Consider the following 50,126-nt stretch of genomic DNA (forward strand, 5'->3'; position numbering starts at 1 on the left):
CCCAGTGGGGCAGGGCGTCTTTGGGCAGCTCGGTTTCCATACCACCTATTTTCTCTACTACATTGTCGTCGGCACCTACGCCTTCAGGCACGCTGTCGTAGGGAACGTTGGGGATGGTATAAAGCAAAGTCTGCAAATCGTTGGCAGCCTGGTCCGTATTGGCTTGCAAGTCCTTGTTGACTTCTTTCAGCTCGGCCACGCGGCTTTTGGCGGCTTCTGCTTCTTCTTTCTTGCCCTCCTTCATCAGTTGTCCGATGGATTTGGAGAGTGAGTTGGCTTCTGCCAGGTTTTTATCTAGGATGGTTTGATTGGCTTTTCTTTTGTCATTGAAGTCCAGCACTTGTGCAATGGTTTCTTTTGCATTCTTGAAGTGCTTCTTTTCCAGTCCGCGGAGAACCGCGTCGGTGTTTTCTGTAATTTGTTTGATGGTAAGCATATCTTATACTTGTTTTTATGTTATTCGGTTTTGTGAGTGCAAAGATATGGAAAAAACAAATAAAGTGTTGCTTTTGACATAAAAGAAAGGGATGCAACCTATTCGGATTGCATCCCTTTTCCTTATTTCTTGTTCGGAAACTTATGCTTCTGCATTTTCTGCAGGGATAACAGAAACTGAACGTCTGTCTTCCTTGCCCACTTTGAATTGTACAGTTCCGTCTACTAAAGCGAAAAGAGTGTGGTCTTTTCCCATACCGATGTTATTACCCGGGTGGAATTCAGTACCTCTTTGACGAACGATGATGTTACCTGCTTTGCAAGCTTCGCCACCAAATATCTTAACGCCTAATCTCTTGCTCTGTGATTCGCGGCCGTTCTTAGAACTACCGACACCTTTTTTATGTGCCATTTCTTCTTACTGTTTTAATTGATTAAGCTACTACTTCTGTAATTGTTAACTCTGTGAATTGTTGACGGTGACCGTTCAACTTACGATAACCTTTTCTTCTTTTCTTGTGGAAAACAAGAACTTTATCGCCTTTTACCATGTTTGATACGACCTGGCAAACAACCTTTGCACCCTCTACTGTGGGAGCACCTACGGTGATGTTGCCGTCTTTGTCTACCAAAAGAACCTTGTCAAACTCTACTGTTGCACCGTTTTCTGCATTCTGGATGTGGTGTACAAACAGCTTTTTGCCAGCTTCTGCTTTGAATTGCTGACCGTTGATTTCTACAATTGCGTACATTTCTTATATATAATGTATAAGTTAGCTCCGTCGGGTGGTCTCTAATCACTTAGAAAGCACTTGGTCGAACCCGGTGCGGAATAATCGGGCACAAAAGTACTCTTTTTATTCTAAATAGACAAATGTTCTTTTGCTTTTTTGTTCTTTTAATGCAGATTGTACTTTTAGATTATTGGAGAAAAACTGTTTCATCAAGGAGAAACAGTCCGTGTAGGGATGGTTTCTGTTACAAAATGAATTTCAGAACATAGATACCGGCCAGCATCAGCGCCATTACAAGACACGCGAATATGACGAGTAGCACAAGACTGTAAGTCAGCATGAGGATAGTGCGCCAAAAGCTTCTCCACCAGGTGCAGCGGTACAATTGTTTGTAATCCCAACAGAATAGGACGAAAATAAGCCATAAAGGCAGCTCATACAAATCGTCTACCTTTGCGTACCCGTTGAAAGGCAGCACGATGATGCTCAGCAGGAGTATCTGGCAAGCTATGTAGGCTTGTATGAACACATGCTCCGTGGTATTGTAGTTTAACTTATATTTCCGGCGTCGGAAGGCAAGTTGGGTGGCAAGTGCAAACAAAGGCAGTGTGGCAATGATGCGGAATGCCTTGTTTCCGTGTCCCCAGCTCTTCATCAGATTCCATACTTTCATTAGGAAAGGAGAGTTCTGGAAGACTTTTTCCAGTCTGTCTCCCACTTCCGAGGTGTCGTTTACAAATTCATCGATGAGGTCGCCATCATCGCTGTTCTGTTCGGATACCTGTGTGGCAGAAGTGGAGTCGTTCTTCTCTTCCAGTTTGTTCAAGCTTTTCTCCAGGCTTTTTATAGTGATGGCGAGGGCTCGCTTTTCCTCTTTGCTATAGGTTTTCTCCATCTTTTTGGTAAGCTTCTCTTTAGCGGCAATGATTTCTTCTTTGTCTGTCTGCTCTGTCTTTTCCGTCTTTTCTTTTTTGCTCAGAGCTTCCGGGTCTACCAGTTGTACAGCCATGATATAAAGGGCTGCAAGAATGAAGAGTGTCTGGAACGGGCGAAAATACTCTACACGCTTACCGCCGATGAAGTCTCTAATCATGTATCCCGGACGGTAGAGGAGTTCCAGAAGGGTACGTCCAAAGCCATTATCTATATTGAAGAAGCCTCCGGCAATGTTTTTAAGCGCGTTGCTCAACCGATAGCGTGGAGTGTTACGGCTTTGTCCGCAACGGTTACAGTAGTTGCCGGTATAGGTGGTGCCACAATTCAGGCAGGTGCAGGTTTCGTTGCCAGCGGGAGGAGTTTTTCTCCCTTGTATCAGCTTGATGTGAAATGCGCGTAAGCGTACTGCGCAGGGGTGCCACCATGAGTCGATGAAAGTTTTTGCTTTGTTGGGTAGTATCCTTCTTTTTTGGAGGATACCCCACAATGTCAGTATGAAAACAACCGGGAAGAAGTTGCTGTCGTCGGTCATGTCCAGCTCTTCAATAGCCAGCCAGAAGAGTGTCACTAGAAGGAGGATTTGCCAGACGCTTATCCTTTTCTGTTTCCGGGGAGAAGTGGCATGCGCGTTTTCCGGCCGGATGGGATTTTCAATCTTGAATATGGAAGGATACTCCTCCTGAACTGCCAGCAGTTCTTCCAAGGTGTTCATTATTTTCCGGTGTGGGTACTTCTCCAATTCTTTGGCAGTGGTTACTCCGTGGGTGACTCCAGCAAAGTCTACTCCGGCCGCTTGGGCTGTTTCCGCATCTACCGTGCTGTCGCCTATATAGAGGGTCTCGGCTTTGCTGACATGTAGCCGCTTAATGGCAAGGAGTAGCCCTTCGGGAGATGGCTTGGCGGCTTTCACGTCTTCACCACCCACGATGATGTCCATAAAATCTTCAGGAAAATGCTGGTCGAGGAGTTCCTTGATGCGGAATCGGTATTTGGTCGAGATGATTCCGATGCGGGCGCCGGAGTCCTTCAGTGCAGTCAGTACGGACTTGGTTTCCAGGAAAAGCACCGTGTTGACAGTCATATGCGTATCGGCCTCTTTTCGGTATTCTGCCTTGAATCCTGCCAGTTGTCCGGCATCTGTCACGCCGGTGAGGACGGAAAAAGAGTCTTCCAGAGTCTTGCCGATAGTACGTTTGATGTCGTCATCCGTCACCTCTGTATATCCGTGACGGGTCAGTACGTTGCGGAAACAAGTGACGATTCCGCGGGAAGAATCAGCAAGCGTATAATCAAAGTCGAAAAGATAGGTCGTGTAATTCATTGTGACTTTTTGTGACAAAGATAGTGTAAAGTATATTTTTACAAAATAAAAAAGAGGATTAATCGGAATTTTGTATTACTTTTGTTTGCATGAATTCTGTAGAAAAGTGACAAGATGTGTAAGTGTTTTATCCGGTTAGGTTGTTATACTATACACGTTAACCCTATAATGTTATGAATTTGATAAAATCTTGTTGTTTGTTTGTGGTCTTTTCATCCTTTCTGGCATGCACCTCGCAGGTGTCGGATGTGAAGAGTGTGTCTTATACAGAGTTTGTGAATCCCTTTATCGGTACAGATTTTACTGGAAACACCTATCCGGGTGCCCAGGCGCCGTTTGGCATGGTGCAGCTCAGTCCTGACAACGGACTGCCGGGCTGGGACCGTATTTCCGGATATTTTTATCCGGACAGTACCATTACAGGCTTCAGCCATACCCATCTCTCCGGAACCGGCGCTGGTGACTTGTATGACATCTCTTTTATGCCGGTGACATTGCCTTATAAGGAGGCGGAAGCTCCGCTCGGCATTCACTCTTTGTTCTCTCATTCGGAAGAGTCGGCAAGCGCTGGATATTATCAGGTGCGTCTGAAAGATTATAATATAAATGTAGAGTTGACGGCCACCGAGCGTTGTGGCATTCAGCGGTATACTTTCCCAAAAGCCGATGCTGCCGTTTTCCTGAATTTGCGGAAAGCCATGAATTGGGATTTTACCAATGATTCTCACATAGAAGCCGTCGATTCGGTAACGGTGCAAGGTTACCGTTACTCTGACGGTTGGGCACGCGACCAGCGCCTCTACTTCCGTACACGTTTCTCCAAACCGTTTGCTGCGATGCAGCTCGATACAGCTGCCATAGAGAAAGAAGGCAAGCGGATAGGAACATCTGTCATTGCACGATTCGACTTTCAGACTAAGGAAGGAGAACAGATTCTTGTCAGTACTGCCATCTCCGGTGTAAGTATGGAAGGGGCGGCACGTAATCTAGCAGCAGAAGTACCTGATGATGATTTCGACAAATACCTGGCTGCTGTGCAGGATGATTGGAACGAACAATTGTCCCGGATAGAAATAAAATGCGATGACCGCGATGAGAAAGTCAAGTTCTATACAGCTTTATATCATTCGATGATTGCTCCTACCATTTACAGTGATGTGGACGGCGCCTATTACGGTCCCGACAAGCAAGTGCACCGGGTAGAGGGCTGGACAAATTACAGTACTTTCTCCTTGTGGGACACTTACCGTGCGGCTCATCCTCTCTATACTTTTATTGAGCCGGAACGGGTGAATGATATGGTGAAGTCCTTCCTCGCCTTCTTCGAACAGAACGGCCGCCTTCCCGTATGGAATTTTCAGGGGGGCGAGACAGATATGATGATAGGTTACCACTCTGTGCCGGTTATTGTAGATGCCTATCTGAAAGGTATTGGGGACTTCGATGCGAAAAAGGCCTTGGAGGCTTGTGTAGCTACTGCCAATATCGATTCCTATCGTGGCATTGGGTTATATAAGAAATATGGCTATGTTCCTTATAATGTGACAGATCAGTATAATTCGGAAAACTGGTCACTTTCTAAAACACTGGAATATGCATATGATGACTATTGTATAGCCCGTATGGCAGAGAAGCTGGGCGATAAGGAGGTTGCGGACGAGTTTTATAAGCGTTCCCGTAATTACCGGAATGTCTACAATCCGGTAAGTTCTTTCATGCAGCCCCGTGATGACAAGGGAGAGTTTATCCGGAACTTCTCGCCGGACGACTATACTCCGCACATCTGCGAGAGCAACGGCTGGCAATACTTCTGGTCTGTGCAGCAGGATATTGACGGTTTGATAGTTTTGACCGGAGGTAAGGAACGGTTTGCCCAGAAGCTGGACAGTATGTTTACTTACAATCCTTCTGCAGATGATGAGTTGCCTATTTTCAGCACCGGGATGATTGGCCAGTATGCGCATGGAAATGAGCCTAGCCATCACGTCATCTATCTGTTCAATGCTGTGGATCAACCTTGGAAAACCCAGAAATATGCAGCCCGGGTGATGCGTGAACTCTACCTGAACACTCCTGCCGGTTTGTGCGGCAACGAGGATTGCGGACAGATGTCCGCCTGGTATGTGTTCAGTGCGATGGGCTTTTATCCGGTAGACCCGGTTGGTGGAAAATATGAAATCGGTACCCCCCTATATCCGGAAATGAAGATGCACCTGCCCGGTGGAAAGACCTTTACGGTACTGGCGCCGGCGGTGAGCAAGGAAAATTGCTACATTCAATCTGTCAAACTCAACGGTAAGAACTATGACAAAAGTTATATTACGCATGAACAGATAATGGATGGAAGTGTTTTCGAATTTGAAATGGGGGATAAGCCAGGTCAGGCATGGTACAGTCCCCGATAACCGGCTAACATATGAATGAACATTTCGACTTGACATATAAATCCCTTTTCCGCAGGTATTATACCAACCTGCTGTTCTATGCCACACGCATTGTGGGGGAAGAAGATGCGGAAGATGTGGTACAGGATGTTTTCGTGGAGCTGTGGAAGCGGAAAGATACCATGAAGGTGGGAGAGCAGATTCAGGCTTTTCTGTATAGGGCGGTGTATACCCGTGCCTTGAACGTTCTGAAGCATCGGGACATTGTGAGTGGCTATGAGGCTGTCATGCTCGAAATCCATAAAAAGAGGGTTGAGTTCTATCAACCTGACAGCAATGATGTGGTGAAACGGATAGAGGATGCCGAACTCAGGAGGAAGCTGTCCGATGCCATCAATGAATTGCCGGACAAGTGCCGGATGGTATTCAAACTCAGCTATCTGCATGATATGAAGAATAAGGAGATAGCTGATACAATGGGAGTGTCATTGCGTACGGTGGAGGCCCACATGTACAAAGCTTTGAAGTTGCTGCGTGATAAACTGGGGTATCTGAACCTGATGTTGGCTCTGTTTTTCATCGGGAAAGTAAGTGTTTTTGCGAGCAGCGTTGTTTTATTATCATAATGAAGGAAAGAATGAATAAGTTGAATGAGGAGATATTGGCCAAGTTCCTTATGGGTGAATGTACGGAAGATGAACTTCGTGAGGTGAACGCCTGGCTGGAAGAGTCGGGTGAGAATGCACGCGAATTGTTCAGGCTGGAGGAGATTTACCACTTGGGGAGACTGGGGGATACTTCGAATACACAAGACATAGAAAAGGCCGAAAAGCGATTGTTTAAAAGGCTGGAACAAGAGAAGACGAAACAATACAAGGTACGGAGGATGGTTGGGTGGATACGGTATGCGGCCGTATTTGTGGGCTTCTTCCTTTTGGGTACTTTCGGCTATCTTTTTTATCAGACTTATAGCCAGCCGGAAACATTACTGGCTGTCACCACTCATGATAAGATTAAGGAACTGAAACTGCCGGATGGAACCAAAGTCTGGCTGAATAAAAACACTACCCTGAAATATCCACATGAGTTTGCAGGGAAGGGAAGAAAGGTTTATCTGGAAGGAGAAGGATATTTTGAGGTGATGAGGAATCCGGAAAAACCGTTTGTCGTACAGAGTGAGGTCATGCAGGTCAGAGTATTGGGAACTGTTTTCAACCTCAAGTCTGACAAGGCTAAGATGTCTGCAGTAGCTACCCTTTTGAAAGGCGAAGTAGAGGTGAAAGGTAATCATGGCGAGGGTATGATTATCCTTGCCCCCGGACAGAAAGCCGAGCTGAACGGAATGACTAGGCGTCTGGTGGTGAAGCAGGTGGATACGGGAATCGAAAACTGGCACAATAATGAGTTTGTCTTTGAGAAGGCTGACCTATACACCATTGCGCGTACATTGGAGAATTCGTATGGGGTGAGGGTAATTCTGGCACCGAACATAGATGTAAGCAAGACTTACTCGGGTACACTGAAGAAAAAAGAGAGTGTAGGGGCTGTGCTGAATCTGATAAAGAATGCCATTCCATTGGAGTATAAAATTGTGGGGAACAGTGTTTTCCTCTCCTCAATGAAGTAGGAAGGCCGCACAAATTCGAGATATGACGAGAAGAATTTATTTAATACTAACAACTTTCTAATATTATGCGAAAATTAATCCTATTGTTTTTTTTTGTGAGCAGTGCTTTATGGCTGCATGCCAAAGACTTTACCCGGTATGTCAGTCCTCTTGTCGGCACGCAGTCTACTTTCGAGCTTTCCACCGGTAATACCTATCCTGCGATCGCACGTCCCTGGGGTATGAACTTCTGGACTCCTCAGACAGGTAAGATGGGTGACGGCTGGCAATACGTCTATACCGCGAACAAGATCCGTGGTTTCAAGCAGACACACCAGCCCAGTCCCTGGATTAACGACTACGGGCAGTTCTCCATTATGCCGGTGGTTGGCAAACCCGAGTTTGATGAAGAGAAGCGTGCAAGCTGGTTCTCCCACAAGGGCGAAGTAGCACTTCCTCATTATTATAAGGTATATCTTGCCGAACACGATGTGGTTACCGAGTTCACCCCTACCGACCGTGCCGTATTGTTCCGTTTCACTTTCCCTGAAAATGATCATTCATACATTGTTGTCGATGCCTTTGACAAGGGCTCTTATGTGAAGATACTTCCGGAACAGAATCGTATTATCGGTTATACTACCCGTAACAGCGGCGGTGTTCCCGAGAACTTCAAGAACTATTTCGTGATAGAGTTCGACAAGCCTTTTACTTATAAGGCGTCTGTAGCCGATGGCGTCTTGACCGAGAATAAGGTTGAGCAGGAAGCCGGACATGCCGGTGCTGTTATCGGTTTCAAAACCCGTAAGGGTGAAGTGGTACATGCCCGTGTAGCCTCTTCTTTCATCGGTTTTGAGCAGGCTGACCGTAACTTGAAGGAGCTTGGCAATGACAATTTGGAAACACTGGTTCAGAAAGGTCAGGATGCCTGGAACAAGGTGCTGGGCCGTATTGATGTGGAAGGCGGAACCCTTGACCAGTACCGTACTTTCTACTCATGTTTGTATCGTTCCTTGTTGTTCCCGCGTGCATTCTATGAACTGGATGAGGCGGGAAATCCGATTCATTACAGTCCCTACAATGGGCAAGTGTTGCCCGGCTATATGTATACGGATACCGGTTTCTGGGACACTTTCCGCTGTCTTTTCCCATTCCTCAACCTGATGTATCCGTCGGTGAACAGGCAGATTCAGGAAGGTCTTGTCAACACCTATAAGGAAAGCGGTTTCTTCCCCGAATGGGCAAGTCCGGGTCACCGTGGCTGTATGATTGGCAACAACTCTGCTTCCGTACTGGCAGATGCCTATCTGAAAGGTGTGAAGGTGGAGGATGTGCAGATGTTGTACGAAGGTCTCATCAACGGTACAAAGAATGTCCATCCCGAGGTCTCTTCTACGGGTCGCCTCGGCTATGAGTATTACAACAAGCTTGGTTATGTTCCCTACGATGTGAAAATCAACGAGAACACTGCCCGTACTTTGGAGTATGCTTATAATGACTGGTGCATCTACCGCATGGCAAAAGAACTGAACCGTCCGAAGAAGGAGCAGAAACTCTTTGCGGAACGTGCCATGAACTATAGGAATGTATTTGATAAGGAAAGCAAGCTGATGCGTGGTCGTAATCAAGACGGCCAGTTCCAGTCTCCTTTCTCTCCTTTGAAGTGGGGTGACGCCTTTACTGAAGGTAACAGCTGGCACTATTCCTGGTCTGTATTCCACGACCCTCAAGGTCTGATAGACCTGATGGGTGGAAAAGAGTCTTTCGTAGAGATGCTTGACTCTGTATTTATTGTCCCGCCCTTGTTCGATGACAGCTACTACGGCCAGGTAATCCATGAAATCCGTGAGATGACAGTGATGAATATGGGTAACTATGCCCATGGCAACCAGCCCATCCAGCACATGATTTACCTTTATAACTACGCCGGGGAACCTTGGAAGGCCCAATATTGGCTTCGTCAGGTAATGAACCGCATGTATACTGCCGGTCCCGACGGTTATTGCGGTGACGAGGACAACGGTCAGACTTCCGCGTGGTATGTCTTCTCTGCACTTGGTTTCTATCCGGTTTGCCCTGGTACGGACGAGTATGTATTGGGCGCCCCTCTGTTCCGTAAGGCTACCCTCCATTTCGAGAACGGTAAGTCCCTGACAATTGACGCTCCGGATAACTCACCGGAGAACATGTATATCGAGTCTCTCAAGGTGAACGGCGTGGATTATTCCAGGAATTATCTGACGCATGGCGATTTGCTGAATGGCGGTACCTTGAGGTTTGATATGGGCAGCCAGCCTAATATGAAGAGAGGTACGCAGCCGGAAGATTATCCTTATTCTTTCTCGAATGAACTGAAGAAGTAAAGAATAGTAATAATATAGTAAGAAAAGGGTTGCCTCGAAAATAAGTTGATATATCATTTTGTTATTTACTATCTGTATTATAGGTGTTTTTCTTGAATCAGGTGGAAATAATTATTTACTTCGTTAGTAATATTGAGCAAAATGATATATCAACTTGTTTTCGGGGTAACTCTTTTTTTTAGGATTAATGATAAAAAAGATACTTTTTCAGTAAGTGTATTTTCATTGTCTGTTGTTTTATATAGGAATGCGAGAGAATGAATCTCTCGAAGTAATTTATTGTATAACCTATAAATTGTGTTTATGAAAGACAATTATGCTTTTCGGAGTTCGACGTTCATGCGGGCTTTATTAGTTTTGTTGTTCATGGCAGTTTCTATCCAGTGGGGCTTTGCCCAGTTAAACCTGAATGTGTCTCGCGGCACATTGGGGACAGTCATTGAACAAATCAAGTCTCAATCCAAGTATCAATTTTTTTATGACGACAAACTGGCTGCGTTGCCGGTAGAAAACGTCAAAGTGAACAATGCGTCTATAGAAGATGCTTTGAATGTTATTCTCAAAGGGAAAGACATTTCCTATAAAGTGGAGGATAACATCGTTTATCTTTCTGAGAAGTCTGCTGCTCCTCAAGAGGGCAACCAACAAGGGAAAGAACGGACGATTACCGGAGTCGTGTCAGATGACATGGGACCTCTGATTGGTGTGAATGTATTGATAAAAGGTACTAGCAACGGGTGTATTACCGACCTCGACGGTAACTTTACGCTGACCACTACGGAAACGAATCCGGTGATTGTATTCTCTTATATCGGTTATACTACGCAGGAAATCCCCGTGAAAGGTAATGCACCGATTAATGTAATGATGGCCGGAGATACCCAACAGCTTGAAGAAGTTGTGGTTACTGCACTCGGTATCAAGCGTTCGGAAAAGGCATTGTCCTACAATGTACAGCAGGTGAATACAGATGCCATTACTTCCAATAAAGATGCCAACTTTGTGAACTCATTGAGTGGTAAGGTAGCGGGTGTGAACATCAATGCTTCTTCATCCGGTGTAGGTGGTGTATCAAAGGTAGTGATGCGTGGTACGAAATCTATCATGCAGTCTTCCAATGCACTTTATGTAATTGACGGTGTGCCTATTTTCTCTGGCCGTGGTACTGCCGGAGGTAAGGAGTTCGACTCCCAGGGATCTTCAGAACCGATTGCCGATATCAACCCGGAAGACATCGAGTCAATGTCAGTCCTGACTGGTGCCGCCGCTGCTGCCTTGTATGGTTCGGAAGCTGCCAACGGTGCCATTGTCATTACTACAAAGAAAGGTAAAGAAGGTAAGGTGAGCCTTACTGTCAGCAGTAATACTGAATTCACCAATCCGTTTGTGATGCCGAGCTTCCAAAACCGTTACGGTACGGGAACCGGTGGTGTGATGAGCACTTCAGGAGCCATGAGCTGGGGAGCGCCTTTGTCTGCAGCCAATAACTACAATTACAGCCCGAGAGATGATTATTTCCAGACGGGTATTGTAGGAACAGAGAGCATTTCTTTGTCAACCGGTACAGAGAAAAACCAGACGTATGCATCGGCTGCTGCTGTAAACTCCAAGGGTATTGTTCCCAACAACAAATACAACCGTTACAACTTTACGGTACGTAACACCACTACTTTCCTGGACGACAAGATGACTCTGGATTTCGGTGCAAGCTATATTCTGCAGAATGACCAGAACATGACGAACCAGGGTACTTACAACAACCCGTTGGTGGGTGCTTATTTGTTCCCGCGCAGCAACGACTGGTCTGATATCAGCATGTATGAGCGCTATGACGCTGCCCGTAAAATTTATACGCAATACTGGCCGGTAGGTGACGAAGGTATGGTAATGCAGAATCCTTATTGGATTAACTACCGCAATCTGCGCCAGAACAAGAAGGACCGCTATATGCTGAATGCCGGTTTGAGCTATAAGATTCTGGACTGGCTGACTGTTTCAGGACGTGTACGTTTGGATAACTCCAACAATGATTATACAGAAAAGTTCTATGCTTCTACCAATACACAGCTCACCGAGAGCTCTTCACGAGGTCTTTATGGTATTACCAAGACGCAGGACAAACAGTTGTATGCAGACTTCCTGGTGAGTATCAACAAATATTTCGGTGAAGACTGGTCACTTCAGGCCAATGTCGGTGGTTCATTCTCCGATATACGTTCGGATGCAATGAAAACACGTGGTCCGATTGCTGATGGTGGCGATGCCTTCAGCGGCGAACCGGTAGGTTTGACCAACTACTTTGCCATCCAGAACCTGAGTGCCAGCAAGACACAGCGTTTGCAGGAAGGATGGCGTGAACAGACCCAGTCTCTCTTCGCTTCGGCTGAGCTTGGTTACAAGAACACTTACTTCTTGACGCTGACCGGACGTAACGACTGGCCTTCACAGCTGGCAGGTCCCAACTCCAACAGCAAATCATTCTTCTATCCTTCAGTCGGTGGTTCTGTTGTACTGTCTGAGCTAATGCCTAACTTGAACAAAGATTATCTTTCTTTTATAAAGGTTCGTGGTTCATGGGCATCTGTTGGTAGTGCTTTCTCCAGATATTTGGCTAATCCTCACTATGAATGGAATTCAAGTTCCGGCCAGTGGAGTATCACGACCCAATATCCGTTGTACAATTTGAAACCTGAACGTACCAATTCTTGGGAAATCGGTTTGAACATGCGTTTCCTCAAGAACTTTGAATTGGACGTGACATATTACAATGCCAAGACTATGAACCAGACATTCAACCCGCAGTTGCCTGTCAGCGGTTGGTCGGCTATGTATATCCAGACTGGTGCCGTACGTAACTCCGGTATTGAGTTGTCGCTGAATTACAAGAATACCTGGAAAGATTTTACATGGGATACCGGTATAACCTTCTCCAGTAACAAGAATAAAATCCTGACTTTGGCAGACAATGCCATCAATCCCGTTACCGGTGAGCTGTTCTCTTTGAGCACGTTGAATATGGGTGGCTTAGGTGATGCCCGCTTCTTGCTGAAAGAAGGTGGGAGCATGGGTGACCTTTACTCACTGCGAGATATGAAACGTGATGCCAATGGACAGATTTTTGTGGACCAAAATGGAACGGTTGCTACGGAAGCCATAACGGACCCGGATAAATACATCAAGTTGGGAAGCGTACTTCCTAAAGGTAATTTGGCTTGGCGTAATAACTTCATTTGGAAGAATTTCACAGCAGGTTTCTTGATTTCAGCCCGTTTGGGTGGTGTGGTTTACTCACGTACACAAGCTATGTTGGACTATTACGGTGTGTCCGAGGCTTCTGCCGATGCACGTGATTTAGGTTACGTGTTGGTGAATGGTAGAGATAAGGTAAACCCCGAAACATGGTACGGTGTAGTAGGTAGCGGCACGTCTGTTCCCCAATACTACACTTATTCTGCTACCAATGTTCGTCTGCAGGAAGTATCTTTGGGTTACACCATCCCCAGAAAGTTGTTGAATGATGTGTGCGATATCAAGGTTTCGTTGGTAGGCCGCAACTTGTGGATGATTTACAGCAAGGCTCCTTTCGATCCCGAAAGTGTAGCTTCTACCGATAACTTTTATCAGGGAATAGACTATTTCATGATGCCGGCTTTGCGTAACATCGGCTTTAGCTTGAGCTTTAAATTTTAATACCAAACGATATGAAAAAGAAAAATATTATAAATAAATTGATTGTTGCTCCGTTGGTTATGGGCTTTATGTCCTGTACCGGCAATTATATGGATATCAACTCCAATCCTTATCAACCGGGTGATTTGACTCCGGATGATTATGCACTGGGTTCTGCCATGAGTAACTTGGCAAGTACGGTTATCTCATCAGATGTCAATACGGCACAGTTTACTGATTGTTTGTTGGGTGGACCGTTGGGAGGTTATTTTGCCGATTCAAATGCCGGCTGGTCCAATACAATATCCAATTTTAATGCTACAAATGACTGGACGCGTGTGTTCTTGATAAGTGACCGTATCATTTCAACACTTTACGGTAACTTGAGCACAGTGAAACAAGTATCGGAGAATACCAATAATCCGGTTCCTTATGCCATTGCTCAAATCATAAAGGTTGCTGCCATGAGTCGCGTGACTGATGCGTATGGTCCTATTCCTTATTCTAAAATCGGTCAGGATGGCAAGATTACCATTCCTTATGATACGCAGGAAGAAGTATATAACGCATTCTTCAAGGAACTGGACGAATCCATCGAGGTGCTGACTGAAAACAGAAATGCGGCGTTGGTTGCTTCTGCAGATTTCGTGTACAGTGGTAATGTACAGAAGTGGGTGAAGTTTGCCAATTCATTGAAACTGCGTTTGGCTATCCGTATTGCCAATGTAAGCCCTGCTAAGGCTAAAGAAATGGCTGAAAGTGCAGTGAATCACGAGTTGGGTCTGATTGAAACAAATGCAGACAATGCTACATGGAAGTATTTCGGTACAATTAGCAATCCGTTGTTTGTGGCAGTACGTTACAATGAAGAAGCTTCAGGTGGTGATACCCATCCTGCTGCCGACATCATCTGCTACATGAACGGTTACAACGACAATCGTCGTGCCAGCTATTTTGAGGAATCAAAATGGCCTGGAGAGACTTATGTAGGATTACGTCGCGGTATCAACCTCAGTAAGATGAAAGAGTATTTCATCAATTATTCGCGTGTGAAGATTTCCTCTTCTGATCCCGTGCTTTGGATGAATGCGGCAGAAGTTGCCTTCTTGCGTGCTGAAGCCACTGCAATCTATGGTTTCAACATGAAAGGAACCGCTGCTGATTTTTATGAACAAGGTGTCCGTCTCTCTTTCGAACAGTGGGGAGCTACCGGTGTAGACAGCTATCTGGCTGATGAAAGCAGTGTACCTGCTCTTTACAAAGATCCCGCCGGTCTTAATACTTATGAAAAGAACCTTTCAGCCATTACTGTCAAGTGGAATGAAGGGGCATCCAAGGAAGAAAAACAGGAACGTATCATTACCCAGAAGTGGATTGCGAATTGGCCGTTAGGTAACGAAGCTTGGGCTGACTATCGCCGTACAGGCTATCCCAAACTGTTGCCTGCAACCAGTGAAGGTAACTTGAGTGGTGGAATTGTTGATAGCGAGAAAGGTGCACGCCGTATGCCTTATCCTTCTGAAGAATATACAAGTAATACTGAAAACGTGCAAGAGGCAGTAAACAGCTATCTGGGTGGACCGGACAACATGGCTACTGACGTATGGTGGGCACGCAAATAATAACAATAAATGCTGAATAATTATGAAATTATATAAGAAATCATTCAAAGGAATCGCGCTGGCAGCTTTTTCCGTATTGGCATTGTCTGCCTGCTCTGACTGGACGGATTCAGAGAGTATTAAACTGAAAGAACCCGGAATCGACGAACAGTCTCCCGAACTATATGCCAAGTATCTGAAGAACTTGCGGGAATACAAGAATTCTGACCATAAGATTGTATACGGCTGGTTTGATAATAGTGAGAAAGTTCCTTTCAGCCGCGGGCAGCACATGTCGGATGTTCCCGACAGCCTGGACGTAATTATCGCAACTACTCCCGATTTGGCGGAATTCGAATTGGAAGATATTGCAAATGTACATGAGAAGGGAACGAAAGTATTCTATTCCATCAGCTATGACAATATCTTGAAGGAACATACCGACAAGGTGAAAGAAGGAACAGAAACATCTGCATTCTCGGCTTATCTGTCGGCTGAGCTGAACAGACTGATAGCTCTTGAAGCACCTTTCGACGGTATTGTAGCCGAGTATCGTGGTAGCAATCCTATCTACATGTCCGAAGCCGACAAGGCTGAAGCAAAGGCAAATCAGGATACTTTCTTCGGTGTGATATCCAACTGGAAGAGTGCCAATTCAGGTAAGCAACTGGTGTTCCAGGGGTATCCTGCCAACCTGATAGGCCAGTCTGTGCTCTCTTCTTGTGACCATATCATCTTGATTACAAATGATGTCACGGATGTTGCCCAACTGGGGATAGAAGCGCTTCAGGCCTTGATGGCAGACGGTGTTCCGGCTGACCGCTTCATTGTATCGGCATCTACCGTCTCTCTGGATACAACAGATAAGACTACCGGATATTACAATGCTTTGAGAGCTCTGTCGGAAGCTGCTTATTGGGTGACAGAACCGTCTGCAGAGTTTACAAAAGCTGGTCTGGCTATTGAGAACATGCAGAATGATTATTACAATGCTACCAATACCTATCAATACGTGAGAGAAGCTATCAATATTATGAATCCTGCTCCTAAAAAATAAAAGAATATCATGAAACTGAAAAGTATATATTTAGTATCGATGGCATTATTGGCAGGTGTATTTGCTGCTTGTAATGATAATGACGTTGAGAATTTCGATAATCAGGTGTATATCAACGGCTCGGCGATGACCAGTACTGTGTTGTTGAAAAACACTGTTTCCGATACGGAAGGTTCATTCCGGATTTCAATGGCCCGTCCTGAATCGCAGGATATAACTATTGCCTTGAAGGCGGACCCTTCACTGGTGGCTACTTATAACGCTACCTATTATGACACAGCCGAGGCTCTGCCGGAAAACTATTATACGGTAGAAACTCCGCAGGCTACCATTTTGGCCGGTGCTGTCATTTCAGACGACATCACTGTCAGCTTCAAGAACTTGACGGAGCTGGACCGTGAGAAGGTATATGTATTGCCGGTTACGGTAGACCAGGCAAGCATCGGAGTCTTGAAGAGCTCCGGTACCATGTACTACGTGCTGAAGGGTGCCGCATTGATTAATACGGTTCCTGATATTACCAAGAATCTGGTTTACGTAACTTGGACCAATCCAGATGTAGCCAATAATATGAATAAGCTGACGGCAGAAGCGTTGATTCGTGTAAGCAAGTTTGACAAGATGCTGACTTCCATTATGGGGATCGAAGGTAAGTTCCTGCTCCGCATCGGTGATGCCGGAATTCCTCAAAACCAGTTGCAGGTGGCTACAAGTAGCGGCAATGTGACCGATGAGAGTCTGGTTATTCCGACAAACGAATGGACACATATCGCTGTGACCTACGATGCGGATGCAAAAACAGTTATAATCTACATCAATGGTAAGAATATGCTGGAGACTACTTTGGACTGCGGAGTCGTGAACTGGGGCCAGACCATGACCGATGAAGGTAACGGATTCTGGATTGGCCATTCATACAATCGTGACCGTTGGTTGGAAGGTAATATCTCAGAGGTGCGTATCTGGAACAAGGTGTTGACATCAGCAGAAATCAATGCAAAGGACCACTTCTACCAGGTAGAGCCGGATGCTGACGGACTGGTTTCTTACTGGAAGTTCGATGAGGGCGCCGGTACTGCCATTCACGATTATAGCGGAAATGAGAACAATGCTACTGCAGTGGAATCATTGACTTGGACTGCTGTGGAACTGCCCGCTAAATAATTTAGTTATACCTTAATTCAAATAAAAAGATATTGATTATGAAATATATGAATCATGTAAAATCAGGCTTGCTGGCAATGGCTTTTGCATGTGCAGGAATATGCTTCACCGGTTGTGAAGATGATGTTGTCATCAACACCGGCAACAGCGATAAGCTGGATACTGTGGATGGCGTGTATGGCTATGTAAAGTCTGCCGCCGGTGCACGTGAACTTACTCCGATTTCTGTTTTTGGCGACAAGGTTGCTACCGGACATCTCTATTTTGAACTGAGCAAAGCTGCAGAGCAGGATGTTACGGTGACCTTCAAAGTGGACGAAGACGTTTTGGAGGCTTACAATAAGAAGAATGGAACAAGCTATAAAATGTATCCCGCCAATAAGCTGAGCCTGGCGAACGGTGGAACTGCCACTATCAAGGCGGGCGAACAGAAGTCGGCTTCTGTGGAACTGAATATCAATGCCGGAGGCACAATCGGACAGACTTATGCTGTTGCCGTTTCTGCATCTGCCAATAACGGTGTGGAAGTTTCTACAAACAATCAGGAATATATTTACTTGGTAAAGCCTTTGGCTGCTATTCCTGAGAGTATCAGTAAGGGTGATATACTTACACATTGCTTTGTGGAAGTAAATGACGAGAACATCTTGAATATGGGTGAATATACCATGAAGAGCAACGGAAAGCCTTTCTTTGATGTAGTCAGCATTTTTGCTGCCAACATCAATGTGGATAGCAAGACCGGTCGCGTACATGTTTTCTGCAATGACCAGGTTTCCTTCTTGCTGAGAAATGCGGATAAGTTCATCCGTCCTTTGCAGGCTAAGGGCATTAAGGTGGCTATGACTATTCTTGGCAACCATGACGAGGCTGGTATGGGTAACCTTTCGGAAGCTGCCGCCAAAGACTTTGCCAAGGAACTGAAAGCTTACTTGGATATCTATGGCTTGGATGGTATTGACTTTGATGATGAGTACACCAGCTACAACAACTCCAATCCCAGCCCCGGCTTCGAAACACGCTCACGTGCCAACTTCGCGCGTTTGGTTTATGAGTGCCGCCAGGTATTTGGCAACAAGTTGATTGGTGTGTATGAATATGGTTCGCTCGACTCTCCAGACGGTGAGGTAGAGGGTATGAAGGTAGGTGACATTGTGGACTATATGACCTACGGTTACTACCAGAATCAGAATCCCGAGGGAGCCTTTGGCCGTGAAGAGTCTCATTTTGAGAACCTGCCCAAATCCAAGTATGCTCCGCTGCCTTGGAAGATTAATGATGAGTTGAACGGAGGTTGGAGTGGATTTGACAAGAGCAAATTCCAGAAAGTGAAAGATGAAGGTTATGGCATTCAGATGTTCTACAATCCCAAACCGCTGGTGTATCAGTATTATACGTTGCTTTCGGAAATAAGTAAAGTACTTTTTGATGATGAAGTGGAGTGGAGCGGCAAGTACTGGAGCCGTATCGGTGAAGCTTATCAGGGCAAAATGTTGGGTTATGAAGATTTGGTCGGCGAGTGGAAAGTAACTTCCAGTAACTCTCTCTTTACCTATGTGGATGAAGAAGGCAATCCTCGCTGGTGGGATTGGAAAGGCAGTCAGGAGTTTGAGAAGAATGTAATTATAGAGAAGGATGAAGAAGGTACCGGATATGTGGTTTACAACTGGGGTACTTTCCCCGAAATCACCGGTAAGTATCCGATGCATTGCGATTACTATAACGGTGCACTGCTCATCTATCCGCAAACCATTCATGAGGGCGATGCTGAAGACCCTGCTACCTACAAGATGCATTTCGGTACTTACAGCAAGAATTTCCAGTGGAAAGCATATCCTAACTATGATGATTACTATATGGATGGTGCTATTGCTCCTAACGGTGATATGCATATCTATGGCTTGGGCAACAGATGGGCTATCAATCCCTATAAGTATGTAGGCGGTGAGATTGAGACCGACATCTTCCCCGATGTTCCTTACTTCGTGAGTGAGAACTATACGATGAAGAAGGTACGCTGATGCCGTGTTTTCCGTAAACTGAGGTTTCGGAAAACGGATGCTTGAACCTTTTCATACATGAAACAAAGGAGGGCTTTGCTCAAAGTAATAGGGCGGCCCTCCTCAAGCATTCTCATATAACAAGATTCTATTATGAAGCTATACACCTACTTATACAATAAACAATATGAAGAAAAACATGAAATCTAGTTCCATACTGTTGGGCGGACTTTTTCTGCTGGGGGCGGTTTGCAGCTGTACCCAGACGGCACCGGACTATGCGTCTTACGTCAATCCGTTCATCGGTACGGGTGGACATGGGCATACCTATCCCGGAGCGGTAGTTCCCAACGGGATGATTCAGCCCAGCCCCGACACGCGTATCTACGAGTGGGATGCCTGCTCCGGATATTACTATGCAGATACTACTATCAACGGATTTTCACATACCCACGTCAGCGGTACGGGTTGTGCCGATTACGGGGATGTGCTGCTGATGCCCACTGTAGGTCGGCAGGATTACCACTCCATGGGCTCGAAGAGCCAGCAGATGGCGTACGCCTCTGCCTTTTCCCACGAGAATGAAACAGCCGAACCGGGATATTATTCCGTATTTTTGGACCGCTACGGGGTGAAAGCCGAACTGACCTCTACCAAACGTGCGGCGATTCATCGCTATACCTTCCCGAAAGCGGAAGATGCAGGTTTTATCCTCGACCTGGATTACAGTATCCAGCGCCAGAAGAATGAACAGATGGAGCTGGAAGTAATCAGCGATACTGAAATCCGTGGACGCAAGAAGACTGTATATTGGGCTTTCGACCAGTATATCAACTTCTATGCCAAGTTCTCCAAACCATTCACCTATACGCTGGTCACGGACTCCATGGCATTGGACGAAGGCGGTCCGCTTCTGCCTACAGCTAAAGCTTTACTGCAATTCCAGACGGAGCCCAATGAGGAGGTATTGGTAAAGGTAGGTGTGTCTGCCGTGGATATGGACGGTGCCCGCAAGAATGTGGAAGCCGAAATCTCCGGATGGGATTTTGACGGTGTGCGCCGTGCTGCCCGCCAGCAGTGGAACACTTATCTTTCCAAGATTGACATCGATACGAAGGACAACGACCAGCGTACCATGTTCTACACGGCACTTTACCACACGGGTATGCAGCCCAACTTGTTTACCGATGCTGACGGACGTTACTTTGGTATGGACTTGAAGCCCCATCAAGGCAGGGTGGACGAGCCTATCTACACCATTTTCTCTTTATGGGACACTTTCCGTGCCTATCATCCGCTGATGACGATTATTGATCCTGAACTGAACGAGGCTTTCATCCGTTCGCTCATCCAGAAGTCCCGCGAGGGCGGCGTCCTGCCTATGTGGGAACTGGCCGGAAACTATACGGGTACCATGATTGGTTATCATGCAGCCTCCCTCATAGCGGATTCTTATGTAAAGGGATACCGTAACTTCGACGTGCAGGAGGCTTACAAGGCTTGCCTCCGTACGGCAGAATACGATACGACGGGTATTATCACCCATCCTTTGGTTGTGCCGCATCTGATGCCGCAGGCCAAGTACTGGAAGAACAAGATTGGCTACGTGCCTTGCGACAAAGACAATGAGTCCGTGGCAAAAGCGCTGGAGTATGCTTACGATGACTGGTGCATCTCCGTACTGGCAGGTGCCTTGGACGACGAAGCCAACCGCGACAAGTATGCTGCCTTTGCCGAGGGATATAAAGTTTATTTCGATCCGAGTACCCGCTTCATGCGTGGACTGGACAGTGAGGGTAACTGGCGTACGCCTTTTAACCCCCGCGCATCCAATCACCGTAACGATGACTATTGCGAAGGCACTGCCTGGCAGTGGACTTGGTTCGTTCCCCACGATGTGGACGGATTGGTAGAACTGATGGGAGGACGCGACGCCTTCATCGGCAAGTTGGATTCTCTGTTCACGGCCGATTCCAAGCTGGAAGGTGAATCGACCTCGGTGGATATTTCCGGTCTGATAGGCCAGTATGCCCACGGCAATGAGCCAAGCCATCACATTGCCCATCTCTACAACTACGTAGGCCAGCCCTGGCGTACGCAGGAGATTGTGGATGAGGTGCTGCATACGCTTTACTTCAACAACCCCGACGGACTTTCGGGCAATGAAGACTGCGGACAGATGTCTGCATGGTACATTCTGAATGCGATGGGCTTCTATCAGGTATGCCCCGGCAAGCCGGTATATTCCATCGGACGCCCGCTGTTCAACGAGGCGACCGTTCATCTGAAAGATGGCAAGTCGTTCAAGGTGATAGCCCATAATAATAGCCGCGACAACAAGTATGTGCAGAGCATTGTGCTGAACGGCAATAAGCTGGAGACTCCATTCTTCACGCATCAAGATATAGTGGACGGCGGTACGCTGGAGCTGACTATGGGCAGTGAACCGTTGAAGTGACACAGATAATATACAGAAGGGATGAGCCGAAAAAATCATAATCCTATATCGTGGGTCCCCACCGTATATTTTGCCATGGGATTGCCGTTTGTGGTGCTGAACATGGTTTCTGTGCTGATGTTCAAGGGAATGGGCATCGGCGACGCGCAGATTGCTCTGTGGACGTCGCTCATCATGATGCCCTGGACGCTGAAGTTCCTTTGGAGTCCGTTCCTTGAAATGTTCAAGACGAAGAAGTTTTTCGTGGTACTGACGCAGATGGTTACCGGAGCAGGTTTTGCTCTGGTGGCTTTGGCGTTGCAGTTACCGTTCTTTTTTGCGATATGCATTGCGCTGCTGGCAGTGATTGCTTTCAGCGGAGCCACGCACGATGTGGCTACGGATGGTGTCTACATGTCGGAACTGAACAAGCAGGACCAGGCCAAGTATATCGGTTGGCAGGGAGCCTTCTACAATATAGCGAAGATTGTGGCGTCCGGCGGGTTGGTCTGGCTGGCAGGTGCCTTGCTGGTAGGTTTCGGTGGGGTGGAGGGTGCCACAGAGGCAGTCCGCCACGAGGCTACCCGGCATGCATGGATGACGGTGATGCTGATATTGGCGGCGGTGATGCTGCTGCTTGGCTTCTACCACATGCGCATGCTGCCATCGGGCGGTGCTGCCGCATCCGGCGCCAAGTCGGCAAGAGAGACGTGGGAGCAGTTGGTGGCGGTAATCAAGGATTTCTTCTTGAAGAAGCACATCTGGTACTATATAGCGTTCATTATCCTTTATCGCCTTGCCGAGGGTTTTGTCATGAAGATTGTCCCTCTTTTCTTGAAGGCGGAGCGTTCGGCAGGTGGCTTGGGACTGAATGAGCAGCAGATAGGTTTGTACTACGGCACTTATGGGGCGGCAGCCTTTGTGCTGGGGTCACTGTTGGCAGGCTATTACATTTCGCACCGGGGATTGCGGCGGACGCTGTTCTCTCTGTGCTGCATCTTCAATCTGCCTTTTGTAGCGTATACCCTGCTTGCCATGTACCAGCCGGAAAGCGGGTTGCTGATAGGTAGTGCCATCGTGCTCGAGTACTTCGGTTATGGTTTTGGTTTTGTGGGACTGACTTTGTTCATGATGCAGCAGGTGGCGCCGGGAAAGCACCAGATGGCACATTATGCCTTTGCTTCGGGCATCATGAATCTGGGTGTGATGTTGCCGGGCACAATCAGCGGTTTTGTCAGCGACTGGTTGGGGTACGAGGCGTTCTTTACCTTCACGCTGTTTGCCACCATTCCGGCGTTCCTCATTACGTACTTCATACCATTTACGTATGCCGATGAGAAGAAACAACAATAACCAATTAATAATATAGAGCAATTATGAGCAACAAAATCACAATGCCTTGGGAAGAACGGCCGGCAGGCTGTAAGGATGTAATGTGGCGTTATTCGGAGAATCCCGTAATAGACCGCTACCATATTCCGTCGTCGAACAGCATTTTCAACAGTGCGGTGGTTCCGTTTAAGGATGGTTATGCCGGTGTGTTCCGTTGTGACAACCGGGCGGTGCAGATGAATATCTTTGCCGGTTTCAGCAAGGACGGCATCCACTGGGAAATAGAGCATGAGCCAATCAAGTTCAAGGCCGGGAATACGGACATGATAGAGTCCGAATATAAATACGATCCGCGCGTGACATGGATTGAGGACCGCTACTGGATTACGTGGTGCAACGGCTACTACGGCCCCACCATCGGCATCGGCTATACTTTCGATTTCAAGGAGTTCTTCCAGTGCGAGAATGCTTTCTTGCCTTTCAACCGCAACGGTGTGTTGTTGCCTCAGAAGTTCGATGGCAAATATGCGCTCTTGAGCCGTCCCAGCGATAGCGGACATACTCCTTTTGGCGACATCTACATTAGCTTCAGCCCTGACATGAAATTCTGGGGCGAACACCGCCATGTGATGGCTCCTACGCCTTTCCCCGAAAGTGCCTGGCAGTGTACCAAGATAGGGGCAGGTTCGGTACCGTTCCTCACGGACGAGGGTTGGCTGATGTTCTATCATGGCGTGATAACCACTTGTAACGGTTTCCGTTACTCCATGGGAGCAGCTATTCTGGATAAGGACAATCCTGCCAAGTTGCTCTACCGCACCCGTGAGTATCTGCTTGCGCCGGCTGCTCCATACGAACTGGCAGGCGATGTACCCAATGTGGTGTTCCCTTGCGCAGCATTGCAGGATGGAGAACGTGTAGCTGTATACTACGGTGCAGCCGATACGGTAGTGGGGCTTGCTTTTGGCTATATCCGCGAGATTCTGGAGTTCACGAAGCGCACAAGTATTTTGTAAGCACCAAGCAGTTGGCGGGTGCTTGGTATTGCTGAAAAGCGTCTGCCGTAACTGTCTTATACTTAGTGTAATGTCACTGCAAAGATACTGCATGCTTTTTGCAGTGCTACTGCAAAGCCGTTGCAGCGCCACTGCAAAGCTGATGCAGCGTCACTGCAAAACTGTTGCAGCGCTACTGCAAAGTAGTTTGCAGTGTCACTGCAGACCGTTTGCAATAACTTTGCAGAGTGCATGCAATGACACCGGCATGGGTAGCGTGCTCACTAACTAATAAAGAACAAATCCTTACTATATTATGAAACGACTGATTACTTTCTGTATCATCTCCTTTGGAATGCTCACGGCATCTATGGCTGCGGAGAAGCATCCTGCGGACTATGTGAATCCTTTTGTCGGTACCACCAACTTCGGTACCACGAATCCGGGAGCCGTCTGTCCCAATGGAATGATGTCCGTAGTGCCCTTCAACGTGATGGGTTCGGAGGACAACAAATACGATAAAGATGCCCGCTGGTGGTCTACTCCCTATGAGTATCACAATTGTTTCTTTACCGGATACTCGCATGTCAATTTGAGCGGTGTGGGCTGTCCGGAATTGGGTTCTCTGCTGCTGATGCCCACTACGGGAGAGCTGTCCGTAGATTATAAGGAATATGGAAGCCGCTATAAGGACGAGCAGGCATCCCCCGGATATTACAGCAACTTCCTGACCCGCTACAATGTGAAGACGGAAGTGACGGCAACTCCTCGCACGGGTGTGGCGCGTTTCACCTTTCCTGCCGGGCAGAGCCATGTGCTGCTGAACCTGGGCGAAGGCCTGACCAATGAATCGGGAGCTTTTCTGCGCCAGACGGGTAAATGCGAGTTTGAAGGTATGAAGCTGCTGGGTACTTTCTGCTACAACCCACAAGCCGTTTTTCCCATCTACTTTGTGATGCGTGTCAACAAGCAGCCCGCCGCTTCGGGCTACTGGAAGAAGCAGCGCCCCATGACCGGTGTAGAGGCCGAATGGGACCCCGATAACGGACGCTACAAACTTTACACCCGCTACCAGAAGGAACTGGCGGGAGATGATATCGGCGCCTATCTTACATTCGATACCGAAGAAGGCGAGCAGGTGGAAGTACAGATGGGAGTCTCTTTTGTGAGCATGGAGAATGCCCGCCTCAATCTGGATACCGAGCAGCAGGGAAAGAACTTCGGTCAAGTGCTGGAAGAAGCCCGTCGCCGCTGGAACGATGACCTCTCGCGCATCCTTGTGGAAGGAGGTACGGAAGAGCAGAAAACCGTTTTTTATACGGCACTCTATCATACGCTGATACATCCCAATATCCTGCAAGATGTGAACGGGGAATATCCCGCTATGGAGAGTGATAAGATTTTGACTACCCAAGGCGACCGTTATACCGTCTTTTCTTTGTGGGACACTTACCGCAATGTGCACCAGCTTCTTACGCTGGTATATCCCGAACGGCAATTGCAGATGGTGCGCTCCATGCTCGACATGTACCGCGAACACGGCTGGCTTCCCAAATGGGAACTCTACGGACGTGAGACGCTGACCATGGAAGGTGACCCTTCCATTCCCGTCATCGTCGACACCTGGCTGAAAGGTCTGCGCGACTTTGATATAGAACTGGCCTACGAAGCCATGCGCAAGGGAGCCACCCTGCCGGGAGCGGAGAATCTGCTCCGACCGGACAATGACGACTACGTGTCATTGGGATATGTGCCCCTGCGGGAGCAGTATGACAATTCCGTTTCACATGCCCTGGAATACTATATTGCCGACAATGCCTTGTCGCGCATAGCCGCTGCGCTTGGCAAGAAGGAGGATGCCCGTCTGTTCCACGAACGTTCGCTGGGCTACAAGCATTATTACTGTAAGGAGTACGGTACTTTCCGTCCTATCCTGCCTAACGGTGAATTCTATGCTCCTTTCGACCCGAGGCAGGGAGAGAACTTTGAGCCGAACCCCGGATTTCACGAAGGTTGTGCCTGGAACTATACTTTCTATGTTCCCCACGATGTGAAAGGGCTTGCCCGGCTCATGGGTGGAAAGAAGCCGTTCGTAGACAAGCTTCAGCGTGTGTTCGACGAAGGACTGTACGACCCTGCCAACGAACCGGACATTGCATACGCCCATCTTTTTTCTTATTTCAAGGGTGAGGAGTGGCGCACGCAGAAAGAGCTGCACCGCCTTTTGCAGAAGTATTTCAAGAATGCCCCCGACGGAATTCCCGGCAATGATGATACCGGAACGATGTCTGCTTGGGCTATCTTCAATATGATGGGCTTTTATCCGGATTGTCCCGGAGAACCGGCTTATACGCTGTCTACTCCGGTATTTGATAAGGTGACCATAAAGCTCGACCCTAAGTATTGGGGACGCGACCAACTGGTGATAGAGACGGAACGCCCGTCGGCAGAGTCGCTTTATATCCGTGAAATGGAACTAGGAGGAAAAAAACTGTCCCGATATCGTATCACTCATGAAGAACTGGTGCAGAGTGGAAAACTGCGATTTAGTCTTCGATAGGTATTGTGAGTCAGGATAGCATCGGTGATGGTTTAGGTTGCCCGTCGTTGACAGAGTTCATGTCAGTGGCGGGCTTTTTTATGCAGGTTGGCTTCCGGTAGGTTGATAGGGTATTTCGAACCAGAATTCGGAACCTTTCCCCGGAATAGAGCTGACGCCCACTTTTCCGTTCATTTTCTCGGCAATCATGGTGCAGATGGAGAGTCCGAGACCCGTGCCTTGTTTAAAACTGTTTAGCTTGACAAAGCGTTCGAATACATCCTTTTGCTTTTCAGGAGGAATGCCGCAACCGGTATCACGGACAAAGAAGCGAATCCTGTCTTCTTGCGACAGGTGATAACCAATGTCGATGAAACCTTCTTCCGTATGCTTGAGGGCGTTTGACAGATAGTTGTTCAGCACTTGTCTTACCCGTTTGGGGACTGTGTGAATAATACAGTAATCCGCACCGGGCAGGAGACGTATACTGACTTCGGACGGAAGTTTCAGTTTTGCCATCGTCTGCATTTCATCAAGCGTCTTGTTTACATCCATATCTCCTTCTGTGAATTCGAGAATGCCAGCTTCGATGCGTGACAGGTCGAGAATATCATTAATCAGTTGCAGCAGCAGTTGGGTGTTTTCTTCGATGATATGTATGTATTCCTTTGTATCTTCGTCTTGTATATAATCGGAAAGTATGGAGGAGAATCCGACGATGGCGTTTAGCGGAGTACGTATCTCGTGGCTCATGTTGGCGAGAAAAGCCGATTTCAGGCGGTTGGCTTCTTCTGCTTTCTCTTTGGCTGCCAGCAGTTCGGTGATGTCCAGTGCAGAACTGACAATCCACCTCTCTTTCCCTTTGTTGTAGGACACCAGCGTTTTGTGAAACGACAGAATATACTCTCTGCCTTTGGGATTGACAAAGTGTTTGATGTAGGACTGGGGAATTTCCGACTCTTCAACTTCTTTGTCTGTCTCCTGAATGAAATTATCTTGCATTAGGGGTTTGAACTCCTCTTCATAGTGTCCCACAATATCCTCAGCGGGGACTTCCATCATCTCTGCCGCTTTTTTGTTCCATATCAGGTAACGTCCTTCATCGTTTTTATCTTTTACTGTAGTGGCGATGGGGAGGTTCTCCAGAATACTTTCAAGGAAGAAACGGTATTTTTCGTTTTCCCGGCGTTGGACTTCATCTTCCGTAATGTCGCGTATGAAGGCTATGACATAATTTCTGTTGAGGTAGACCATGCGCACTGCGATATATAGTTTCTCACCACTTTCTATTCTTATCTTTAGGGTCAGGCTGTCCGAAGTGCGGGTATTCAGTACGCGTAACAGCGACGTCATGTATTTCCGGCATTCATCGGCGTCTGTCACCAAATCTTTGATGTTGAGAGTTCCCAGGTTTTGGAACGGAAGTCTGTTCGCCTTTTCGGTAGGTGTATTGAGCAGTTTTACGACAAAACCTTGTCTGTTCAGCAGATATACCGGAATGTCTATTGCCCGGATAATCTGCCTGTTCAGACTTTTGTATTTATAATTTATCCAGTATAGAAAGCTTGCAGATGTAGCGGCAATCAACAGAAATAACTGTATTTCTCCAAATAATGTAAGATGCATACGCGGTATCTTTCATTTCGTCTGTCCCCGTTGACGAAGGTTATTATATAAAAAGCGCGAGGACTGTTATTGCCTATCTGCATTCGAGGCTCTGGAAAATGCCCACGTCATAAATAGACAACAGTCCCCACGCCTAAGTATATAATAACATAGACGTGAAGAAACTGTTGCTATCATCCCATGACGTTTATTGAATTTTCCAGATTCCGAATAGGCAGGGATAATAACTTTCGCTTCTTGCGTTCTTATCGAATCAAGTCAAAAATGGCCGTTATCACTATAACTGCCAAGACTTTGGTGCAAAAGTAGTATATTTTTCGGGATGTACGATATGATGAGGAGAATAAAGTGTATATGCAAACAAAGCGTGATGGTATTTGACCGTCACGCTTTGTATAGCTTGCCATTAAAAGTTGTTAGAGAGAATTGTTAGAGGATTTATTTCATGGCTTCTATGGTGTATCCTTGTTGTTTCAGAAGGTTCAACACTCCATTGTCTCCGGGCAGGTGCCCGGCGCCGACTACGAAAAGGGTGGGGGCTTCCGTCATGATGGTAGGCATCTTTTCAACCCATGCCTTGTTGCGGTTGTCCAGCATGGCTTCCATCTCACCGGGTAGTGGGTCACATGAATTGCCGTCGCGCTCTTCCATCAGTTGCAGCATGGCGTCCAGGTCTTGCTTTTCATAAGCGGCAATCAGGCGTTTGCTTTGGTCGATACCTTTCTCAATGTCGCTGATGGCGCAGTAGAGGAGGCTTGCCTGGCGTTGCAGCGTCTGGCTGTTGAACAGAATGTCTATTTGTGACTGGGCTGTTTCCAGACCGCCAATTTTCTTGCCTTGCTGTGCGGCCTGCTGCTGGAAGTAAGTGTCAAGCTGTTCTTGCGGGTTGAAGCCCGGAGTGTGTTTCATGTAGAGCAGGACGACAAGCTGCTGGTTGATGGCAGCCGGTTTCAGTTGTGCCAGCATGGCAATGTCCACCATCATGTTTTCCTTGATGGCTTTGCCTACTTCTTCGTATTGTTCGGGAGTAAAGAGGCTTTGCAGCGTGGTGTCTTTGGGCATCATCATCTGCTGTTGCATGCTTTGCATGAAGGCGGGAGTCGCCATTTCGCTCATCACAACTTCCCCGTAGACTTGGGCGGTTTCGCTCATGGCCTGCGGCATGGCGGCAATGCTGTCCTTTATACTGAGTGGAGAGAGGTGATAAGTACCGAAAATATAGGATGGTTTCTCTAATCCTTTACCGGATACTTTCCATAAAAGTTGTGCATTGGCGCTCAGCGCAATGCTGATGAATAAGAGGATGCCTAAAAGTTTCTTCATTGTTTTCTTCTTTTAATAGTTTCTGGACTATCAGTCGGGACAGAGTAAAGAAAATCACAAGAAGGGAAAAATTAGTATTATTTTATTCTTCCTCCGCAGAGCCAGTGTTGGGTGTAATATTTTTCCCGGAGGTTGCTGACTATGACTCCCTGGCTGGTGCTGGCATGTATAAACTTGCCGTCCTTGAGGTAGATGCCTACGTGTGCCACTTTTTTGCGGGAAGCACGGCTGGTGAAGAACACCAAATCTCCCTCACGCAAGTTACGGCGGGAGATTTTACTGCTCTCTTTCAGTTGCCCGTCTGTGCTTCTCGACAGACGGGTGTGGTAAACTTTCTTATACAGTTGCGATACCAGTCCGGAGCAGTCCGTTCCACGTTTGCTGTCGCCACCTGCGCGATAGGGGGTGCCTATCCATTCGGAGGCATGGATGTATAGCTTGTGGTTGTCCTGCAGTTCAATATCCACTCCCAAACGGACGGATGCCTGCGCCAGGGCTTTGTAGTCCAGGCGTGGCGCGGAAGTATGGCAAGAACTTAGGCCTATCAATATGATAGTAAGAGCTACTATATAAGAAAGATATTTTTTCATGCTTCCGAATTTTTTTCTTCTACCGTTTTATCTTCTTTTTCCGTTATTTCTTCTACGGCTGCTTCTACTACCGTTTCTTCTACCACGGCTTCTTCCTCCACACCGACGTTGAAGTAAGCTTCCAATTCCTGCTCGGCAGAGTTGTTCTCATTTCGTATATCGCGGATAATAACGCCGTTTTCTAACAATGCAATACGTGGACAAACGTCCACTGTGTGATTCAGGTTATGGCTGGAAATGATGACGGTGGCTCCGTGCTCTTCATTGTATCTTTTCAGCAAGTGTTTGATTACAGACTGTGAACTGGGGTCAAGGAAGTTGAACGGTTCATCCAGAATCAACAGTTGCGGGTGATGTAGCATAGCGGAGATGATGCCGATTTTCTGCTTGTTTCCGGCAGAATAGTTGCGGATGAATTTTTTTTGCCCCATCACTTCGCCGTTCATGAAGCGTTCGAAGGGAAGCAGGCGTTCGTCTACCTCCTCTTTCTTCAGACCGTACATCTTACCGATGAAGTAGAAGTATTCTTCGGGGGTGAGGTAGTCTATCAGGAAACCGTCGTCTATAAAGGCTCCCGTGAAGTTCTTCCAGTCCTCGCTTTTGCTGACGTCAATGTCATTGATGGTTACATAGCCCCGGTCTGCCTGCAGTAAGTCAAGAATAAGCCGGAAGAGGGTGGTCTTGCCTGCACCGTTGTTGCCTACCAGTCCCAGCATATCGCCTTGCCCGATGGTGTAGTTCTCTATATCTACGGCTTTTTTTGTGCCGAAATTCTTTTGTAAATTGTTGATGCGTATCATGTTAGTGATTGATGTTTAATGATTTCTATTTCTGTCTACTGTCCCTGAAGCCTTCCATATTCTTGTAGCGGCGTTTCATGAGCCGGTGATATACATTCATCAGCCAGAATTTGGAAGTGGCGATAAATGCCACGCCGATGCCGATAAGTATCCAGGGGGTGACCTCTTTGCCAAAGATGGCATTCAGTGCAAAAAGCAGCAGTAAAGGTATGCCGAAAGCACCTCCGGAAATCAGATTCTGCAGACCGGTGCCTATATTCTGCCGACTGGTCATCTTTGAATTCAGGTCGGTAGTCTTGTTGTTGTAGACTGCCAGTTGGAACAGACAGCAGTATACGGCTCCCGGAATGAATATCAGCCATGCGATGCAACCGAGTACGGATACCTTCCCGGTAACCATACCGGGAATCATCAGAATCGTAGGAATGAGCAATGCAATGCTGTACAGTATGTATTTGGCACGCAGCAGCGAGTAGATAGATTCCTTGCGGCTCATCAGTCCGTCAATGTAATTGCCTTCGTAACCCATCAGTGTGCTGAGGAACATGATGCCGAAGATAATGTAATTATAAAGGACGAAGAAATCTCTCAGACCTCCGTCATACACATCGGAAAAGCTAATGATACTACTGAACATTATCACTACACCGGTGATGGAATAGAGCGAACGCTTACAAATCTTGTTGCGTAGCAATAACTTGAGTTCCAGTCTCATGTATTCGCCTATTTCGCCGTAGCGGTCGAGGAATTTGTATTCGGATACATGTTTTATCCGTGTATCTTCCACTTTGTTCAGTTCATTGTAGATGAGTTTCTGCATCAAGGTGCGGTTGATGAACCACATGAGGGCGATGGCAGCCAGTACACCGATGAATGACAGTATATTGCCGGTGATGAACCCTTCTCCCAGATTGACAAAACAGTCGAAAAGCGGACTGTTGTCCGGAATGAATAGTGCGGCGGCAATGCCACCATATACTACTACCGGTAGTGCCAGCCACCAGATGCGCTCACCCATCAGTGTGCGGCACAACAAGAACCAGTAGTTATTGAATACCATCAGCAGCCAGATGCCAATGCAATAGGTCAGCACACCACTGATTCCATAGAATTTGGTGACGGTGATGATGGAAAACGGAACAAACAGAAACAGCCAGAACAGATTGAAGCCATCCAGTCCGGAACGGATCAGCAGGAAGTCGATAAGACGGTTCCGCTTGATGGGAAGCAGCAGGTAGGGCTTCACTTCCTGGGTGGGTGTTTTTTGGAAAGGCAGGCGTATCAGGAAATCCAGCACAAGGACAAATATCAATCCGGAATTCATTACGTGATAGGCTTCTGTGGCACCACCGTCAAAGGCGAATGCAAAGGTCGTACCGAAGAATATCAGGTAACCGGCCCAGAAGACGAACATGAAGTACATCCAGAATTTTCCGAATTTACTTTTTTCGTACATCGGATTTCGTTTTTCTGCCAGTTTTCCGTGCTTGCGCAAATCTAAGAAAAGACTCATAGTATTTGTATATATAGAGTTTGTATAAAAAAAGCTGCGCTGCCTTTCATCGAACAACGCAGCCTTCTGTGTGTATGGCTCTCTTATTCTTTGTCAGGAGTTTCAGGACTGATCATTGATACCTCAATCTCGTTCTTCTGCTTGAACAAGTCGTCGGTGAACTTCTGGATGTCCTTCACGGTGATGCTGTTGACAATCTGTTCGTAATCCTTTATCGGATTCATACCGGTGAACAGGTATTCGTCAATGCTTCCCAGCCAGTAGCTGTTCTCCTTCAAGTCTTCGGCATGTTTCTTCAGCATGAACTCCTTCACTTTATTCAAGTCTCCTTCCGACGGACCTGCTTTGGCGATGTTGTCGAGTTCTGCAAAGATAATCTGCATCAGCTTTTCTCTTTTTGCCGGAGCGGTTTCGAATACAATCTGCAAGAGAGCCTTTTCTTTCGGATATTTGCTTAATTGGCCGCCTACATATACACCGTAAGTGCCCCCTTCGTCTTCACGTACCTTGGCTGTATAAACCAAGTCGAGAATCTGGCTGGTCATACTCAGCAGGATGTCATTTTTCAGGTCGTACTTGCAGTCACCGTTCAGCAGGACAAAGTTCGACGCTTTGGCAGTTTCCTGCTTCCGTACGAATTCGTTCTTATAAACTCCCTGGCGCATGTCCACTTTATTGTCCTTGAATGTTTCCTTGCGGTTGATGGCAGGCAGTGAACCCAGGTACTCGGCGATGAGTGGTTTCATTTCCTCCACATTCACATTTCCTACAAAGATAAAGGTAAAATCGCTGGCATCTTTGTAGCGGTCTTGATACATGGACAGAATCTTGTCATAATCCATCTTGTCAATCATGTCCGCCTTTATTCTGGCTCTTCTGGGATGGTGCATGTAAATACCGGCCGAGACAGAGTCACTGAACGCCACCTGGGGATTCATTTCCATATTCTGCAAAGCAGCTTTGTTGCGGTTCTTGTAGGATGCGAAGGCATCGTCGTCACGGCGTGGAGCGGTGAACGTCAAGTAAGTGAGCTGCATCATTGTTTCGAAGTCTTTCGGTGAACAGCTGCCATTGACGGTTTCTGTCTTGTCACCGATACCATAGCTGACGGAAGCTTTCTTGCCGGCCAGAACTTTTTCCAGGTCTACGGCACTGAAATTACCCAGACCACCGACACTCACTGCATCCAGTCCGTTGATGTTGATGATTTCCGAGTCGGGGAACAAGGAACTACCGCCTAGGCTGACTCCCTTCATGCGGATTTCGTCTGCCTTGAAATCTGTCTTCTTGATAATGACCTTGACTCCGTTGGAGAGTGTCAGCGTTGTAGTGCCGAATGTATCATCTGTCTGCTCGGATACAATCTTTCCGCCTTTCGGGGCTTCGGCCATCAAAGGTTCATCCGACACCTTGTCTACGTAGGCAGTCAGTTTTTCAGCTTTAATATCTTTCAGAATCTTCTTGATTGCATCTTCTGTCGGCATTTTCAATCCTTCCTTATCCGGACCGAGAATTGCGACTACCTGGTTACTGTCTGTCACGAGGGCTTGCATCATCTGGTTCAGTGCGGCAACCGGAATGGCGGGAGCTATCTGATTGATGATGGCGTATTCGTTTTCGATGCCCGGAATCGGTTCGTTATCGAGGAAATGACGGACATATTCATCCACGTACTCTTCATTCTTGCGTTTGTCACGCTCGTTATAAGCAGATTCCAGTTGGCGCAGATATTCGGCACGGGCACGGTTGTATTCCGTTTCCGTAAAGCCGAATTGGCGGGCGCGTTCTGTTTCGCGCAGGAGAGTGGCTATTCCATTTTCTATGGCATCTTCCTTGCAGACAACGACACCGGTGAAGGCATCTTTGGTTTTGGCAACAAAGAAATCATCGTCATAAGTGGCGGCATATATATAAGGAGGATTGGCGGTCTGTACCAATTCGTTCAGACGCGCATTCAGCATATTGTTGATGAGCGTGGTTGCATAATTCTGTACCAGATAGCCCATGTCGCCTTTCTGCTCGTCAGGAGTGGCTTCGTGCTTGTTGAAGATGAGGGCTTGTACATTGGACTGTTCCTTGTCCTGATAAACCAATACAATAGGCTCCTTGTTGTCGTTTACCGGATAGTACTCGCGTTTGGCAGCATTGGGCTGGGCGGGAATATCAGAAAACATTTTCTTGATTTGGGCTTCGATGGCGTCCACATCTATATCGCCAACTACCACAATACCCTGAAGGTCCGGACGGTACCACTTTTCATAGTAGTCTCTCAAAGTTTGCGGTTTGAAGTTCATAACGACCTCCATCGTTCCGATAGGGAAACAAGTGGCATACTTCGTTCCTTCGAACATGACTGGAAGCATCTTCTCCTGGAAGCGTTGTATGGCGCTCATACGGGTGCGCCATTCTTCGTTGATGACTCCGCGTTCTTTGTCTATTTCCTTCGGGTCCAGGGTCAAATCGTTACTCCAGTCGTGCAGAATCAGCAGGCAGGAGTCGATGGCTCCCGGAGTAGTGACCGGCACATTGGAAATGTTGTATACGGTTTCGTCTACGGAAGTATAGGCGTTCAAGTTCTCACCGAATTTCACCCCGATACGCTCCAGGTATTGCTTCAGTGCATCACCGGGGAAGTGGGTCGTTCCATTGAAACACATGTGTTCCAGGAAGTGGGCAAGGCCGCGCTGGTCGGCTTCTTCCTGAATGGAGCCTACCTTTTGGGCAATGTAAAAGTCGGCCCGGTTTGCAGGCTGGCTGTTCTTGCGGATATAATAGGTCAATCCGTTGTCCAACTTTCCGATACGGACATTTTTGTCGACCGGGATAGGCGGCATTTGCTGTGCAAATACCTGCTGAAAATTGCAGCAAAGAATTAACGCTACAATCCATAAACCACGTAATAGATGTTTCATATTATTATGAATTTAAATTGTTCTTGAACTATCTGTCGGACAGCCCTTGGATAAATCACAACTTCTGTTGTTTTTTTCGGATTCCATTCCGGATAAATGGAATTTATCTGACTGCTTCCCGGATGCGGACCAATTTGGTCAGCAGGTCTTCCAGCAGGTCGAGTTTCAGCATGTTGGCGCCGTCACTCTTGGCTACGGCGGGATTTTCGTGGGTTTCGATGAACAGTCCGTCTACACCTACGGCAACACCGGCTTTGGCTACGGTCTCGATAAGTTGCGGCATACCTCCCGTGACGCCACTGGTCTGGTTGGGCTGTTGCAGGGAGTGGGTTACATCCAGGATGACGGGGAAACCGAAGGTCTGCATTTCGGGGATGCCGCGATAGTCGATGACTAAATCCTGATAACCGAAAGTAGTTCCGCGTTCCGTCAGCATGACGTTCCTATTGCCTGCTTCCACTACTTTATCAGCCGCAAAGCGCATGGCAAGCGGAGAGAGGAACTGCCCTTTCTTGATGTTGATGGTTTTTCCGGTTTTGGCGGCGGCTACAAGCAGGTCTGTCTGCCGGCAGAGGAAGGCGGGAATTTGCAGAATATCCACATATTCGGCAGCCATGGTGGCTTCTTCGGCGGCATGAATGTCGGTCACGGTAGGTACTCCGAAAGTGTCGTGTACCTTTTGCAGTATCTTCAGCGCCTTTTCGTCACCGATACCCATAAAGGAATCCAGACGCGAACGGTTGGCTTTACGGTACGACCCTTTGAATACGTATGGGATTTGCAGTTTTTCTGTGATGGTCACGATACGTTCGGCAATGCGCATTGCCATTTCTTCTCCTTCGATGACACATGGACCTGCCAGTAGGAAGAAGTTTCCGGCAGGATTATTCTTTAATTCAATCATAGGTTGTTACTGATTAAGTATTTTCAATTGGGTATAATCAATGTTATTGCTTCATGCAGTACGCTGATGTCCAGTGGAAAATGACGGTCGAGAATACGTCCGTCCAAATCGACAGAGGCATTTTGCGCACGCAGCACTTTTACTTTTTGCGTACGGTAGGGCATCACTACCTTATGGTTCAGAATCCGCCCTTGGATAAGCATCCACAATCCCGACCATAGTTGCAGCAATTCGGGACGGTAAATGACGGAAACATCCAGCCAGCCGTTATAGGGCACTGCACTAGGCGCTTGTCCGTATCCCCACGCACTGCCTATGCAGACAGTCATGATGCGTCCGCGTATATGCTCGCCGTTTATCTTGAGATGCATGCGGTACAGCTTCCGTTCGAAGATAATGGATAGCAGTGCCATGAAGTAAGAGAGGAACTTCACTCCCCAGAAACGCTTGCACTGGTCGGTGATTTTCACGATACGGGCTCCCAGGCCTATGTTGATGGCATTGAGAAAGTAGCGTGTCAGATGCTTTTCACCGTCGTAATAATAGCAGGTACCCACGTCTATTTTCCGGCGGCGGTTGTTGATGATGCAATCCACCGCTTTCTTGTAATCCGAACTCATTTCCCAATAGTCGGCAAAGTCATTTCCTATACCATTGGGGATGATGCCGATGGCTATATTCTCCTTGTCTGGTGCATTGGAAAGCATGATGCCGTTAATGACGTCATTCAGTGCGCCGTCACCGCCTACTACAACAATGGTGCGGTAGCCGTTGTTGGCGAGGATGCCTGCCAGACGCTCTACCGAACCGAACCCTTCGGACTGCACATAGTCGTAAGGCACACCTTTGCTGTCTATGTATTCTTTGATTTCTTTCCACCGTTTCTGCACTTTCCGTGTTCCGGCTTTGGGGTTGTATATCACTCCCAACTTTTCGGGTTCTGCACTCATGATTCTATTTACAATTTGACTATTTACTATTTACGATTTAAATCACCCGGTCACTTTATCATTTCATCATCCTTCCAACTTCTTCTTTACAAAAGCTATCTTTTCTTCCATCGGCCACCGGGCATTCATCCAATGGATGGTAAATCCACGCCGTTCCATACCGCGGAACCAGGTCATCTGGCGTTTGGCAAACTGGTGGATGGCTGTTTCCAGTTGCGTGAACATCTCTTCATAGGTCAACTTGCCGATGACATAAAGTGTCAGATACTTGTATTCCAGTCCGTAATAGATGAGGTCATCCGGTTGGATGCCTTGCTCTATCAGACGTCGCACTTCGTCTATCATTCCTTCTTCCAGGCGCTGGTGCAGGCGGCGGGTGATTTTCTCCCGACGCAATTCCCGGTCGATGTCCACACCTATGATGAGACTGTTCATCTGGGGGAAGGAACGTTCGTCTACTGGGGTATGGGCATAATACTCTTCGATTTCGATGGCTCGTATGGCACGTTTGGCTGTGTCCACGTCCGTGGTATTGTGCAGGCTTTTGTAACCTTTCAGTATGTCGGTCAGTTCTTCCAGCGATTTGTCTGCCAGACGGGTGCGCAACTCGGGATTCTCGGGTACGGGCAGCAGACGGTAGCCTTTCAGTACTGATTCGAGATACATTCCGGTTCCTCCACATACAACGGGCAGGCAACCTTTTTGTTTAATAGTCTCGTAAGCATTCAAGAAATCACGCTGATACTCGAAAACATTGTACTTATAGCCCGGGGCGGCTATGTCGATGAGGTGATGGGGAATCTGTTTCCCGTCGACGGTATAGTCAGCAAGGTCTTTGCCGGTGCCTAGGTCCATCCCCCGGTAGATTTGCCGTGAATCGGCACTGATGATTTCCGTATGGAGTTCGGCGGCCAAGGCGGCTGCAAATGGAGTCTTTCCTGAGGCGGTAGGCCCTAATATGGCGATTAAATCATAGTCTGGCATATATAAGTTCTTGTTAATCTCATTACAAAGATAGTGCAAACCGAATGCAGAATAAAATGAACTCGTTCATTTTTTATGCTGAGGTGCAGCTTATCTTCGTGTTAGTGCAAAGATAATGCAAACTGGGAGTATAATGGAAAGAACTTGCTTATTTTTTTACGTGATGCTATACCTCCTTTTCTATTTTGAAGCAGAAAAAGTGAAAAAGGACGTGAAAACGAGCATTTATCTTATTAAAATGTGTTATGAAACATGCTTTTTTTCTTGGAAAGTTTGTCAATGTCCCAAAAGTCCGTACCTTTGCAATGTGTTTTTCATAGTATTAGATTTAAGGTTAACAAAGGTTGGAGTACAGCGGTACTCCTTTTTTTATGCCCTAAACTGAACTTTGGCACATTTTTTCTGTACTTTTGCACTATATCTTGAATGAACAAACATATTCACCTTTTATGAAGCTCTGTATATAGCTACGCTCAACGAATAGCCCTGCTTGATAAAGCTATTCAGCTATCTGGCAAACGATGACCCGTTTGCCACAGAGATTGTGTATCCTTTTATTCATGAATTTGCAGGATGGCATGCTGTACTTGTACAGTGTGTTGTTTTGTGCTATTTTATTGTTGAGCAATGCATTATACATATAAACAGATATGGCTTATCAACTTTCCGGTAATGATGAGCATTTTGATGGAGCAGCTGATAAATATAACCGATGCTGTTTTCTTAGGTCACGTTGGCGAGGTGGAATTGGGAGCATCTGCCATTGCGGGGATTTATTATTTGGCGGTCTACATGCTTGGGTTTGGGTTTAGTATCGGATTGCAGGTGATGATTGCCCGAAGGAATGGAGAATGTGACTATGGTAAGGCTGGGAAGATATTCTTTCAAGGTTTCTTCTTTTTATCGGGATTGGCCATTTTGCTTTGTCTGCTGATGCAGGCAAGTTCTCCTTTCATATTGGGAAGGTTGATTTCCTCGCCGGAGATTTATCGGGCTGTAATTCAATATCTGGACTGGCGCAGTTTCGGTTTGCTGTTTTCGTTTCCGTTTTTGGTTATCCGTTCTTTTCTTGTGGGAATAACATGCACTCGGGCATTATCGTGGGCTGCTGCCGTTGCAGTAGTGATTAATATTCCTTTGAATTATATTCTGATAATTGTTGGAGGACTGGGAATATCGGGAGCTGCCATTGCTTCTTCTCTGGCAGAGATGGGTTCTTTGGTGATGCTTCTTTTCTATGTATGGCTGAAAATAGATAAAGGGAAATATGGATTGAAACCGGTATATGACGGAAAGCTGTTGGTGGATGTGCTGAGCTTGTCGGTATGGAGCATGCTTCATGCCTTTATCAGCGTGGCTCCGTGGTTCTTGTTTTTTGTGGCGGTGGAACATTTGGGTAAAACGGAATTAGCCATTTCCAATATTACGCGAAGTGTATCTGCTGTCTTTTTTGTAATAGTCAATTCTTTTGCGGTCACTACGGGTTCGCTGGTCAGTAATGCGATTGGGGCTGGAGAAAGGAGGGCTGTTTTCATTATCTGCCGTAAGATACTGAGGTTGGGCTATTCTGCTGGATTTCCACTGATAGGGGTAGCTGTATGTTATAATCGCTTGATAATAGGAATCTATACAGATAACGAACTGTTGACGGAGCAGGCTTTCATCCCTTTTGTTGTGACGTTGCTGAATTATACCTTTGCCTTGCCAGGCTATGTATATCTCAACGCAGTTGGAGGGACCGGTAAAACCCGGATTACTTTTCTTTTCCAAGTGACTACCACTGTCGTGTATTTGGGGTATCTTTATTGGTTAAGCGCTTGCACTCATGCATCCTTGGCTATTTACTTAACGGCAGAATACCTTTTTGTGATTTTGCTGGCACTGCAATCGGTTTTCTATTTAAGAAGTAAACAATAAACCGTTGGCGGAATTGACTTGGCATATCTTTCATGTTACCGATGTGATGATTGTTTTAACTTGTTGTCAATCAGAGAGTAATTTTGCCAACCTATTGCCGTGCTTTTGGCAAACTTTTGCCAAGCCGATGGCAAAGTTTTGCCAATGCGGTGGCAAAGTCTTGCCAAGAAGGAGGCAAAACCTTGCCAACTTGTCGGCAAGAAAAGATACACTATTGATGAGATACGCCGTTGCTTGCCGCATCTTGTACAAGGCTGTTGGGATAGATTTCCTTAATAATCCATCATCAGTGAGTTGCCGGTCTTGCCTCGTGAAATGTCAAGGTTAGGCGGTGCATAGCTCTGGTTACAGCTACATAAAGCATACTCTTGTCAATCTCCGAACGGTAATTTCTCTCATCCGTCTGTGGAATAATGACTTCGTCAAACTCAAGCCCTTTTGCCATGTGGGCAGAGGTGATGACGATGCCTTGCACAAATGCGGAGCTTTGACTTGATAGGAAGCTGATATCATTGGCATATGATTTCAGCATGTCTGCCATCTTCCTGGCTTGCTGCTCCGTCTTGCATATGATGCCAAGAGACTTATATCCGGATTTCCGGTAAGTGGAGATTAGCCCCATAATGCCGGACAGTTCTTCTACGGCACTGCCGAACTGCAGGATTTGTGGCTTTTCTCCATGCCGGGCAACCGGTTCCAGCTCTGCGTTAGGATGAATCTTTTGCGCAAAATCCGTAATCTCGAAGGTGGAACGATAACTCTTACACAATTTCATGATTTCACTTGCAGTAAGTGACTTTTGGATAGTTTCTGCTGTGGATGAGCCATAAGGATTCACGGACTGTCCTGCATCGCCCAACACGGTTTTCCGGCATGGAAAGAGTTTCTGTATTACCTTGTACTGTATGGGCGAATAGTCCTGCATCTCATCTATCAACAGATGTTTGACTCTGAATGGCTGGTTCCCGTTTCCCTCCAATGCCAAGTGTAGGTATGCCAGCGGTGCCAAGTCTGAGTATTCGAGTGTATGTCCCTTTCGCATTTTGAACATTCCGGGATTATTTGTCCATTTAAAGAAATCTTTGTAGACTTGAATGTCGTTATTGCCTGCAAACATTAGTCTGATTTCTTTTTTCAAAAGGTTTCTGCCGGCGGTGGTTACCGTAAAGGCGTATTGTATTTTCAACATATCCAGCATATAATCAGCCATAGCATCAAATCGTCGGCGTATGGGATAACGGTTGAAACGTAGGTACTGTTCTTCAATAAACGGGGCAGGTATGGTGATGTATTTGGTCAGCTTCACGTCTGCTGCCTTGAAGTAGGTGTTCTCTATGTGGAGGATAAACTTGTCAAGCTCTGAAATGAAGCCGAAAGAGGCTTTATAGGCTATTCTGTCGATGAGGCTTGAGGATGGCTTTTCTAACAGTTCATTCACTAGCCCGAAGTATGTTTGGTACTTATATTTGTGTTCCAACACTCCGGAGAGTATTTGTTCCATACTGGTTTCGGGCACGGTTTCTTCCCCAAGTTCGGGGAGGACGTTGGAGATATAATCGGAAAACACTTTGTTGGGGGAGATAATCAGAATATCTTTTGATGAGATGCTGTCTCTGAAGGTATAGAGCAGGTAGGCTATGCGGTGCAGGGCGATGGATGTTTTTCCAGAGCCGGCCACTCCTTGAATAATAAGCGTGCGGATATCTTCGTTGCGGATAATCCGGTTCTGTTCCCGTTGGATGGTGGCAACGATATTTTTCATCTTGTCATCTGCATTGGAACTTAACTCTTTTTGCAGAATGTCGTCATGGACGGTCAGGGCACTTTCAATCATAAATTCCATTTTGCCGCCCCGAATTCTGTATTGGCGTTTTAGGGAAATTACTCCTTTAATCTCTCCCGATGGAGACCGATAGCCTGCTTCTCCTAATTCATGGTCATAGAACATGCTCGAAACGGGTGCTCGCCAGTCATGGATAAGGGTAGCTCGACTTTCCGGGTCATAGAAGGTATGGATACCTATATAGATAGGCATCACTTTGCTGTTTTCTTTCTTTTCCAAAAAATCAATTCGTCCGAAGTAAGGAATGGCAAGTATCTTGGTGAGCCGCTTATGCTTGTTGATTACACTTTCCCCCAAGGCAAAATGGTTCAGGATGCTTTCGCGCATGGAGCGTATCTCGTGTGGGTCGATGTCTTTGTTGGACCAGATATAGTCTTTGTATTCTGCCAAGGTGTCGACGTGGTCTTTCACGGATGCGTCGGTATTACCGATAACCTTTTTCAGAAAACTGATTATTTGCTTTAAATATTCTTTCTCTTGTTTCTCTGTTTGATTGAATGCCATAATTAGTTGTTGCTAAAAGATAAGACAGTGTGCAAAATTAGTGTATTGTATCAAGAAGGGAAATGGCTATTTATAGCTATATACTGGGAAGTTTTATATCTTTGCACATTCAAAAAAGTGGAGGTAAATGGACATTCATGAGCTTGCAAGGCAGAATCAGCAATCTGCATGGAAAGTATTGGAAGATACCTGTATTATTGAAGCATGGGAGCGCATTGGAGCAACCGTTCATTTGGTGGGCTCACTCCGTACCGGGCTGTTGGCGAAAAGTAGGGATATAGATATCCATATTTATACCGATAGGTTGGATGTAGGAGAGAGCTTTTCGGTCATCCGGGAACTTGCGGAACGGTTGCCTTTGCAGGAAATACAATATAGGAACCTTATCCATACGGAGGAAGAGTGCATGGAGTGGCATGCTTTATATAAGGATAGAGAACAGAATACTTGGAAGTTTGATATGATTCACATCCGGAAAGGTTCCAGGTATGATGGTGTTGTAGAAAAGGTGACTGCCGCTATTGCGGAGCGCCTTACTCCTGAAATTAGGAAAACGATATTGCAAATCAAATTCGATGTGCCGGATGGTGTAACGATTCCAGGTATAGAGATTTATCATGCTGTCTTTACGGGAGGTGTCCGCACTTATAAGGAGCTTGAAGAGTGGCGCAAAACAAATCAGTTGGCGGACAGTCTCGGTTGGCTTCCGTAATCTTAGAGGTAGATACCAAGATTTTCTACTATATGGATGGCTTCCATTATATTGTTGGCATCTAACTTGCTTAGGATGTTTTTCCGGTGATTGTTCACAGTATAGATGCTCACTCCCAGCTGGTGAGCGATTTCCTTGCTTAGAAAACCTTGTCGGATGAGTCGTAATATTTCTTTCTCCCGGTTGGATAATTGTTTGTCAGGAGAAACAGTGCATGTTGGAAGCATCTCTCCCGTTTTTCTGTTCACCACCGTCCGTTTGATTCTTTCGATAGGGGTCTGGTCGGGAAGTATGTCCATTACTCCCATGATTATCCAGGCTTTACCATTCCGGTCTGTTTCTATGACTTGTTGCCGGCTACTTACATTGATATACTGTTGCCGTGCATTCAACATACGGAATTGAAATATTTGCCGGTAGTCATTTCTTTCTTCCGGTGGGAGTGAGTAGATGAACTGTCCATGCTCGATTTGGCATTCTGTGAGTTGAATTCTGTCATCAGGGTGTATTCTCTCTTCCAGTAAATCGCCTTGTTGCTTGATTGTCTTTATCCAAGTGGGATTGTATCCGAAAAGATGGGCAAAACTGTCGGATGCAAAATCGTATCTCTCTTTAAATATGTCAACTGTAAAAATACAGCTCTGACTCATTTGTGAGAACGCTTGCACGGATATTCTTTTCTTGTTCCACAAATCATAGTCCACATCGGGACCGCTAATCTGCTGTCTTGCCCATAATTCTTTGGGAGTTGTCTTGTTGGTAGTCATGGAACAAAGATAACTGATAATTTTCTTTTGAGCTTTATCTTTTACGGGATAATATTATTTCTAAGAATATGTTGTAGGGTTGGATTAAGTGGCTACCTTTGTAGGCCGTGTCATTGGGGACGTCGTGAATGAAAAGCAAACGAGTAATAAATTCAATATGTGATAAGATGAAAGATATACCGGCAGACAGCTTAATAAAGAATTATTTTCCTGTAGATTATATAGATTCTTTTTCTAAAGTGATGGTCACTGGGCAGGCTTTGACACCGGAAGATTTTCGCAATCTTGCCTTCAGCCGATTTCCTAAGTGGATTGGTTGGCTCATGAATTTTAGGAATGCGATTGTAAAGCCATTAGGACTGGATACAGCAACTAGATTTACAGATATGGTCTTGGATAAAAATCTGCATGAAGAAATTCTCGGAATGCCGGATAAGCATCTTGATTTCCATGTGTCCATGTGGTGCGGGGAATATCACGAAGGAAAACAAGAACTTCGGATTACTACTGTTGTGAAGTACAATAATTGGCTGGGAAGGGCATATTTCTTTATTATCAGACCTTTTCATGGGATAATAGTAAAGTCTATCTTAAAGCATGTTGCTGGGGATAGGGGGGAGTGGGTGTAAATAAATACTCCCATTGAAATATTATCATTTCAATGGGAGTATTTATTTGAGTGGTGCCACCAGGAATCGAACCGGGGACACAAGGATTTTCAGTCCTTTGCTCTACCAACTGAGCTATGGCACCATGTTTATCTCTTTTGCGGTTGCAAAGGTAGTGAAACTTTTGGACTATGCAATAGCTTTCATAATAAAAAACGCTGATAATTGGCTATATGGCTAATTATCAGCGTTTATGATTTGAGAAAAAATACTGAAAAAGTTTTATAGTTATGCTTTTTCCGCTTCTTCTTCCTTCAAAGGATTCCATCCTTGTGCTTTGAGTTCAAACTCTTGACCGTCACGGGTAATTAGGGCGCAGCCTAATTCCGGTTTGGTGATATGGCCAATCAGCTTGACGCCTTCCATTTCGGCAACCTTTTCATGGTCGGCAATGGGGACGGTGAACAATAACTCATAATCCTCGCCTCCGTTCAGTGCACAAGTGCTCAGGTTCATATTGAATTCTTCTGCCATTACAGCCGTCTGATAGTCGATAGGAATATGTTCTTCGTAAACTCGGCAACCCACTTTGCTTTGGGTACAGATATGCAGTAATTCCGAAGAAAGTCCGTCCGATATATCCATCATGGAGGTGGGTTGTATACCTTCTTCTGCCAGTTTCTGAATGATGTCACGGCGTGCTTCGGGCTTCAGTTGACGTTCCAGAAGATACTCCTTCCCCGAGAAGTCCGGTTGCAAGTCTTTGTCACCTCCTTTGAGCACCGCCTTTTCGCGTTCCAAAAGCTGTAGTCCCATGTAGGCGGCACCCAAGTCGCCGCTGACGCAAATCAGGTCGGTTTCGCGGGCACCATTGCGGTAGACCACTTTTCCTTTCTCACCCTCGCCTATGCAGGTGATGCTGATGGTAAGCCCAGTATAGGAAGCGGAGGTGTCTCCTCCCACGATGTCAACATCATATTCTTCGCAAGCCAAACGGATGCCGGCATAGAGTTCCTCCATGTCTTCTATACTGAAACGCTTGGATATGCCCAAGGAAACGGTAATCTGCTTCGGTGTGCCGTTCATGGCATAGATATCAGAGAAATTGACTACGGCCGATTTATACCCCAAATGCTTGAGCGGTACATACACAAGGTCGAAATGGACGCCTTCCATCAGCAAGTCGGTAGTAACGAGCACTTCCTTTTCGGCCGGGTAGGAGAGGACGGCGGCATCATCTCCGACACCATATCGGCTCGACTCGTTCTTTAGTTCAATGCCTTCGGTGAGGTGTCGGATGAGGCCGAATTCACCGAGGGTAGCTATTTCTGTTCTCATGCTTTCTTATGCTCTATTAATCAATTCACGCATAATCTCTGTCATTCTCGGTTGCGCCTCGTCCGCAGCTTTCTGCACTTCTTCGTGAGAGACTTCTACGATTTTACCTTCTACCCCCAAGTCTGTAATGACAGATACGCCGAACACTTTGATTCCGCAATGATTTGCCACGATGACTTCCGGCACGGTGGACATGCCCACTGCATCGGCACCCAGAATATGGAACATCTTGTATTCCGCAGGTGTTTCGAATGTGGGACCTTGCGTACCGATATAGACACCGTGCTGAACCTTGATGCCCTTTTCTGCCGCAATGGCGTCGGCCTTACGAATCAGCTCTTTGTCATAAGCTTCGCTCATATCCGGGAAGCGAGGACCGTAAGGTATGTTTTTGCCACGCAATGGATGTTCGGGGAAGTAGTTTATATGGTCGGTGATAATCATCAGGTCACCGATCGCAAAGTCCGGATTTGTGCCGCCACTGGCATTGGAAACGAATAAGGTCTTGATACCCAGTTCGCGCATTACACGTACCGGGAAGGTTACTTCCTTCATGGAATAGCCCTCGTAAAAATGGAAACGTCCCTGCATTGCCATGATGTCTTTTTTGCCCAGCTTGCCGAAGATAAGTTTTCCGCTGTGCCCCTCTACGGTAGAGACAGGGAAGTTGGGGATTTCTTCGTACCTTATCTCATACTTTTCAGTGATTTCACCGGCAAGACTGCCGAGTCCGGTACCGAGGATGATTGCTGTCTCAGGTTGGGTGTGCATCTTTCCCTTCAGAAAGGCTGCTGTTTCTTGAATGCGCTCTAACATAGCCAATAATGTTTTGGTTAAATATATATTGTTGATTTTGTAAGATTTCTATTTCTATCGGCAGCACGTAGATGTACGGCTTTAGTGTTTCGTCCAGTGCGGGATGGAGTTTCAACCTTGCCGCATCTTTCTCCGTGGTGATTATCAGTCTTTTCCACTCTTCCAGGTGCTGGAATTGTTCCTTTATTTGCAATAAATCCTTGGGAGTAAAGTCATGATGGTCATCAAATGCCAGCAATTTGACGTGTGGCGTGTAAGATTCCACTTCTTTCTGTAAGGGGGCGGGGGAGGCGATGCCTGTCACCAGCAGTACTTGCTCGTCTCCGGTGAGGGAGGAGAGCACTTTCCGGCTGTTCGTTTTCTCGGGAAATAGCGGTGTCAACATTCCATAGCGGAATCTGGAGAAATACAGTTGTTGGTATGGATAGAGGTGGAGCCGTTTAGCTATGATGTTGAAGTCTATCGGCTTGATATCATCCGGACATTTGGTAACGATGACCATCTGTGCCCGGTTTTTACCGCTTGAAGGTTCGCGGAGTCTTCCGGCAGGGAGCAAGGCATCATCGCACAGTAACCGGTGAAAATCAGTTAGTAGAATGTTCAGCCCAGCTTTTACATGGCGATGTTGGAAGGCATCGTCCAGGATGATGGCTTCTACAGTGGGATTTTCCAGTTTCAGCAGTTGCTCAATGCCGTGGCAACGGTTTTCGTCTACCGCTACCCGTGCATTGGGGAATTTATTTTTAATTTGATACGGCTCGTCACCTATTTGGCGTACATTGCTCTTGTCATCGGCCAATACATAGCCTCGGCTTTTACGCTTGTAACCCCGACTGAGGGTGGCTACATTTACTCCGTTTTTTTGTAATAGCTTTATCAGATATTCGGTATGTGGCGTCTTGCCAGTTCCGCCCACAGCAAGATTGCCCACGCATATTACTGGAACGTCAAAACTCTTTGACCGGAGCCAGCCCCAGTCAAAGAGTTTATTTCGCAAGCATACCCCTATCCCATAAAGCCATGATAGGGGATATAGCCAATGATATATCTTGATAAAGTTTTCCTCCATTTATTGAATATTCAGTTCAAAGGGGACACGTGCTTGTATACGGTCACATTTGTCAAAATTCTCCAGGACGCTGAACTGCTGGTATATCTCGCCCATTGTGCCTTTCAGCATACGTGCTTTGATGTAGTTACCCGGATTGGTGTTCATCAGACTTTCAAAGAAACTTTCCTTTTTCGGATAGCTCATCACGGTATAGGCATCTACTCCGGCCTTTGCAATGGCAATGTCCAAAGCTTTGTCCAAACCACCCAATTCGTCGACTAGTCCTAGTTCCTTGGCCTTGCTTCCGGTCCATACACGGCCTTGGGCAATTTTATCCAGGTCTTCCTTGCTGATGCCTCGGCCATCGGAGCAGCGGGTGAGGAAGAGGTCATATCCGTTGTTCACATACATTTGCATCAGTCCTTTTTCCCCGTCATTCATCGGGCGTGTCAGCATGCCGAAGTCTGCGTATTTATTGGTTTTCACTACATCAAAATTTACCCCGATTTTATCAGTCAGCCCCTTTGCGTTGGGGAACATGCCGAAGATGCCGATAGAACCCGTCAGTGTGGTAGGCTCGGCCACGATGGTGTCTGCATTACAAGAAATGTAGTAACCTCCTGAAGCTGCATAGTCACCCATGGAAACAATGACTGGTTTCTCTTTCTTCAATTCGCTGACGGCATACCATATCTGTTCTGAACCATAGGCGCTTCCGCCCGGTGAGTTTACGCGTAATACTACAGCTTTTACATCTTCGTCATCTTTCAGCTTGCGCAGGTCTTTAATCACCTTTTTAGAGTCGATGCCTTCTTCGCTGGAGGCAGAAGATGAACCACCGTCAATTTCTCCATAGGCATAGTATACGGCAATCACATTTCCACTTTTGTCTTTGGGAACGTTCTTCTTTACGTTAATCATGTCCTGCAAACCAAGTACGGGCATGCGGTCGTCTTTGTCGATGCCTACCATCGCTTTCAGGTAGTTGCGCACATCATTCTTATATATTAATGTATCGACCAGTCCGCATTGCACACTTTCTTCTGCGGGATAGAACATCAACATGCGGTCGGCAATGGCGTTCAGTGAGTCTACAGATATTTTGCGTGATTCTGCAACATCATTGGTCACTTGTCCCCAGATGGAGGTCAGGTAAGCGTCGATTTGTTCACGGTTGGCAGGGCTCATTTCGGTAGAGATGAAAGGCTCTACAGCCGATTTGTAGGTACCTACTTTGAATATCTGCATTTCCACTCCGATTTTGGCCAGCAAATCCTTGAAGAACATGGGGGTAGCGGCCAAGCCCCTCCACTCGACCATACCTTGCGGGTTCAGCAACACCTTGTCGGCTACACTTGACAGATAATAAAGACCTTGGGAATAGCTGTCACCATAAGCTACGATGAATTTTCCCGATTCCTTGAAATCCTTCAATGCATTGCGTATTTCTTCGCGTGAAGCAAATCCTGCACCCAGCGAAGTTGCTTCTATATAGATACCTTTAATGTTGTCATTCTCTTTTGCTTTTTTGATAGAGGAGAGGACATCATCCAGGCCATAGGTCTTATAATTGTCTCCCATAAGGGCATCGAACGGATTGTCTTGGCTGCGTTCAGCCAGTGCACCATTCAAATCCAGCATCATAATGGAGTTTTTGCGTACTTGCGTTTCTGACTCCGAAGATGATACCATGCTGAAAACCACCAAAATACTGATGAAAACTAAAACAACGACTGATACGATGATGCCGGTAATGGTGGCAAACGTAAATTTCAGAAAATCTTTCATTGCACTTTATTGTTTTTAGTATGCTAACTTTTAAAAGCTAACAAAGATAAATAATTAGGTTGATATTTACCCTATCTGTCGCTGAGTTTTTCGGTTTGTCACAGTATTGTGGGAGATTTCATTCTCTTTTCTTTTATCTTTGGAGTATTTCATTTCGTTCTTTATGGATAGTTAGTTTCTAAAATGCCAGATATAATTGCTATCTCTTTACTTTCTGAGTCTGTTTCTCTAAAAACTAATCTTTCCACAGCAATGTTCTTTTCTTACCACAGCTGTGGTAAGAAAGAAACACGGGTGTGGTAAGAAAGAAACATATCTGTGGTGAGAAAAGTTGTTCAGTAGTTCTCGTTTAGTATCCGGGCTTTCCGGATGTAGCCTTTCGCAGGTTTATTGTCAGTTCTCTTTGGGCTCCTCAAGCGTGGTGCCGGCCGTTCAGTGGTCTATGTCAAGGGGTGAACTTAGTATATTCCGATACGCGCGCGTATATATATATAATGTATCCCCTTCCTTCCTGCCTTTCTTTTCCTTTAAAAACATGCTTTAAAACATATCTATCAATCAGCTAGTTATGAAAAAGTTCACGTAAACCCTCAAAAAAAGCTTGTAT

35 protein-coding genes and 1 tRNA gene (1 of these 36 only partly in view) are annotated in these 50,126 nt (G+C 46.5%); 16 read left to right on the forward strand and 20 right to left on the reverse strand.

The window, feature by feature from the left end; genetic code table 11:
• The 4 genes from serS to DW096_RS15225 form a co-directional block, all read right to left on the reverse strand.
• Window positions 1-436, reverse strand: partial view of a serine--tRNA ligase gene (gene serS, locus DW096_RS15210; protein ID WP_117962689.1) — the 5' portion only. The gene continues 839 nt to the left of window position 1, outside the view; 436 of the gene's 1,275 nt are visible here — the first part of the coding sequence; the start codon lies at window positions 434-436; its stop codon lies off the left edge, out of view.
• A 141-nt stretch (window positions 437-577) separates the two neighbouring features.
• On the reverse strand, window positions 578-847 hold the full coding sequence (gene rpmA / locus DW096_RS15215) for a 50S ribosomal protein L27 (RefSeq protein ID WP_005828893.1): 270 nt from the start codon (window positions 845-847) through the stop codon (window positions 578-580).
• 22 nt (window positions 848-869) lie between these two features.
• Window positions 870-1,187, reverse strand: a complete 318-nt coding sequence (gene rplU / locus DW096_RS15220; RefSeq protein WP_005828892.1) for a 50S ribosomal protein L21 — start codon at window positions 1,185-1,187, stop codon at window positions 870-872.
• 226 nt (window positions 1,188-1,413) lie between these two features.
• Window positions 1,414-3,426: an HAD-IA family hydrolase gene (locus tag DW096_RS15225; RefSeq protein ID WP_120028802.1), complete on the reverse strand. Its 2,013-nt coding sequence runs from the start codon at window positions 3,424-3,426 to the stop codon at window positions 1,414-1,416.
• A 173-nt stretch (window positions 3,427-3,599) separates the two neighbouring features.
• On the opposite strand from DW096_RS15225, the gene DW096_RS15230 reads away from it, so the two are divergent.
• The 13 genes from DW096_RS15230 to DW096_RS15290 all read left to right on the forward strand — a co-directional run bounded on the left by DW096_RS15230 (window position 3,600) and on the right by DW096_RS15290 (window position 26,594).
• On the forward strand, window positions 3,600-5,831 hold the full coding sequence (locus DW096_RS15230) for a GH92 family glycosyl hydrolase (protein WP_117866265.1): 2,232 nt from the start codon (window positions 3,600-3,602) through the stop codon (window positions 5,829-5,831).
• 11 nt (window positions 5,832-5,842) lie between these two features.
• On the forward strand, window positions 5,843-6,436 hold the full coding sequence (locus DW096_RS15235; RefSeq protein ID WP_005828885.1) for an RNA polymerase sigma-70 factor: 594 nt from the start codon (window positions 5,843-5,845) through the stop codon (window positions 6,434-6,436).
• Window positions 6,437-6,447: 11 nt separating this feature from the next.
• On the forward strand, window positions 6,448-7,437 hold the full coding sequence (locus DW096_RS15240; protein ID WP_005835480.1) for a FecR family protein: 990 nt from the start codon (window positions 6,448-6,450) through the stop codon (window positions 7,435-7,437).
• Between the two features lie 65 nt (window positions 7,438-7,502).
• Window positions 7,503-9,779 carry a GH92 family glycosyl hydrolase gene (locus tag DW096_RS15245; protein ID WP_057097194.1) on the forward strand — a complete coding sequence of 759 codons (2,277 nt, stop codon included), beginning with the start codon at window positions 7,503-7,505 and terminating at the stop codon, window positions 9,777-9,779.
• A gap of 303 nt (window positions 9,780-10,082) precedes the next feature.
• A complete protein-coding gene (locus DW096_RS15250; protein ID WP_016272633.1) occupies window positions 10,083-13,469 on the forward strand; it encodes a TonB-dependent receptor in 3,387 nt (1,128 codons plus the stop codon).
• 11 nt (window positions 13,470-13,480) lie between these two features.
• Complete coding sequence (locus DW096_RS15255) at window positions 13,481-15,070, forward strand: RagB/SusD family nutrient uptake outer membrane protein (protein WP_005828876.1); 1,590 nt, start codon at window positions 13,481-13,483, stop codon at window positions 15,068-15,070.
• A 22-nt stretch (window positions 15,071-15,092) separates the two neighbouring features.
• Complete coding sequence (locus DW096_RS15260; protein WP_057282035.1) at window positions 15,093-16,106, forward strand: glycoside hydrolase family 18; 1,014 nt, start codon at window positions 15,093-15,095, stop codon at window positions 16,104-16,106.
• Window positions 16,107-16,115: 9 nt separating this feature from the next.
• Window positions 16,116-17,270 (forward strand): DUF1735 and LamG domain-containing protein, encoded by a 1,155-nt coding sequence (locus DW096_RS15265; RefSeq protein ID WP_005828870.1) that lies wholly within the window; start codon window positions 16,116-16,118, stop codon window positions 17,268-17,270.
• Between the two features lie 38 nt (window positions 17,271-17,308).
• Window positions 17,309-19,291, forward strand: a complete 1,983-nt coding sequence (locus tag DW096_RS15270) for a BT_3987 domain-containing protein (protein WP_120028801.1) — start codon at window positions 17,309-17,311, stop codon at window positions 19,289-19,291.
• A gap of 166 nt (window positions 19,292-19,457) precedes the next feature.
• Window positions 19,458-21,728, forward strand: coding sequence for a GH92 family glycosyl hydrolase (locus DW096_RS15275; RefSeq protein WP_057256631.1), 2,271 nt, complete (start codon window positions 19,458-19,460; stop codon window positions 21,726-21,728).
• Between the two features lie 21 nt (window positions 21,729-21,749).
• Complete coding sequence (locus DW096_RS15280) at window positions 21,750-23,060, forward strand: MFS transporter (protein ID WP_005835491.1); 1,311 nt, start codon at window positions 21,750-21,752, stop codon at window positions 23,058-23,060.
• Between the two features lie 23 nt (window positions 23,061-23,083).
• Window positions 23,084-24,055, forward strand: a complete 972-nt coding sequence (locus DW096_RS15285; protein ID WP_009037046.1) for a glycoside hydrolase family 130 protein — start codon at window positions 23,084-23,086, stop codon at window positions 24,053-24,055.
• A 295-nt stretch (window positions 24,056-24,350) separates the two neighbouring features.
• Window positions 24,351-26,594, forward strand: a complete 2,244-nt coding sequence (locus tag DW096_RS15290) for a GH92 family glycosyl hydrolase (RefSeq protein ID WP_009037044.1) — start codon at window positions 24,351-24,353, stop codon at window positions 26,592-26,594.
• Window positions 26,595-26,672: 78 nt separating this feature from the next.
• On the opposite strand, the gene DW096_RS15295 is transcribed toward DW096_RS15290, so the two are convergent.
• The 9 genes from DW096_RS15295 to miaA form a co-directional block, all read right to left on the reverse strand.
• The gene (locus DW096_RS15295; RefSeq protein ID WP_118930991.1) at window positions 26,673-28,199 is read right to left on the reverse strand and encodes an ATP-binding protein; all 1,527 of its coding nucleotides are present in this window, start codon (window positions 28,197-28,199) and stop codon (window positions 26,673-26,675) included.
• A 438-nt stretch (window positions 28,200-28,637) separates the two neighbouring features.
• Window positions 28,638-29,522: a TraB/GumN family protein gene (locus DW096_RS15300; protein ID WP_117887407.1), complete on the reverse strand. Its 885-nt coding sequence runs from the start codon at window positions 29,520-29,522 to the stop codon at window positions 28,638-28,640.
• Between the two features lie 77 nt (window positions 29,523-29,599).
• The gene (locus DW096_RS15305) at window positions 29,600-30,112 is read right to left on the reverse strand and encodes a C40 family peptidase (protein ID WP_005828855.1); all 513 of its coding nucleotides are present in this window, start codon (window positions 30,110-30,112) and stop codon (window positions 29,600-29,602) included.
• Window positions 30,109-30,912 (reverse strand): ABC transporter ATP-binding protein, encoded by an 804-nt coding sequence (locus DW096_RS15310; RefSeq protein ID WP_057097192.1) that lies wholly within the window; start codon window positions 30,910-30,912, stop codon window positions 30,109-30,111. The genes DW096_RS15305 and DW096_RS15310 overlap by 4 nt, the downstream gene beginning before the upstream one ends.
• A gap of 25 nt (window positions 30,913-30,937) precedes the next feature.
• Entirely contained in the window at window positions 30,938-32,425 is a 1,488-nt protein-coding gene (locus tag DW096_RS15315; protein ID WP_005835497.1) for a DUF5687 family protein, read from the reverse strand.
• Window positions 32,426-32,508: 83 nt separating this feature from the next.
• On the reverse strand, window positions 32,509-35,337 hold the full coding sequence (locus DW096_RS15320; protein ID WP_044467820.1) for a pitrilysin family protein: 2,829 nt from the start codon (window positions 35,335-35,337) through the stop codon (window positions 32,509-32,511).
• Between the two features lie 103 nt (window positions 35,338-35,440).
• Entirely contained in the window at window positions 35,441-36,241 is an 801-nt protein-coding gene (gene kdsA / locus DW096_RS15325; protein ID WP_009037040.1) for a 3-deoxy-8-phosphooctulonate synthase, read from the reverse strand.
• 23 nt (window positions 36,242-36,264) lie between these two features.
• Window positions 36,265-37,191 (reverse strand): diacylglycerol kinase family protein, encoded by a 927-nt coding sequence (locus DW096_RS15330; protein ID WP_009037039.1) that lies wholly within the window; start codon window positions 37,189-37,191, stop codon window positions 36,265-36,267.
• Between the two features lie 66 nt (window positions 37,192-37,257).
• The gene (miaA, locus tag DW096_RS15335) at window positions 37,258-38,175 is read right to left on the reverse strand and encodes a tRNA (adenosine(37)-N6)-dimethylallyltransferase MiaA (RefSeq protein WP_009037038.1); all 918 of its coding nucleotides are present in this window, start codon (window positions 38,173-38,175) and stop codon (window positions 37,258-37,260) included.
• 627 nt (window positions 38,176-38,802) lie between these two features.
• Between miaA and DW096_RS15345 the strand changes: the two genes are divergently transcribed.
• Window positions 38,803-40,092, forward strand: a complete 1,290-nt coding sequence (locus DW096_RS15345; protein WP_117959381.1) for an MATE family efflux transporter — start codon at window positions 38,803-38,805, stop codon at window positions 40,090-40,092.
• A gap of 286 nt (window positions 40,093-40,378) precedes the next feature.
• Here the strand turns inward: DW096_RS15345 and DW096_RS15350 are convergent, their stop codons facing one another.
• Window positions 40,379-42,439 carry a 3'-5' exonuclease gene (locus DW096_RS15350; RefSeq protein WP_005835504.1) on the reverse strand — a complete coding sequence of 687 codons (2,061 nt, stop codon included), beginning with the start codon at window positions 42,437-42,439 and terminating at the stop codon, window positions 40,379-40,381.
• Between the two features lie 127 nt (window positions 42,440-42,566).
• Between DW096_RS15350 and DW096_RS15355 the strand changes: the two genes are divergently transcribed.
• Window positions 42,567-43,151 carry a nucleotidyltransferase domain-containing protein gene (locus tag DW096_RS15355; RefSeq protein WP_009037035.1) on the forward strand — a complete coding sequence of 195 codons (585 nt, stop codon included), beginning with the start codon at window positions 42,567-42,569 and terminating at the stop codon, window positions 43,149-43,151.
• A gap of 2 nt (window positions 43,152-43,153) precedes the next feature.
• Here the strand turns inward: DW096_RS15355 and DW096_RS15360 are convergent, their stop codons facing one another.
• Window positions 43,154-43,918, reverse strand: coding sequence for a LuxR C-terminal-related transcriptional regulator (locus DW096_RS15360; protein WP_118930992.1), 765 nt, complete (start codon window positions 43,916-43,918; stop codon window positions 43,154-43,156).
• Window positions 43,919-44,085: 167 nt separating this feature from the next.
• On the opposite strand from DW096_RS15360, the gene DW096_RS15365 reads away from it, so the two are divergent.
• Window positions 44,086-44,547 (forward strand): DUF2867 domain-containing protein, encoded by a 462-nt coding sequence (locus DW096_RS15365; protein WP_044468580.1) that lies wholly within the window; start codon window positions 44,086-44,088, stop codon window positions 44,545-44,547.
• Window positions 44,548-44,598: 51 nt separating this feature from the next.
• Here the strand turns inward: DW096_RS15365 and DW096_RS15370 are convergent.
• The 5 genes from DW096_RS15370 to sppA all read right to left on the reverse strand — a co-directional run bounded on the left by DW096_RS15370 (window position 44,599) and on the right by sppA (window position 49,519).
• Window positions 44,599-44,671: transfer RNA gene (locus DW096_RS15370), tRNA-Phe, on the reverse strand.
• A 143-nt stretch (window positions 44,672-44,814) separates the two neighbouring features.
• Window positions 44,815-45,864 carry a thiamine-phosphate kinase gene (gene thiL, locus DW096_RS15375; RefSeq protein WP_005828671.1) on the reverse strand — a complete coding sequence of 350 codons (1,050 nt, stop codon included), beginning with the start codon at window positions 45,862-45,864 and terminating at the stop codon, window positions 44,815-44,817.
• A 6-nt stretch (window positions 45,865-45,870) separates the two neighbouring features.
• Window positions 45,871-46,680, reverse strand: coding sequence for a purine-nucleoside phosphorylase (locus DW096_RS15380; RefSeq protein ID WP_057098189.1), 810 nt, complete (start codon window positions 46,678-46,680; stop codon window positions 45,871-45,873).
• Complete coding sequence (gene lpxK / locus DW096_RS15385) at window positions 46,619-47,749, reverse strand: tetraacyldisaccharide 4'-kinase (protein ID WP_118931272.1); 1,131 nt, start codon at window positions 47,747-47,749, stop codon at window positions 46,619-46,621. Before lpxK ends, DW096_RS15380 begins: the two co-directional genes overlap by 62 nt.
• The gene (gene sppA / locus DW096_RS15390) at window positions 47,750-49,519 is read right to left on the reverse strand and encodes a signal peptide peptidase SppA (protein ID WP_057089672.1); all 1,770 of its coding nucleotides are present in this window, start codon (window positions 49,517-49,519) and stop codon (window positions 47,750-47,752) included. It abuts the gene before it with no gap.
• Window positions 49,520-50,126 lie beyond the last annotated feature (607 nt).

The sequence above is a fragment of the Bacteroides sp. AM07-18 genome, from assembly GCF_003602695.1.
GTDB classification, from domain to species: domain Bacteria; phylum Bacteroidota; class Bacteroidia; order Bacteroidales; family Bacteroidaceae; genus Bacteroides; species Bacteroides uniformis.

Excerpts from the sequence above, each read along its gene's own strand:
- rpmA (WP_005828893.1), bottom strand. The coding sequence starts at position 847 with ATGGCACATAAAAAAGGTGTCGGTAGTTCTAAGAACGGCCGCGAATCA.
- rplU (WP_005828892.1), bottom strand. The coding sequence starts at position 1,187 with ATGTACGCAATTGTAGAAATCAACGGTCAGCAATTCAAAGCAGAAGCT.
- DW096_RS15225 (WP_120028802.1), bottom strand. The coding sequence starts at position 3,426 with ATGAATTACACGACCTATCTTTTCGACTTTGATTATACGCTTGCTGAT.
- DW096_RS15230 (WP_117866265.1), top strand. The coding sequence starts at position 3,600 with ATGAATTTGATAAAATCTTGTTGTTTGTTTGTGGTCTTTTCATCCTTT.
- DW096_RS15235 (WP_005828885.1), top strand. The coding sequence starts at position 5,843 with ATGAATGAACATTTCGACTTGACATATAAATCCCTTTTCCGCAGGTAT.
- DW096_RS15240 (WP_005835480.1), top strand. The coding sequence starts at position 6,448 with ATGAATAAGTTGAATGAGGAGATATTGGCCAAGTTCCTTATGGGTGAA.
- DW096_RS15245 (WP_057097194.1), top strand. The coding sequence starts at position 7,503 with ATGCGAAAATTAATCCTATTGTTTTTTTTTGTGAGCAGTGCTTTATGG.
- DW096_RS15250 (WP_016272633.1), top strand. The coding sequence starts at position 10,083 with ATGAAAGACAATTATGCTTTTCGGAGTTCGACGTTCATGCGGGCTTTA.
- DW096_RS15255 (WP_005828876.1), top strand. The coding sequence starts at position 13,481 with ATGAAAAAGAAAAATATTATAAATAAATTGATTGTTGCTCCGTTGGTT.
- DW096_RS15260 (WP_057282035.1), top strand. The coding sequence starts at position 15,093 with ATGAAATTATATAAGAAATCATTCAAAGGAATCGCGCTGGCAGCTTTT.
- DW096_RS15265 (WP_005828870.1), top strand. The coding sequence starts at position 16,116 with ATGAAACTGAAAAGTATATATTTAGTATCGATGGCATTATTGGCAGGT.
- DW096_RS15270 (WP_120028801.1), top strand. The coding sequence starts at position 17,309 with ATGAAATATATGAATCATGTAAAATCAGGCTTGCTGGCAATGGCTTTT.
- DW096_RS15275 (WP_057256631.1), top strand. The coding sequence starts at position 19,458 with ATGAAGAAAAACATGAAATCTAGTTCCATACTGTTGGGCGGACTTTTT.
- DW096_RS15280 (WP_005835491.1), top strand. The coding sequence starts at position 21,750 with ATGAGCCGAAAAAATCATAATCCTATATCGTGGGTCCCCACCGTATAT.
- DW096_RS15285 (WP_009037046.1), top strand. The coding sequence starts at position 23,084 with ATGAGCAACAAAATCACAATGCCTTGGGAAGAACGGCCGGCAGGCTGT.
- DW096_RS15290 (WP_009037044.1), top strand. The coding sequence starts at position 24,351 with ATGAAACGACTGATTACTTTCTGTATCATCTCCTTTGGAATGCTCACG.
- DW096_RS15295 (WP_118930991.1), bottom strand. The coding sequence starts at position 28,199 with ATGCATCTTACATTATTTGGAGAAATACAGTTATTTCTGTTGATTGCC.
- DW096_RS15300 (WP_117887407.1), bottom strand. The coding sequence starts at position 29,522 with ATGAAGAAACTTTTAGGCATCCTCTTATTCATCAGCATTGCGCTGAGC.
- DW096_RS15305 (WP_005828855.1), bottom strand. The coding sequence starts at position 30,112 with ATGAAAAAATATCTTTCTTATATAGTAGCTCTTACTATCATATTGATA.
- DW096_RS15310 (WP_057097192.1), bottom strand. The coding sequence starts at position 30,912 with ATGATACGCATCAACAATTTACAAAAGAATTTCGGCACAAAAAAAGCC.
- DW096_RS15315 (WP_005835497.1), bottom strand. The coding sequence starts at position 32,425 with ATGAGTCTTTTCTTAGATTTGCGCAAGCACGGAAAACTGGCAGAAAAA.
- DW096_RS15320 (WP_044467820.1), bottom strand. The coding sequence starts at position 35,337 with ATGAAACATCTATTACGTGGTTTATGGATTGTAGCGTTAATTCTTTGC.
- kdsA (WP_009037040.1), bottom strand. The coding sequence starts at position 36,241 with ATGATTGAATTAAAGAATAATCCTGCCGGAAACTTCTTCCTACTGGCA.
- DW096_RS15330 (WP_009037039.1), bottom strand. The coding sequence starts at position 37,191 with ATGAGTGCAGAACCCGAAAAGTTGGGAGTGATATACAACCCCAAAGCC.
- miaA (WP_009037038.1), bottom strand. The coding sequence starts at position 38,175 with ATGCCAGACTATGATTTAATCGCCATATTAGGGCCTACCGCCTCAGGA.
- DW096_RS15345 (WP_117959381.1), top strand. The coding sequence starts at position 38,803 with ATGCATTATACATATAAACAGATATGGCTTATCAACTTTCCGGTAATG.
- DW096_RS15350 (WP_005835504.1), bottom strand. The coding sequence starts at position 42,439 with ATGGCATTCAATCAAACAGAGAAACAAGAGAAAGAATATTTAAAGCAA.
- DW096_RS15355 (WP_009037035.1), top strand. The coding sequence starts at position 42,567 with ATGGACATTCATGAGCTTGCAAGGCAGAATCAGCAATCTGCATGGAAA.
- DW096_RS15360 (WP_118930992.1), bottom strand. The coding sequence starts at position 43,918 with ATGACTACCAACAAGACAACTCCCAAAGAATTATGGGCAAGACAGCAG.
- DW096_RS15365 (WP_044468580.1), top strand. The coding sequence starts at position 44,086 with ATGAAAGATATACCGGCAGACAGCTTAATAAAGAATTATTTTCCTGTA.
- thiL (WP_005828671.1), bottom strand. The coding sequence starts at position 45,864 with ATGAGAACAGAAATAGCTACCCTCGGTGAATTCGGCCTCATCCGACAC.
- DW096_RS15380 (WP_057098189.1), bottom strand. The coding sequence starts at position 46,680 with ATGTTAGAGCGCATTCAAGAAACAGCAGCCTTTCTGAAGGGAAAGATG.
- lpxK (WP_118931272.1), bottom strand. The coding sequence starts at position 47,749 with ATGGAGGAAAACTTTATCAAGATATATCATTGGCTATATCCCCTATCA.
- sppA (WP_057089672.1), bottom strand. The coding sequence starts at position 49,519 with ATGAAAGATTTTCTGAAATTTACGTTTGCCACCATTACCGGCATCATC.